Origin of the sequence: Paenibacillus nuruki, assembly GCF_001721045.1 — a bacterium.
GTDB lineage: Bacteria > Bacillota > Bacilli > Paenibacillales > Paenibacillaceae > Saccharibacillus > Saccharibacillus nuruki.
This window is the reverse complement of record NZ_MDER01000053.1, coordinates 1-56,373: the sequence shown is the minus strand read 5'-3', so window position 1 is coordinate 56,373 and position 56,373 is coordinate 1. Positions and strand designations below refer to the sequence as shown.

General features: G+C 39.5%; 38 protein-coding genes. 33 read left to right on the top strand and 5 right to left on the bottom strand.

Translation table 11 applies throughout. The annotated features are described in order from the left end of the window. Positions 1–113: 113 nt before the first annotated feature. From PTI45_RS15620 to PTI45_RS15595, 6 genes are all read left to right on the top strand, one after another. A complete protein-coding gene (locus tag PTI45_RS15620; protein ID WP_069328534.1) occupies positions 114–2,105 on the top strand; it encodes a methyltransferase domain-containing protein in 1,992 nt (663 codons plus the stop codon). 126 nt (positions 2,106–2,231) lie between these two features. Further along, positions 2,232–2,429, top strand: a complete 198-nt coding sequence (locus PTI45_RS15615; protein WP_069328533.1) for a cold-shock protein — start codon at positions 2,232–2,234, stop codon at positions 2,427–2,429. A 445-nt stretch (positions 2,430–2,874) separates the two neighbouring features. Next, complete coding sequence (hpf, locus tag PTI45_RS15610; protein ID WP_069328532.1) at positions 2,875–3,444, top strand: ribosome hibernation-promoting factor, HPF/YfiA family; 570 nt, start codon at positions 2,875–2,877, stop codon at positions 3,442–3,444. A gap of 391 nt (positions 3,445–3,835) precedes the next feature. Then, positions 3,836–6,289, top strand: coding sequence for a preprotein translocase subunit SecA (secA, locus tag PTI45_RS15605; RefSeq protein WP_069328531.1), 2,454 nt, complete (start codon positions 3,836–3,838; stop codon positions 6,287–6,289). A 192-nt stretch (positions 6,290–6,481) separates the two neighbouring features. Then, positions 6,482–7,595, top strand: a protein-coding gene (prfB, locus tag PTI45_RS15600; RefSeq protein WP_137225364.1) for a peptide chain release factor 2 whose coding sequence is annotated in 2 segments (ribosomal slippage) — positions 6,482–6,553 and positions 6,555–7,595 — 1,113 coding nt in all. Because the reading frame shifts where the segments join, the coding sequence is not laid out codon by codon here. Between the two features lie 255 nt (positions 7,596–7,850). After that, positions 7,851–8,747, top strand: coding sequence for a YitT family protein (locus PTI45_RS15595; RefSeq protein ID WP_069328530.1), 897 nt, complete (start codon positions 7,851–7,853; stop codon positions 8,745–8,747). A gap of 189 nt (positions 8,748–8,936) precedes the next feature. Here the strand turns inward: PTI45_RS15595 and PTI45_RS24185 are convergent, their stop codons facing one another. Then, positions 8,937–9,107: a hypothetical protein gene (locus tag PTI45_RS24185; RefSeq protein WP_175425197.1), complete on the bottom strand. Its 171-nt coding sequence runs from the start codon at positions 9,105–9,107 to the stop codon at positions 8,937–8,939. 430 nt (positions 9,108–9,537) lie between these two features. Here PTI45_RS24185 and argC point away from each other — a divergent pair, with 430 nt between their 5' ends. The 7 genes from argC to argH all read left to right on the top strand — a co-directional run bounded on the left by argC (position 9,538) and on the right by argH (position 18,330). After that, positions 9,538–10,590, top strand: a complete 1,053-nt coding sequence (gene argC, locus PTI45_RS15590) for an N-acetyl-gamma-glutamyl-phosphate reductase (RefSeq protein ID WP_069328529.1) — start codon at positions 9,538–9,540, stop codon at positions 10,588–10,590. Positions 10,591–10,740: 150 nt separating this feature from the next. Next, positions 10,741–11,967 carry a bifunctional glutamate N-acetyltransferase/amino-acid acetyltransferase ArgJ gene (gene argJ, locus PTI45_RS15585; protein ID WP_069328528.1) on the top strand — a complete coding sequence of 409 codons (1,227 nt, stop codon included), beginning with the start codon at positions 10,741–10,743 and terminating at the stop codon, positions 11,965–11,967. 57 nt (positions 11,968–12,024) lie between these two features. After that, entirely contained in the window at positions 12,025–12,828 is an 804-nt protein-coding gene (gene argB / locus PTI45_RS15580) for an acetylglutamate kinase (RefSeq protein WP_069328527.1), read from the top strand. 525 nt (positions 12,829–13,353) lie between these two features. Continuing rightward, complete coding sequence (locus PTI45_RS15575) at positions 13,354–14,607, top strand: acetylornithine transaminase (protein WP_069328526.1); 1,254 nt, start codon at positions 13,354–13,356, stop codon at positions 14,605–14,607. 24 nt (positions 14,608–14,631) lie between these two features. Further along, positions 14,632–15,600, top strand: a complete 969-nt coding sequence (argF, locus tag PTI45_RS15570; protein ID WP_069328525.1) for an ornithine carbamoyltransferase — start codon at positions 14,632–14,634, stop codon at positions 15,598–15,600. A 63-nt stretch (positions 15,601–15,663) separates the two neighbouring features. After that, on the top strand, positions 15,664–16,914 hold the full coding sequence (locus tag PTI45_RS15565; protein ID WP_069328524.1) for an argininosuccinate synthase: 1,251 nt from the start codon (positions 15,664–15,666) through the stop codon (positions 16,912–16,914). Positions 16,915–16,923: 9 nt separating this feature from the next. Further along, the gene (argH, locus tag PTI45_RS15560; protein WP_069328523.1) at positions 16,924–18,330 is read left to right on the top strand and encodes an argininosuccinate lyase; all 1,407 of its coding nucleotides are present in this window, start codon (positions 16,924–16,926) and stop codon (positions 18,328–18,330) included. Positions 18,331–18,395: 65 nt separating this feature from the next. Here the strand turns inward: argH and PTI45_RS15555 are convergent, their stop codons facing one another. Continuing rightward, positions 18,396–19,037 carry a pentapeptide repeat-containing protein gene (locus PTI45_RS15555; protein WP_069328522.1) on the bottom strand — a complete coding sequence of 214 codons (642 nt, stop codon included), beginning with the start codon at positions 19,035–19,037 and terminating at the stop codon, positions 18,396–18,398. Between the two features lie 257 nt (positions 19,038–19,294). Here PTI45_RS15555 and uxaC point away from each other — a divergent pair, with 257 nt between their 5' ends. The 11 genes from uxaC (at position 19,295) to PTI45_RS15500 (ending at position 34,898) form a co-directional block, all read left to right on the top strand. Beyond that, positions 19,295–20,719: a glucuronate isomerase gene (gene uxaC, locus PTI45_RS15550; protein ID WP_069328521.1), complete on the top strand. Its 1,425-nt coding sequence runs from the start codon at positions 19,295–19,297 to the stop codon at positions 20,717–20,719. Positions 20,720–20,955: 236 nt separating this feature from the next. Beyond that, positions 20,956–22,353, top strand: a complete 1,398-nt coding sequence (locus tag PTI45_RS15545) for an MFS transporter (protein WP_069328520.1) — start codon at positions 20,956–20,958, stop codon at positions 22,351–22,353. Between the two features lie 145 nt (positions 22,354–22,498). Beyond that, positions 22,499–23,503, top strand: coding sequence for a LacI family DNA-binding transcriptional regulator (locus PTI45_RS15540; RefSeq protein ID WP_069328519.1), 1,005 nt, complete (start codon positions 22,499–22,501; stop codon positions 23,501–23,503). A gap of 231 nt (positions 23,504–23,734) precedes the next feature. Continuing rightward, on the top strand, positions 23,735–25,207 hold the full coding sequence (locus tag PTI45_RS15535) for a tagaturonate reductase (RefSeq protein WP_069328518.1): 1,473 nt from the start codon (positions 23,735–23,737) through the stop codon (positions 25,205–25,207). A gap of 57 nt (positions 25,208–25,264) precedes the next feature. Beyond that, a complete protein-coding gene (locus tag PTI45_RS15530; protein ID WP_069328517.1) occupies positions 25,265–26,770 on the top strand; it encodes a UxaA family hydrolase in 1,506 nt (501 codons plus the stop codon). A gap of 123 nt (positions 26,771–26,893) precedes the next feature. Next, positions 26,894–28,444 (top strand): MDR family MFS transporter, encoded by a 1,551-nt coding sequence (locus tag PTI45_RS15525; protein ID WP_069328516.1) that lies wholly within the window; start codon positions 26,894–26,896, stop codon positions 28,442–28,444. A 367-nt stretch (positions 28,445–28,811) separates the two neighbouring features. Next, positions 28,812–29,498, top strand: a complete 687-nt coding sequence (gene ftsE, locus PTI45_RS15520) for a cell division ATP-binding protein FtsE (protein WP_069328515.1) — start codon at positions 28,812–28,814, stop codon at positions 29,496–29,498. Continuing rightward, entirely contained in the window at positions 29,488–30,408 is a 921-nt protein-coding gene (gene ftsX / locus PTI45_RS15515; RefSeq protein WP_069328514.1) for a permease-like cell division protein FtsX, read from the top strand. Before ftsE ends, ftsX begins: the two co-directional genes overlap by 11 nt. Positions 30,409–30,549: 141 nt before the next feature. Continuing rightward, positions 30,550–31,845 (top strand): murein hydrolase activator EnvC family protein, encoded by a 1,296-nt coding sequence (locus PTI45_RS15510; protein WP_069328513.1) that lies wholly within the window; start codon positions 30,550–30,552, stop codon positions 31,843–31,845. 29 nt (positions 31,846–31,874) lie between these two features. Then, positions 31,875–33,341: a S41 family peptidase gene (locus tag PTI45_RS15505; protein WP_069328512.1), complete on the top strand. Its 1,467-nt coding sequence runs from the start codon at positions 31,875–31,877 to the stop codon at positions 33,339–33,341. Between the two features lie 156 nt (positions 33,342–33,497). Continuing rightward, the gene (locus PTI45_RS15500) at positions 33,498–34,898 is read left to right on the top strand and encodes a hypothetical protein (protein ID WP_069328511.1); all 1,401 of its coding nucleotides are present in this window, start codon (positions 33,498–33,500) and stop codon (positions 34,896–34,898) included. Positions 34,899–35,075: 177 nt separating this feature from the next. Here PTI45_RS15500 and PTI45_RS15495 read toward each other — a convergent pair whose 3' ends face one another. Both PTI45_RS15495 and PTI45_RS15490 read right to left on the bottom strand, forming a co-directional pair. Beyond that, positions 35,076–35,894, bottom strand: a complete 819-nt coding sequence (locus PTI45_RS15495; RefSeq protein WP_069328510.1) for a flagellar motor protein MotB — start codon at positions 35,892–35,894, stop codon at positions 35,076–35,078. Between the two features lie 2 nt (positions 35,895–35,896). Beyond that, a complete protein-coding gene (locus tag PTI45_RS15490; protein WP_069328509.1) occupies positions 35,897–36,682 on the bottom strand; it encodes a flagellar motor protein in 786 nt (261 codons plus the stop codon). A gap of 346 nt (positions 36,683–37,028) precedes the next feature. Here PTI45_RS15490 and uvrB point away from each other — a divergent pair, with 346 nt between their 5' ends. From uvrB to galU (PTI45_RS15450), 8 genes are all read left to right on the top strand, one after another. Beyond that, positions 37,029–39,023, top strand: a complete 1,995-nt coding sequence (uvrB, locus tag PTI45_RS15485; protein WP_069328508.1) for an excinuclease ABC subunit UvrB — start codon at positions 37,029–37,031, stop codon at positions 39,021–39,023. Positions 39,024–39,235: 212 nt separating this feature from the next. Continuing rightward, on the top strand, positions 39,236–42,097 hold the full coding sequence (gene uvrA, locus PTI45_RS15480; RefSeq protein WP_069328507.1) for an excinuclease ABC subunit UvrA: 2,862 nt from the start codon (positions 39,236–39,238) through the stop codon (positions 42,095–42,097). 232 nt (positions 42,098–42,329) lie between these two features. Then, positions 42,330–43,415, top strand: a complete 1,086-nt coding sequence (locus PTI45_RS15475) for a S1C family serine protease (protein WP_241669434.1) — start codon at positions 42,330–42,332, stop codon at positions 43,413–43,415. A 96-nt stretch (positions 43,416–43,511) separates the two neighbouring features. After that, positions 43,512–45,434: a stalk domain-containing protein gene (locus PTI45_RS15470; RefSeq protein WP_069328505.1), complete on the top strand. Its 1,923-nt coding sequence runs from the start codon at positions 43,512–43,514 to the stop codon at positions 45,432–45,434. Between the two features lie 237 nt (positions 45,435–45,671). Then, entirely contained in the window at positions 45,672–48,185 is a 2,514-nt protein-coding gene (locus tag PTI45_RS15465; protein WP_069328504.1) for a U32 family peptidase, read from the top strand. Positions 48,186–48,523: 338 nt separating this feature from the next. Then, a complete protein-coding gene (locus tag PTI45_RS15460; RefSeq protein ID WP_069328503.1) occupies positions 48,524–50,731 on the top strand; it encodes a bifunctional alpha,alpha-trehalose-phosphate synthase (UDP-forming)/trehalose-phosphatase in 2,208 nt (735 codons plus the stop codon). A gap of 47 nt (positions 50,732–50,778) precedes the next feature. Beyond that, positions 50,779–51,663 carry a UTP--glucose-1-phosphate uridylyltransferase GalU gene (gene galU / locus PTI45_RS15455; protein WP_069328502.1) on the top strand — a complete coding sequence of 295 codons (885 nt, stop codon included), beginning with the start codon at positions 50,779–50,781 and terminating at the stop codon, positions 51,661–51,663. A gap of 110 nt (positions 51,664–51,773) precedes the next feature. After that, positions 51,774–52,667 (top strand): UTP--glucose-1-phosphate uridylyltransferase GalU, encoded by an 894-nt coding sequence (gene galU / locus PTI45_RS15450; RefSeq protein WP_069328501.1) that lies wholly within the window; start codon positions 51,774–51,776, stop codon positions 52,665–52,667. A gap of 34 nt (positions 52,668–52,701) precedes the next feature. On the opposite strand, the gene PTI45_RS15445 is transcribed toward galU (PTI45_RS15450), so the two are convergent. Then, on the bottom strand, positions 52,702–55,173 hold the full coding sequence (locus PTI45_RS15445; RefSeq protein ID WP_069328500.1) for an O-antigen ligase family protein: 2,472 nt from the start codon (positions 55,171–55,173) through the stop codon (positions 52,702–52,704). A 142-nt stretch (positions 55,174–55,315) separates the two neighbouring features. Here PTI45_RS15445 and PTI45_RS15440 point away from each other — a divergent pair. Next, on the top strand, positions 55,316–56,373 hold a 1,058-nt coding region (locus PTI45_RS15440; protein ID WP_245703494.1), incomplete at its 3' end, for a DUF3329 domain-containing protein.

Here is a 56,373-nt window from a genome sequence, read left to right as displayed (position 1 = left end):
TAGTTTTCTTTCTGCTGATTTTAAAAAAGAAATTATGTACGATATTTAAATTTTTCGAGTTGTGATCTGAATATTAATTATTAATTATATAAGTATTAATAAGGAGATTTTAAATGAAAGTAGTTATTTTACAAGTAAAAGGAATTATTGCCCCATATATCATGGAAGATTACAAAGACGCATTTGAAAAACTAAATCACGAAATTTTACTATTGGATTTAAATAAGTTTAATTCAGATTCTTACGAAGAGTTAATAAACTTTAAGCCTGACTTTGCAATAAGTTACGGAATGAATAGTATTATAAAAGATGTAGAAGGAACCTTTTTATTAAGAGAAGCTAATATTCCTACAGTTGGTCTTTATTATGATAATCCATTGTATTCCATCAACGATGAGTATGAACAAGAAATCAAAAAAAATCCTTCCTATTATCATCATTTTGTATGGGATCAATATTATGTTGAACTTTTGCAATCACGTGGGTATGAGAATGTAAATCATATTATGCTAGCCACTAATCCTAATAATTTTCACCCGGATAACAATATCATGACTCAAGAAGGCACTTTATCTTTTGTAGGAAGTGTTGATAATTTAACCAAGAGAACTGCTACTAATGTGGAAGAAATTTTTGTTGAATATATAATTAATGAAAAAATAAAGAATTTTGATATTCCTGTATATGATTTATGTAAAGAGGCATTTGAGCTCGATAGATTTGAAGCTATCAAATATTTGCAAGAGAAATATCCTGAATTATTTTGGAAAAAAGTCCATTTCGCTATACATTCTTTAGGAAGTAAACGCTTAAGAGGACACATTCTAAATAGTTTGGAAGGTGTGGATATACATACCTATGGACTTGGAAAGGGATTGATAAATAATGAAAATATTATTATTCATCCTTCTATTTCATACAAAAATTTATCACAAGTATATCAAAAATATGCAGTGAATTTGAATATTTCATCTTTGCAGCTGGAGACCTCTGTTAATAACAGAATTTTTGACGTATTCGCTTCTAAGTCATTTGTTATTAGTGATTATAAAGAAGACATGAAAAAGGTTGCACCTGATATGTGGAGTGAAATTAGCTTTAATAACCTTGAAGATTTACTTGTAAAAGCTGATTATTATTTAACACATCCGAATCATCGAAAAGAGCTAATAGAAAGTTTGTATGAGAATATAATTGAGAATCATACATACACGAATCGAGTAGCTCAAATTGTGGAGAAAATTATTAGCAGTCAGGAAATTTTTCATCAAAAAAGGATGTTAGATTATCCTGATAATAAATACAAAGAAAAACTTGAAAATTGTCCTATTTGTCAAGAAGATAACTCTTCTCTTCTGCACTCTATTAATGGGCACGAAAATTTTGAAACTCATTTATATCGTTGTCAAAATTGTTCAACCGTATTTATGAATCCTCAACCTACAGAGAACTACTTAGACTGGTTCTACAATAATGTATATTACTCTAAACAACATAGAGAAAAAATGGGATGGGATCCAAATCTATCTAATGTAAATATTAGTGTTTTTCGCATAAATGAAATTCGTATGGATCTTGTAGAAGAATATTGTAACCAAACGCGTTACCCTAGAGGACATTTACTAGATGTCGGCTGTTCTTCAGGTAATTTTATATGGGAAGCTCAATTACGTTATTGGTCTGTTCAAGGTTTAGAAATTTCAGAAGATGCTGCGGAGCAAGGAAGACAGAGCCGTAATCTTAACATTATAACGGGTGAACTGGACGAAAATATATTTCCAGAAGAGTCTTTTGATGTAGTGACTGCCTGGGATGTTTTAGAACATATTCCTGAACCAAATGAGTTCATGGAAAATATAAATAAAGTGCTAAAAGAAGATGGCTTATTTGTCGGAAATACTCCTAACGTCAGCTCTTCAATTAGCTATTATTCAGGTAGTGAATGGAGACATCTTGATCCGCCTCTTCATGTTGTACTTTATGACCATATATCGTTAAGAATACTATTGAAAAAACATAATTTTGAAATTTTAAAAATATCTTCAGGAGAAGAATATTTAGGACAATTACAATTTGTTGCAAAAAAACAAAAAAATCATTCGTAAAAATGTAATAAAATACCATGAAAGTATTTACTTTACCAATTGACATTTACCCACCAAATTTGGTATATTTATAAATGTAGGCAATGTCTTACTCTACTTATTTGATAACGAAGGGAATGTTATTGCATGAATGGTAAAGTAAAATGGTTTAACGCAGAAAAAGGTTATGGTTTTATTGAGACTGATGAAGGCGGAGACGTATTTGTACACTTTTCTGCGATTCAAACTGAAGGTTTCAAAACGTTAGAAGAAGGTCAATCCGTAGAATTCGACATCGTTGAAGGCGCACGTGGACCACAAGCAGCTAACGTTATCAAATTATAATCATCCTTTTGGCATTTGCCGACCTACATAGGTATTATTGATGGTTACACATTTGACTATTACGCTAAGGCTCCGGAGACTCCGGAGTCTTTTTCTATGATGTGACAAGCTTATGAATAACTTAGGTACTTACTGATCAATAACTTTCAGTGATCTGTCACATAACAAGCGATTTAACAGGCAATAGATTGGTTAATGGAGAACAAGGGCGGCATAATAGATGAGCTATTTTCGATGCTATACTTGTTATAGACGAAAGTAGTTTTGAGGATTTTGCAAGCGTTTGACAGAAGTATCCTTATATATTCAGCTTTATCATATAAGGTCAGACGCGGGTACTCTGACGGCTATATTTGACAATGTAATGTCACTGCTAATTTGCACCAGTATCCTTTTTACATGCCGTTAACATCTATGTTATAATTCCCTAAAGGAGGAGTGCCTTATGAACTTTGCTATACGTGGTCAACAAATCGATGTTACTGAAGCTATGAAAGATTATGTGGACAAAAAGTTAGGCAGACTTGAAAGATATTTTGATTCACCTCCCGTTTCTGACGGAACGGTTACACTTAGTGTTAATCGTGGACAGCACACGGTAGAGGTTACTATCCCTCTCCCAGGACTTATTTTACGTGCAGAAGATCGCAGTGAAGATATGTATTCTTCAATCGACTCTGTAGTGGATAAGCTGGAACGTCAGATTCGCAAACATAAAACTAAATTAAATCGTAAATTCCGCCAAGAGGGAAGCTTGAAATCCTTCTTCGTAGAAGATCCTACTGCTGCTGCACTTGCTGTTGCTGAGGATGCGGATATTGAACATGAATTAGATGAATTGGAAGTTGTCCGTAACAAACGCTTCTTATTGAAGCCTATGGACGTTGAAGAAGCGATCTTGCAAATGAATATGATTGGACATACATTCTTTGTATTCTCCAATGTAGACACGCAAGAGGTAAACGTAGTTTATCGTCGTGATGATGGTAAATACGGACTTATTGAACAAGAATAACTTTTAATTGATATAAAATCAGAGCTTATCCTTCGGGATAGGCTCTTTTTGCGTGGAAAAATTGTACAATCCGCTCTACAGTACGGTATAATAAGACTTGAATGATTTAAGAAACATTTTGTGTTCTTTTGCGTAATAAGTAGAAGAAGTTCTCAAAAAACGATGACGAACATCATATGGATATAGTCAGGCACGGGATATATTGATCTTGTGCCCTATTGAAATTTTATCATATGTCAAAGAAGTATAGGAAATGCGCTGTTTTGTTGCGGCTTTTCCCTGAAACTGGTACAATTTATTGCAACTGAGGTTATTGAATAATCCCCCATAAGCGTTACGGTATTTGCATTATTCAATAATCTATCTCTGTTTTGCGCGAAAGGGGTAAACCATGCTAGGACTTGTAAAGAAAATTTTTGGCGATACCAATGAACGTGATGTTAAACGTCTATTGAAAACCGTCGAGATCATTAATAAAATGGAACCGGAATTTGAGGCACTGTCTCATGAAGAAGTGCAAGCCAAAACGGCTGAATTCCGCGAACGTCTGGAAAAAGGAGAAACACTGGATCAACTATTGCCAGAAGCATTCTGTACTGTACGTGAAGCTTCCAAACGTGTGCTAGGCATGCGTCATTTTGACGTACAATTGATCGGTGGTGTTGCTCTGCATGAAGGAAGAATTGCAGAGATGAAAACAGGTGAAGGTAAAACACTTGTAGGGACACTTCCTGTATATCTAAATGCACTTGCTAGTAAAGGTGTGCATGTGGTTACTGTTAATGATTATTTGGCTCAACGTGATAGTCTACAAATGGGTCGCATTTATAACTTCTTAGGCATGACTGTAGGGGTTAACCTGAACGGTATGCAACATGACGAGAAGCAAGCGGCTTATGCTTGTGATATCACTTATGGTACAAATAATGAATTTGGATTTGACTACTTGCGTGACAACATGGTGCTATACAAAGAGCAAATGGTACAACGTCCATTGTACTTCTGTATTATTGATGAAGTGGATTCGATCTTGATCGATGAAGCTCGTACACCACTGATTATTTCAGGACAAGCACAGAAATCGACTGAATTGTATTTTGCTGCGGATCGCTTTGTTAAAACATTGAAAATCGAAGATGATTTTAATGTAGATATTAAAGTGAAATCAGTAGCTTTGACTGAAAAAGGGGTAGAAAAGGCTGAGAACTTCTTCGGACTTGAAAACCTGTACGATAATAAAAATGTAACGATCAATCACCATGTGGTACAAGCGCTTAAAGCAAATACGATCATGCGTCGTGATGTGGATTATGTAGTCGCTGATGGTGAAGTATTGATCGTTGATGAATTTACAGGTCGCTTAATGGCTGGTCGTCGTTATAGTGATGGTCTACACCAAGCGATCGAATCGAAAGAATCGTTAAAAGTACAAAACGAAAGTATGACGCTGGCTACAATCACGTTCCAGAACTACTTCCGTATGTACAAAAAGCTTGCAGGTATGACAGGTACAGCGAAAACAGAAGAAGAAGAATTCAAAAAGATCTACGGTCTAGAAGTACTTCAAGTACCTACTAACCGTGTGAATCAACGTGAAGACTTTGCTGATGTTGTCTATAAGAGCGAAGAAAGTAAATTCCGCGCTGTTGTCGACGAAATCGTTGTACGTCATGAGAAAAACCAACCGATTCTTGTTGGTACGGTATCGATTGAGAACTCTGAGCGTCTTTCTGAAATGTTGAAACGCAAAGGCATCAAGCATCAGGTTCTTAATGCGAAATACCATGCAGAAGAAGCAGAAATTATTGCACGTTCTGGTCAACCGGGTACAGTAACGATCGCTACCAATATGGCTGGACGTGGTACAGATATTTTACTTGGTGAAGGTGTAAAAGACACAGGTGGACTTCATATTATCGGTACAGAGCGTCATGAGTCGCGTCGTATTGATAATCAGCTTCGTGGTCGTGCCGGTCGTCAAGGTGATCCAGGTTCCACACAGTTCTATCTTTCTCTTGGTGATGAGCTGATGAAACGCTTTGGTGCAGATAATGTAATGAATATGATGGAGAAACTAGGCTTTGAAGAAGATCAGCCTATCGAGAGTCGTATGATTACACGTGCTGTTGAATCCGCTCAAAAACGTGTTGAAGGTAGTAACTTTGATATGCGTAAAATCGTTTTGCAGTATGATGATGTGATGAACAAGCAACGTGAAATCATTTACAAACAACGTCGTGAAGTATTGGAATCCGATAATATTCGTGAAGTTGTATTGCAAATGATCAAGCCTTGTATTGAACGTATCGTCGAAGTACATTGTAATGACGATATCCCTGAGAATTGGGAACTTCAAGCGATTGCAGATTATGTCAATAATAACTTCTTACAAGAAGGTACTATTACAGAACAAGAACTACATGAGCAAGAAAAGGAAGAGATGGTTAACTATCTGTTCGAGCGTGTAGAACTTCGTTACTTGCAACGTGAAAAAGAAATTGGCGAAGAAATGGTTCGCGAATTTGAAAAAGTAGTCGTTCTTCGTGCAGTTGACCGTAAATGGATGGATCATATTGATGCGATGGAACAATTGCGTCAAGGTATTCATCTTCGTGCTTATGGTGGTACAGATCCTTTGCGTGAGTACCAGTTCGAAGGCTTCGAAATGTTTAACCAAATGATCGCTGAAATTCAAGAAGAAGTCGCTACTTATGTGATGAGAGCACAAATTGCAAGTAATCAGGAACGCGAAGCCGTTGTAGATGAAAGCAAAATGAGCACAAGCGGTGGCGAAACGGCTGAAAAACGCCCTTCTCGCGAAGAACGTCGTCGTAGACGTAAATAATTCATAATCAATTGAATACAAATATCTAGATTTGTTGTATCCCAAGAGACACTCACCATTATCGTGGGTGTCTCTTGTTGGATCAATGAATCGCTATCTATAATGCTTGGAAGTAAAAGCGTTAATGGTTTAAATAAAAGAAGATTTTTGCACAGCAAAATATCTATTCATTATGAAGAGGTGAATGTACCAATGATCGATCCGAGTATAAAACATGATTTACGTGAAATGGCTACCAAATTATCTAACCTTAGGGGGTCTCTTTGACTTAGACCTGAAGCGTGAGCTGATTGCTAACTTTGAAGAGAAAATGTCTGCACCCGGCTTCTGGGATGATAACGAATCGGCACAAGAAGTCATTTCTGAAATGAATGCTGTTAAAGGTGCTGTAGATGATTATCTAGAGCTTCAACAAGAGCATGATGATGCTAGCCTAATGGCAGAATTAGCGGATGAAGAAGATGATGAATCACTGGCTAAAGAAGTAACCGAAAGTGTGAAAAAGCTTGTTCGCAAAATCGAAGCTTTTGAATTGCAGTTACTATTAGATGAACCTTATGATAGCTTGAATGCTATCTTAGAACTTCACCCGGGAGCAGGCGGAACCGAGTCGCAGGACTGGGGCGAAATGTTACTCCGTATGTACAGACGTTGGGCAGAGAAAAGTGGCTTCAAAGTGGAAGTTATGGATTATCTTGCTGGCGATGAAGCTGGAATTAAAAGCGTAACGTTGCTAATCAAAGGACATAACGCTTACGGTTATCTCAAAGCTGAAAAAGGGGTACACCGTCTTGTACGGATATCTCCGTTCGATTCTTCAGGTCGTCGTCATACTTCATTTGTGTCTTGTGATGTGGTGCCAGAGATTACGAATGACTCTACGATTGAAATTCGTACAGAAGATTTGAAAATTGATACGTATCGTGCGAGTGGTGCCGGTGGACAGCATATCAATACTACCGATTCTGCTGTACGGATTACGCATTTACCTTCTGGGGTTGTTGTTACCTGTCAGAGTGAACGTTCACAGATCAAAAACCGTGAACATGCGATGACGATGTTACGTTCCAAATTAGTAGAACGTAAAATTGAAGAAGAGCGTAAGCAATTGGATGAGATTCGCGGCGAGCAATCTGAGATTGCTTGGGGTAGTCAAATTCGTTCTTATGTATTCCATCCATATAGCATGGTCAAAGATCACCGTACTTCTGTCGAAACAGGAAATATCGGTGCAGTAATGGATGGAGATTTGGATCCATTTATCGATGGATTTTTACGCAGTAAGCTCAAAATTGAAGTTGAATAATAATCGATCGTTTAAAGTCTGGTATGAGAGTTATCTTTCATATCAGGCTTTTTTTGTGCTTCAATTACGAAAACAGATCTACTTTTAGTCTATAGCGATATAAAGATTTCTATATTTGTTTAAAAAGATGGTGGCGAAGCAAAACATCTCTGCTACACTACGGTACTGTATGTTCTTTTCAAATAAATAGGGTTGCGTTAGAATAAGAAAGCTATGTAACTTTATGCAAAATAATGAGTACAGGAGAATATAGAAATGATCATGCAACCTCGTACAGGACAACGCAGACGTAAACCACCAATGATTCCATTAACAGGACCTCTTCGCAACAGTTGGGATATTTTGTTGATTATCGTAGGGGCTTTTATTATGGCACTGACGTTTAACCTGTTTTTATTACCCAATCATATCGCTTCAGGAGGGGTCTCCGGGATATCGATTATTGTTAACCAACTGCTTGGGATCGAACCCGCTTATATTCAGTGGCTACTTAATATTCCTTTATTTATCGCAGGTGTTATTTTACTAGGTAGACAATATGGAATGCGTTCGTTAATCGGAACGATTGTGCTACCTCTATTTGTCTATCTGACGAGTAGTTTTCCTGTGCCTACCACTAACCCTTTATTAGCAGCATTGTATGGAGGGATCGGTGTGGGATTAGGACTTGGGATCGTATTTCGTGGACGTGGTTCGACAGGCGGATTATCTATATTAGCGCAAATTATTCAAAAGTATACGGGATTCAGCATGTCCTTTTGTGTGATTTTGACAGACGGTAGTGTTATTGTGTTTGCAGGATTATTACTCAAACCAGAACAAGCATTATATGCATTAATTAGTCTGTATATCACCAGTAAAGTGATCGATGCGGTAGAGCTAGGATTCAGTAACTCCAAAGTAGCGTATATTATCACCAACGATATTGAACACATGCAAACAGCGATTTTGAATGATCTGGATCGTGGTTTAACAAAGCTTAATGGTGAAGGCGGGTATACTGGTGACGAACGAACCGTATTAATGGTCGTCATTGGACAAAATGAAGCCAGTCGCTTGAAAACCATTGTGCGCTCGGTTGATCCTGATGCTTTTGTGATTATTAGCAATGCTCAAGAAGTATTAGGTAAAGGATTCAAAATGACTGGGTAAGAAAATAAAGTATAGAAAAATCCTCTGAGCAATATCAGTAAAGAACTCGTTGTAAATGAGTTGGGTACTGAACAGCAAAGAGGATTTTTATTGGTGTATAGTATTATAAAAACACATCATAAATCTACGTTTAATCCATACGTATCTAAGTTTAAAGGATATACGTTAAAAAGAATTTTGTGTTATGTACTATTTTGCTCTTTTTTTCAAAACATAGATGAGGGCATACACAACTGCTAAAATAGCTACACTTGCTAGACAAGCAAGTACAATCGAGATCGTGATAGTTCCACTTAATAAGTAACCCACAAGCAATCCTGTGAGAAAAGCAGAAATTAAATTAATCGCTATATTCCTCATCTACAGAATCCTTTCTCTTTATCAAATGGTATATCAAGTATTAAAATAAAATGGTAAATAATGTTTTATAGATATCATAGCATGATACATGTACAAATGAATAGCATAGATGAATAAGATCATTTTAACGATATAATTAGTAATATCAGTCAAAAGTATAGATTAAAAGTAAAAAAGACCTTTTCTGAAATTTAATCAGATAAAGGTCTTTTATTCGTATATAATACAACTAAAATAGATAAGATATCGTATAGATGCATAAAAGTAAGAAATTTATTCATAAAGTTGTATTTATATTAACATCGATGTATAATAATACACATCTTATTTATTCGGACTGAAATGGAAATCGTTGTTATGGAAATGGAAACTTGCTTATACATGGATACAGTAGATCGATGATCTTATTTGAGTACAGGAGGAGTTCAACTTGAATCCAACTAAACAAAGAGTAGCTATTGTAGGTTCCACCGGCTATGGCGGGGTGGAACTGATTCGTTTTTTACAGCATCATCCGCATGTCGAGATCACTTCGGTTATTTCTGCATCTAGCAGTGGATCACCCATGTCGGATCAATTTCCTCATTTAGGTGGAGTTATTGATATGGACTTAGACGGAGTCGATGCAATAGCTACGGCTGCCAAAGCAGATATTGTATTTACCGCAACACCTTCAGGAGTGAGTAGCACTTTAGTTCCACAATACTTAGAAGCAGGGTTGAAAGTCATTGACTTATCCGGTGATTTTCGCCTTAAAGATAGCAGTACTTACGAGCAATGGTACAAGCACGATGCACCCGCAGATCACTATTTAGCAGAAGCGGTGTACGGATTATGCGAGCAAAAGGGTAATGATGTACAAGATCAGCGTCTAATCTCGAATCCAGGTTGTTATCCTACTGCTGCATTACTTGGATTAATGCCTGGTGTGGAAGCAGGATGGATCGATCATAGCTCTATTATTATCGATGCGAAGTCAGGTGTATCCGGTGCAGGACGTGGGACGAGCTTAACAAGCCATTATGCAGAAATGAATGAAAATTTTAAAGCGTATAAATTAAATAAACATCAACATATTCCAGAAATAGAGCAAGTATTGTCTGGCGTTACTGGAGAACCTGTGGTTGTCACGTTTAGTACTCAATTGGTACCGATGACACGTGGAATTATGACAACGATGTATGCAACGATCAAAGGCCAACATAATGAACAAGATTGGATCGATCTGTATCGTGAGTATTATCGTGATCGTCCATTTATACGTATCCGCAAGCAAGGCAACTGGCCTTCAACAAAAGAAGTAGCTGGTTCTAATTATTGTGATATCGGATTCGCCGTAGATGAGCGCACAGGGCGTATTACAATTGTGTCTGTGATCGACAATCTAGTCAAAGGCGCCGCAGGACAAGCAATCCAAAACTTAAATCGTATGATGGGCTGGGAAGAAACACTAGGTCTAAAAATGGTCCCTGTTTATCCATAGTGCTTGGCAATATAAGCACGACCCAAGTCTAATAAGAAAAAGATTTTTGCAAAGCAAAATATCTAGTCCGCAGTGCTTGGCAATATAAGCATTAGCCAGTGTATAGCATTTAAAGTAGTTATTGTCGATCAGGAAGTGAGAGGAGATATCATGGCAGATCAGGGATTCAAAGTAGTTGAGGGAGGTTCTATCGTCACTCCCCGAGGATTTCAGGTAGGTGGATTGCATTGTGGTCTGAAAAAAACAGAGCGTAACGACTTGGGTGTTATTGTATGTGATGAACTGGCAAATGCAGCAGCTGTGTATACAACGAATCTTTTTCAAGCGGCACCGCTTCAAGTGACCCGCGAAAGTCTAGCACATGGAACATTACGTGCGGTAGTAGCGAATAGCGGAAATGCGAATGCTTGTACAGGCAAACAAGGGGAACAAGATGCATATACGATGCGTGCTCAGACAGCACAGTATTTAGGTCTTCACGAACATGAAGTAGCAGTAGCCTCTACAGGCGTTATTGGTGAATTGCTGAAAATGGATCGTTTATCTGCTGGAATCACTCGACTTCCTGCTCATATCGGCAAAACAGAAGAACATGCCGAAGCTTTTTGCCAATCGATCTTAACAACAGATTTAGTTAAAAAAGAAATCTGTGTGTCTGTGATGGTCGATGGGCAAGAAGTGCATATTGCAGGAGCGGCTAAAGGATCAGGAATGATTCATCCAAATATGGCAACCATGCTTGCATTTATGACGACAGATGCTGTGATTTCTTCAAGTGCGTTACACCAATTATTAAGTCAGACCACAGATCAGACATTCAATATGATTACGGTGGATGGAGATACAAGTACCAATGATATGCTAGTTGCGATGGCAAGTGGCTTTGTTACACATAATGAATTAACACCAGAGCATCCAGATTGGGCTCATTTTGCTGCGGGATTCCGTAAAGTCTGTGAATATCTAGCTCAAGCGATCGCTCGTGATGGCGAAGGAGCGACCAAGCTAGTCGAAGTGATCGTGACAGGAGCGATTAGTGAACTATCTGCAAGAGCAATCGCCAAAACAGTTATCGGATCAAGTTTGGTTAAATCTGCAATGTTTGGAGCAGATGCTAACTGGGGACGTGTAATAGCCGCTGTAGGGCGCGCAGGCGAACCTTTGAATGTAGAGACCGTAGATATCCGCTTAGGCAATATCGTGGTACTGACAGGCTCTAGACCGGTTCCTTTTGACGAAGAAGCAGCACTGGCGTACTTACAAGGCGATAAAGTTGAAATCGTCGTGGATCTACACTATGGAGATGGACAAGCTGTAGCATGGGGCTGTGACCTGACGTATGACTATGTACGTATCAATGCAGCTTACCGGACATAATGATTATCAATTACACATCCTATTCTAAGTTCAAATAAAGGTTAGGTGATATCAACAATGAGCGGAGCCAATACACGTACTTTTGTTATGAAGTGCGGAGGGAGTACACTTGCAGCATTACCGGATTCTTTTTTTACCGATTTAAATGAGATTCAGTTATCAGGCGTTCAACCTGTTATCGTGCATGGTGGTGGACCTGCAATCTCTGAGAATTTGAGCAAGTTAGGCATCGAAACTGAATTTGTCGGTGGATTACGTAAAACAACAGAAGAAGTGTTAGATGTGGTTGAAATGGTACTCTCAGGCAGTATCAACAAACAGATTGTACGACGTATCCAAAGTACAGGTGGCAAAGCGATCGGTATATCGGGTGTGGACGGTTCATTAATCCAAGCGAAGCCTGTAGCCAACTCAAGTGAAGTCGGGCTAGTCGGTGATGTGACGTATGTTGAAGCTTCGATTATTCAAGGTATCGTCGATCTAGGTTATATGCCTATTATCGCTCCTGTTGGCAGTGATGCGACCGGACAACGGTATAACATTAACGCAGATACTGCTGCAGGTGCAGTTGCTTCTTTTCTAGGTGTACCACAAATGATCGTTGTCACAGACGTACCTGGAATCATGCGATCTGTCGACGGCAATAAACAAGTATTACCCCAAGTGTCTATTCAAGATATTGAGGACATGATCGCTACCGGAGAAATTTACGGCGGCATGATCCCCAAAGTCAAAGCAGCCATCGCTTGCATTCACGGCGAAGTACAAGAAGTCATCATCGTAGATGGCACCGAACCACAAGTACTCAGCCGTGTACTCAAAGGCGAAACCATAGGCACACGCATCGTACGTAAAAATTAAAAATACAATCAAGCTAAGCCAACAATTAAATCATAGTTCAGATAGGCGATAAGCAGTATCTATTGTTATACGCAACTTAAAATAAATCTTTCAAAGACTGATCATATCTTCCAGAAGCACTAATCCAATTTCAATGTACTTTAACTAACCAACTTTTAAAATATTAAATCTATTTCAACTAACCCAAAATCCAAGAATTAAATCTAAACACTAAATCCAAGAACTTGAACTACCTTGCCACCCCACCTGTAAAATTAAAAACGATCTTAAAATGAAGTTATATGCACAGAGTGGAAAAAATGGATTTGATTCTGAAAGAGCTACAAGCTTTCTTCAGAAAGCTACTTCGTAAGCATTAACTTAAGCTCGCCTTTGTAGTGGTATCCCTACCGCAAAGCGGAATCAAAGGGATACCACTACAACAGCGACGACAAGAACAAATCCATTTTTGGAACGGTGTTAGCATATCACCCCATTTTTATTCGTTTTTCAAATCACATATTAATTATGAGGAGCGTGACCAGCATGGCTAATCCGATCAGCAGTCAATCTGCACAACCAACGCACACTGAGCAATCTGAAAGTTCTTTATTTCCAACGTATGCGCGTTATCCTATCGCTTTTGCCAAAGGAAAAGGTAGTTATCTGTGGGATACTGACGGTAAAAAATACCTCGACTTTATGTGCGGTATTGCTGTGACGAATCTAGGTCATGCACCGGACACCGTTATTGATAAACTCAAAAATCAATTGGATCAATTGTGGCATACATCGAACCTGTTCCATATTCCCAATCAAGAACAAGCGGCACAACTCATAACCGCCAATAGCTGTGGAGATGCGGTATTTTTCTGTAATAGCGGAGCAGAAGCGAATGAAGGGGCAATTAAGTTAGCCCGTAAATATCAGCAAAAAGTTAAAGGTGAAGAACGTTACGAGATTATTACTTTCGGACAATCTTTTCATGGACGTACACTAGCTACACTGACAGCAACCGGACAAGATAAAGTGAAAGAAGGATTCCATCCATTGCCAGCAGGCTTTGTAACGGTACCTTTGCATGATCTCGATGCCCTCAAGTCAGCGGTGAATGAGCATACAGCAGCTATTATGATCGAAATGATTCAAGCTGAAGGTGGCGTCTATCCAGTAGAACCTGAATTTATGCAACATATTGTAGATCTGTGTAACGAGCACGGATTATTGTTGATCGTAGATGAAGTACAGACAGGTATGGGACGCACAGGCAAAATGTTCGCTTATGAGCATTATGGTATCGAACCGGATATTTTCACATTAGCCAAAGGGTTAGGAAGTGGCTTCCCAATCGGAGCATTGGTCGGTAAAGCATTCCTCAAAGAAGCATTTGTCGCAGGAAGTCATGGTTCTACATTTGGAGGTACACCTCTAGCAACAGCGGCTGTTATCGCTACGATTGAAACGATGCAAGAACAGAATGTAGTAGAACAAGCGGCTACGATGGGAACCTATCTACAAGAACAATTACAAGCGAAAATCGGCAACCATCCGTTTGTTAAAGATATTCGTGGTAAAGGATTATTGATCGGTATTGAATGTGATGGTCCTGTAGGCGAATTGGTTACAGTTGGGCAAGAAAAAGGATTGTTATTTATTACAGCAGGGCCTAATGTGATTCGATTGTTACCAAATCTTTTAGTGACTCAAGCAGAAGTGGATCAAGCAGTAGATATGATCAAAGATATTATCGAAGCGTATGCACCGATTGTAAATAATTCAACGATCATCAATGGAAAATAAATCGAAATAAGGAGGTTCATATCCATGACAGATGCAGTATCGAAAAACAGTACGTTAGAACTTAGTCATTTTAAAGGCAAAGATTTTGTAGAATTAAGCGACTATACCGCAGAAGAAATTCATTTTTTAATTGATCTAGCAATCGAACTGAAACGTAAGCAAAAAGCAGGAGAATCGTATCGTCCACTCGAAGGTAAAACAGTCGGATTAATTTTCGAGAAATCTTCGACACGTACACGGGTATCTTTTGAAGTCGGTACTTTTCAGCTAGGTGGACATGCTCTGTTCTTGAGTAAAAATGATATCCAAATGGGACGCGGTGAGATTATTGCAGATACAGCACGCGTGATGTCACGTTACCTCGATGGGATTATGATTCGTACCTTTGGACATGAAAATGTAACCGAACTGGCGAAATATGCAGATATTCCGGTTATTAATGGACTGAGTGATCTAGGGCATCCTTGTCAGGTACTGGCTGATTTCCAGACGATTGTGGAGAGCAAAGGAAAGCTTAAAGGATTAAAACTTGCGTATATCGGAGACGGTAACAATATGGCACACTCGCTAATGATTGGTGGCGCTCGTGTAGGACTGGACGTCTATGTAGCCACGCCAGAAGGATATGAGCCTGATCCAGAAGTAGTGAAACAATGTGAAGCCTTAGCCGCTGAAAGTGGAGCAACAATCAAAGTTGTTCGCGATCCGAAAGAGGCTGTTCAGGATGCAGACGTAATCTATACCGATGTCTGGGCAAGTATGGGCTTTGAAGAAGAACAGAAGATTCGTGAACAAGCATTTAAAGATTATCAGGTCAATGAAGAACTGGTAAGTCATGCGAAATCCGATTATATTTTCTTACACTGTCTACCGGCTCATCGTGGTGAAGAAGTCAGTGCAGGCGTTATTGATGGACCCAATAGTGTGATTTTTGATGAAGCAGAAAATCGTCTACATGCACAAAAAGCAATTATGGCGGCTTTGATCGGATAAAGTAAGATAGAATAAGAATAGTTCGATATATGGATATGAAGAAAGTGGAGGGAATACAACAACATGGCTAAAAATAAAATTGTACTTGCATACTCGGGTGGACTGGATACATCTATTATTTTGAAATGGTTAAAAGAAACATATGATGCAGAGATTATCGCATTTACCGCAGATATCGGACAAGCCGATGAACTGGATGGTTTGGAAGAAAAAGCATTAGCAACAGGAGCTTCTAAAGTCTATATTGATGATCTGCGTGCTGAATTTGCCGAAGATTTTATCTATCCAATGTTCCAAGCAGGAGCACTATATGAAGGACAATATCTACTAGGTACAAGTATTGCTCGTCCGCTTATTGCGAAGCGTATGGTTGAGATTGCGCGTGCTGAAGGTGCTATGGCTATCGCTCATGGTGCTACAGGTAAAGGAAACGATCAGGTTCGCTTTGAATTGAATGCAGCAGCTCTTGCTCCTGAGATCAAAGTCATCGCTCCTTGGCGCTTAGAAACATTCCGTGATCAGTTCCCGGGACGTGCTGAGATGATTGAATATGCTGAAAAGCATGGCATCACGGTAACAGCTTCAGCGGCAAAACCGTATTCAACTGACCGCAATTTGCTACATATCAGTTATGAAAGTGGTGTATTGGAAGATCCTAACTTTGATGCAAGCGCAGAAAGTAATAAAGATATGTTCTTGCTTAGCGTTTCTCCAGAAGATGCACCCGATCAACCAGAAATGTTAGATTTGGAATTTGAAAATGGAAATTGTGTAGCGCTAAATGGAGAGAAATTGACTCCACTCGCAGCGATGGAAAAATTAAATGAGCTTGGTGGTAAACACGGTATCGGTCGTGTTGATATGGTGGAAAACCGCTTTGTGGGTATGAAGAGCCGTGGCGTATATGAGACACCAGGTGGAACGATTCTATTTACAGCGCATCGCAAATTAGAATCTTTAACGATGGATCGTGAAGTCATGAGTCTGCGTGATTCACTGATTACTCGTTATAGCAATCTAGTGTACAATGGCTTCTGGTTTGCACCGGAACGTCTAGCTTTACAAGCATTAGTGACTGAAAGCCAAAAAAATGTTACAGGTACAGTACGTGTGAAATTATACAAAGGTAATATTATTGCAGCAGGTCTAAGCAGTCCTTACAGTCTGTATAACCCTGAAATTGCAACGATGGAAGCTGATCCAACCAATGCTTATGATCAAGGGGATGCAGCAGGCTTTATCCAATTGAATGCTCTTCGTCTACGTGTAGGCGCAGGTGTGCGTCAAGCAGCGCAAGCGGATAAAGGAGAGTGAACCACAGCTATGAGTAAATTATGGGGCGGACGTTTTACCAAACAAACCAATCATCTGGTTGAAGAATATACAGCTTCAATCCACTTTGATAAAGCTTTGGCAGAAGAAGATATTCAAGGCAGTCTGGCACATGTAAGTATGCTAGGCAAATGCGGGATTGTACCTGCTGAAGATGTAGAAATCATCAAAAAGGGTCTAAACAAAGTACTCGATAAAATCCGTGCAGGCGAGATTCAATTTTCGGTGTCGGATGAAGATATTCATATGAATATTGAAAAGCATTTGATCGAAGAAATCGGTGCTGTAGGTGGTAAATTACACACTGGACGTAGCCGTAATGATCAGGTAGCGACAGATATGCACTTGTATTTACGTAAACGTGTTGTAGAACTTACAGGTCTACTTCATGGATTACAAGAATCATTGATTACACAAGCGAAAAGCAATATGGATACGATTATCCCGGGCTATACGCATCTACAACGTGCTCAACCGATTCTTTTTCCTCATCATCTGATGGCGTATGTCTCGATGTTTGAACGTGATATTGATCGTCTGAAAGACAGCTATAAACGGATTAATGTATTGCCACTGGGTGCAGGTGCGTTAGCTGGAACCACATTCCCGATTGATCGTCATTATGTAGCAGAACAATTAGGATTCGATGGTGTATATGAGAACAGTTTGGATGCGGTTAGTGATCGTGACTTTATCGTGGAATTTCTAGCAGGCGCTTCTCTGATCATGACCCATCTCTCTCGTCTTTGCGAAGAATTGGTGTTATGGAGCAGTACTGAATTTAGCTTTATTGAATTGGATGATGCATTCTGTACAGGCAGCAGTATTATGCCACAGAAAAAAAATCCGGATGTAGCAGAATTGGTACGTGGTAAAACAGGTCGTGTATACGGTAATCTGATCGGATTACTGACTGTACTCAAATCGTTGCCACTTGCGTATAACAAAGATATGCAAGAAGACAAAGAAGGTATGTTCGATACGGTTGCCACGTTGGAAGGTGCACTTCAGTTGTTCGCACCGATGATCGCTACGATGAAAGTAAATACAGGACGTATGCGTGAAGCAGTCAACAAAGACTTTTCCAATGCGACTGATATTGCAGACTTCTTGGTGGGTAAAGGTCTTCCTTTCCGTCAAGCTCATGAAGTGATTGGTAAAACGGTACTGTACTGTATCCAAGAAGGTAAATACTTACTGGATCTAACACTGGAAGAATTCCAAAACTTCTCCCCGTTGTTCGATGATAGTATCTATGCTGTATTGCAACCAGAAGCTGTAGTCAATGCACGTAATGTGTATGGCGGTACAGCAACTGTACAGGTCGCTGCGGCTATTGAGCGTGCTGAAGATAAATTAACACATACTGTGACATGGCTAGAAGGTCATGTGCAGTAGAATAAATAAGCTAAAGTGATGCAAAAAAGGACAACTGCGATAATAAGGTTGTCCTTTTTTGTGTATTAAGATTTGATGACAAGTCCCATTAACCCGACAAATGAAGAAGCTTGATACGGCGAAATGATACATCCTCGCAAATCTTCAATTTCAATCTGCAAGCTTGTAAAATCACAGGTACTGAGATCCACTTCCTGTAACGAAGTGCCTGACATCATAGCGGTGTCTAATTGACAATGATCGAACATAACAGATTTGAAGGTAGAAGAGCAATAATCCGCCCCGATCAATGAGCAATGTTCGAAAGAGACATTTTTGAAATTAGAAAAGCGAAATACAGAGTAATCAGCGACACAGTCGATAAAGCGAACATTTTGCAAGCGACTTTGAGCAAAATCGGTACCGATTAATTTGCACTGCCGAAATTCTGTACGATGAACAAACGAATGAGGAAATGGAATATTCGAAAGATCGCATTGATCAAATATCACATCAGTCAGTTCGATTTCAGCTAAATGCGACTCGATGATATCTACTTTTTCAAATATCGTTTTCTCAAAAGATACCCGTTGCGCTTCCTGACGATCGATCGTGAGTTGTTGTATTTGGACACGACTGAACTCGTCTTTGGCTTGCAAAGAGTATAAAGGTTCCTTTAACTGCTCTAACTGTTGCGGAATTTTGGGAGCTTCGATTGGGATAGACATATGTAGTAGTACCTCCATCTTTGGGATTATGATCATTATATCGCAAGGATCTGCTGTGATTGTATGACTCTATGCCTAGAATATGAATTTGCTATGATATCTGTTACAATAACAGCACTTCTTAGTTCATATAACTGTAACAATAAAAATAGCGAAATCCTATTGCGTATTCTGCAAAAAGAGATACAATAAGACTGTAAATGTTCACGTTAACAAAATGAATAAACATAGCTGAATCAAGGAAAGGAAGGAATACAATGACTGTTAAATTTTTGGATCAAAACTTTATGCTACATAGTGATACAGCAATCCAGCTGTACCATCAAGTAGCAAAAGATATGCCGATTATTGATTACCATTGTCATTTGAGTCCACAAGAAATTTTGGAGAACAAAACGTTTAAAAATATTACAGAAGCATGGTTATATGGAGATCATTACAAATGGCGTGTGATGCGTGCTAATGGAATCGAAGAAAAATATATTACAGGCGATGCCGATGATTATGATAAATTTCTGGCGTGGGCAAGAACCGTACCACAATTGATCGGTAATCCACTGTATCACTGGACACATCTCGAATTACAACGCTTTTTCGGAGTAGACGAATTATTAAGTGAAAAGACAGCTCCGCAAATCTGGCAAAAAGTAAATGAACAACTACAGGGTGAAGGATTCGGAGCGCGCGATCTGATTACCAAGTCGAAAGTAACTGTCGTGTGTACGACAGATGATCCTGTCGATGATCTTGGTTATCATGCACAGATTCGTGAGCTGAACGGTTTCTCGACAGCTGTCTTGCCAAGCTTTCGACCAGACAAAGCATTAGAGATTAATCGTGCTACATTCCGTCCATGGTTAGAACAATTAGTGGGTGTCTATGGATCAGAGATTCGTACCTATGACGACTTTTTGAAAGCGCTTGAGCAAAGAGTTCGCTTTTTCCATGCCGCAGGAGGACGAGTATCCGATCATGCGCTGGATACGGTTGTTTTTGCAGAGGCGACTCAAGCAGAAGTCAATCAGATTTTTGCCAAAGCGTTAGAGCAAGGACAAGTAAGTAGTGAAGAAGAAGCGAAGCACAAATCGTATACACTTGTATTTTTGAGTCAATTGTATGCAGAGCTAGATTGGGCGATGCAGTTCCATATTCATGCGTTACGTAACAATAGTACATCAATGTTCCGTCAATTAGGACCGGATACCGGTTATGATTCCGTAAATGATGGATTGATTGCGAAACCGTTAGTGTCGCTACTAGATGCTATGGAATCAGCAGGTGCCTTACCGAAAACGATTTTGTACTCACTCAATCCGAATGATTATCCTGTTCTAGCAAGTGCAGCAGGTAGCTTCCAGAGCGGTGGTATCGCTGGTAAAATTCAGTTCGGTACAGCGTGGTGGTACAACGATCATCGTGATGGTATGCATGAGCAGATGAAATTGTTAGCCAATATGGGTGTGTTAGCTCGTTTTGTAGGGATGTTGACCGACTCACGTAGCTTTTTATCATATACCCGTCATGAATATTTCCACCGTCTGTTGTGTGATCTGTTGGGTACATGGGTAGAACAAGGGGAAGCACCTGATGATATGGAATTGTTAAGCGGTATTGTAGAAGGCATTTGTTATACCAATGCAGAGCAATATTTTAATTTCCCAGCAGTCGTTTCTGTACAGTAATCAGGTAGAAGTATCGCTTTGGCTGATATAGAACATAGAGTATGGAGACAGTGATGTTCTAGCAGATATAGCCAAAGCGATATTTACTTCTAAGTATTATGTGATTAATTTCACAAATGAAATAAAATCTTATCCAATTTATTTAGGCAGCAAGAAACGTAGAAATGCTCAAAACAGTATCGCATGATTGTCGATATTGTAAGCGGTTGATTTTATCAAATCAAGGGGTGTGTCACATGGGAGTTGCTACATTAAAAGGGGTCAAAGCGGAAGAAAATGCGATTGACGGCAAGATCAGTTTGAAAGAAAAGATTTCGTACGGTATGGGGGACTTTGGGAACGGATTTATGTTTGATCTGGGGCAATTGTATCTATTAAAGTTTTTTACAGATGTAGCAGGGATTCCAGCGATTGCAGCAGCAGGTATATTTCTAGTCAGTAAATTATTTGCAGCGATCTGTGATCCGATTGTTGGTTCTTCGATTGATTATCGCAAAAATATCGGAAAAAACGGTAAATTTAGACCGTATCTGATCTACGGAAGTCTTATTCTTGCGATCCTGACAGTATTTACGTTTATCTCACCGAATCTATCAGTAACAGGTAAATTAATTTATGCGTATGCTTCTTATATGATCTGGGGGATTGGGTATTCATTTGTAAATATTCCTTACGGTTCACTGGGTGCATCGATTACTCAGAATACGATTGAACGGGCGTCGTTATCGTCATTCCGTCAAGCCGGTTCACTTGGAGCCTTATTTGTAACAAGTGTAATCGTAATGCCTTTAATTGTGAATTTCGCTAATCCATCTGTAGGTTTCCCTGTGGTGATGGGGATTATGTCTATCATCGGTGTGCTTGCTTTTATTGTGTGTTTTCGCGGAACGAAAGAACGCATTATCAGTCAAGCCGCTCCTTCTGAAAAATTATCGGTTGGCAGTGTGGTCAAAACGTTTGTCAGTAACAAACCGCTATTAGTACTGGTTTTAATGACTGTATTCACGATTTCAGCGTACAATATCAAATCAGCGATGTTGATTTATTTTGCTCAGTATAATTTAGGTAATGTAGAACTGATGGCGTATATGAACTTTATTATTATCGGATCTTCATTTATCGGTGTCTTGTTTTTACCTAAATTGGTGAAAAGATTCGGTAAACGCAAAACAGCGATGATCGGACTTGGAATTAGTGTTGTTGCAGATACGATCAACTTTATTGCACCATCGAATGTGTATCTTTTCACAATCTTAGCGAGTATTGCATTTATCGGTATTAGCATCCCTAATGGTGTTACATGGGCTTTTGTATCTGATATTATTGATTATGGCGAATGGACATCAGGTGAACGTAAAGAAGGAACGACCTATTCGTTGTTTAACTTTTCTCGTAAATTAGCACAATCGTTATCTGGTTTCTTATCAGGTGTAGGTCTTGCTGTTGTTGGTTATGTACCGAATGTGGTGCAGACGGTCGGCACTCAGATCGGGATCAAAGCGTTATTGTGTCTGTATCCAGCGATTGCTCTGGCTATTGCGATGTTAATTATCGGATTAATGTACAAATTAACAGATAAAAAGCATGAACAAATCGTTGAAGAACTACAATTGCGTCATCAACCATTAGAGTAGAAAGAATGAGAACAATCGCATAGCGCTCAGCAACCGTCCGTATTATGGTGAGTGGAACATAATATGTTATTCTTAGGAGAAGAGGAGTCATATGATTCCTCCGAGTCGATGAATCGAACAAGCTGGAATAAAGGAAGGTATGCATATGGCAGCCACTATCAAAGATATCGCCAAGCTAGCGAATGTTTCTCATACAACCGTTTCTCGTGCACTGAATAATAGTCCGCTTATTAAAGAAGTCACCAAACGTAAAATTATGCAGATTGCGCAAGAAGTGAATTATATTCCGAATTATAATGCTAAAAGTCTGGTATTACAGCGTTCGCATACGATAGGTTTGTTTTTTACCAGTATTTCCAATGGTACCAGTAGTAGCTTTTTTGCCGCTACGATTCGCGGGGTTAATCGTGTGATCGGGATCGAATACAATTTATTTGTACGTGGCATTGATGATTATTTAGATTACAGTTCGATTCATCGTAAACGGTTTGATGGCATTATTTTGATGAGTCAAAGTGAAGCGGATAATGATTTTATCCATCATGCATTAGAGCAAGAAATTCCGATTGTGGTGTTGAATCGTCTTCTTCCCGGTGCAAATCTAGTCAATATTGTCTCTAACGATAAAGAAGGATCTTATCATGCTGGACAATTTCTGATTGAGCAAGGGCATACACAGATTGCTATTATCGAAGGGATCAAAAGCTTTAAGTCTACAGAACAACGCCGATTAGGATTTGTTCAAGCGATGGAGGAAAAGGGATTATCGATCCCATCCCAATATATTGTAGGCGGAGAGTATGATACAGAAAGTGGTTATCAAGCGATGCAACAATTGCTAGCTTTATCAACACCACCAACCGCTGTATTTTGCTCCAATGATGATATGGCGATAGGTGCGATGAATGCCGCATTTGAACAAGGGCTCAAAGTGCCACAAGACCTGTCGATTGTCGGGTTTGATGATATTAATTTCTCCATGTATACCAATCCTGCATTAACGACAGTGAAGCGTCCGATCGAAGACATCAGTGCACGCGGGGCAGAGAAAATATTAGAACAGATTCGTGAAAAAGAAACACAACAAGAATTGATCTTTGTTGAAACTGAATTGATTCAGCGTAAATCAACAGCTGTTTATTCAGAGTAATTTATTGAAGCCACCAATCGTTCAAGTTGCTAAATAAGATCGTTATAGATTGAGGATTCCAGAGCTTACTACTATGCGCAGGAATTCTCTTTTTAATAAATGATGAGATTGTGATCTAATTCACTTTGTTAACGTGTGCATAAAATTATAATTATTGATAAGAACACAAATAGTATCCAGAACATAAGTTAGCTATTCCTATTTTAAAATAAAGATCAGGAGGATATGATCATGCCAGCACTTAACCGAACCACTTATCCAGCTTCAACCTATACTGAAAAAGTACTGCAATTTGGGGAAGGCAATTTTTTGCGAGCATTTACCGATTGGCAGATTCATCAGATGAACCAAAAAGCGAATTTTGATGCAGGAGTGGTCATCGTACAACCACTAGCTACAGGGATGGCTGAACGACTGAATGAACAAGATGGATTATATACAGTGTATCTCGAAGGGATTCAAGAAGGACAACCTTCTCGAACTCATGAAGTAATCGAGTGCGTCACACGCGGAATCAATCCTTATGAGCATTATGAACAGTATGAAGCTTTGGCGTATCAACCTGAATTGCGTTGGATTATTTCCAATACGACTGAAGCTGGCATTGCTTTTAACAGCACAGATCAATTAGCAGATCGTCCACAGCAAAGTTATCCTGGTAAATTAACATCATTATTGTATCGCCGTTTCCGTCATTTTCATGGAGAAGAGAGCAAAGGGTTTATTATTCTTCCTTGTGAGTTGATTGATCATAACGGAGATGAGTTGAAACGAATTGTTTTGCAATATGCAGAGTTGTGGAACTTGGAGCCTGAATTTGGTGCGTGGGTACATCAAGCGAATACATTTTGTAGCACTCTGGTGGATCGAATTGTACCGGGTTATCCTAAACAGCGTATGCCTGAGATTACAGCTGAGCTTGGATACGAAGATCAATTTGTTGTAGTAGGTGAACCATTTCACTTACTTGTGATTGAAGGCCCTGCATGGATCGAACAAGAATTACCTTTTGCTCAAGCCCAGTTGCATATCAAAGTGGTGTCAGATATGGCGCCTTATCGCACTCGTAAAGTACGTATCTTGAATGGCGCTCATACCGCAATGACTCCTATTGCGTATCTATATGGTCTCAATACAGTAGCAGAAGCAGTAGAACATCCGATCACAGGTGCTTTTGTCCAGTCTCTTATTCAGGATGAGATTATACCGACTTTGGATCTGCCTGCTGATGAACTAGAGCAATTCGCTGCTGCTGTGATGGAACGTTTCCGCAATCCATATGTAGAGCATTTTCTAATGAGTATTTCACTTAATAGTATTTCCAAATTCAAAACCCGTGATCTACCTACGCTCACTTCTTATATCGAACAACAACATCAATTACCAGCCAAATTAGTATTTTCGCTTGCGGCTTTGATTGCTTTCTATAAAGGCGATCGTAGCGGAGAACGTATCTTGTTAAATGATGATGAAGCTGTGTTACAACAATTAGCTGAACTATGGAAAAACTGTGATAACAGTCAATCAAGCCTGTATCAGTTGGTGACTGCTGTACTCGGTGAAGTTTCATTCTGGGGAATGAACTTAAATTCTTATGCAGGTTTAACTGAGCAAGTGACGACTAATTTGTACCATATTCAACACCAAGGAATGGTTGTTGCTTTGCAAGAGTTGATGGCTCCATCGGTAACACCTACTGTGTAATCGACTATAAGCATTATTTACGATAAAGAGACCTTTTATAAGGAGGCATACCGAATCATGTTGGAATATATACAGATTCATCCGCAAGATAATGTGGCTGTGGCGCTACGTGATTATCAGCAAGGTGAAGTGATTACACTAGATACCACAACAGCTACGGCACAATCAATTACGTTAACTGAAGATATTGCAAGAGGACATAAGATTGCACTACAACCGATAGAAATCCATCAACATATTATCAAATACGGCTATCCAATTGGACATGCGATTCAGCCGATTGCCGTCGGCAGTCATATTCATACTCATAATGCCAAAACCAATTTGACTGGTATTGAAGAATATCATTATGATCCCAAAACATTATTCAATCCATATACGCTCGAAAATCGTACATTTCAAGGGTATCGACGTAGCAATGGAGATGTGGGTATCCGTAATGAACTATGGATCGTACCGACAGTGGGCTGTGTCAACGGAATCGCTGAATTGATCTTAAGTGAGTTCGAGCGTGAAGTAGGCGATATCGCTCCTTTTGAAAATACATTGGTGCTTAAGCACAGTTACGGTTGTTCTCAGCTTGGAGATGATCATCAATATACACGTACGATTTTGGCTGATGCGGTGAAGCATCCAAATGTAGGCGGTGTGCTGGTACTTGGGCTTGGCTGTGAAAATAATGAAATGGATCAATTTAAGCTTGCGATCGGTGAACATGATGAACAACGGGTCAAATTCCTTGTCTCGCAAATGGTATCTGATGAAGTCGAAGCAGGTGTGCAATTGCTCAAAGAAATCTTTGAACATGTACAAGGTGACCATCGGGAAGAAATACCGTTAGCTGATCTCAAAATCGGACTTAAATGTGGTGGTTCTGACGGATTATCAGGGATTACAGCTAACCCCCTATTAGGTCAACTGTCTGATTATATGGCGGCACAGGGTGGAACCACAGTATTAACAGAAGTACCGGAAATGTTTGGTGCTGAACAGATCTTAATGGAGCGTGCAGCAGATGAACAGGTATTTGGCAAAATTGTTCATCTAATCAATGACTTCAAGCAGTATTTTATGGATTACAAACAGCCTGTATATGAGAATCCGTCTCCGGGTAATAAAGCAGGTGGGATTACTACATTAGAAGATAAATCACTGGGTTGTACGCAAAAATCAGGCATTTCTCCTGTACAAGATGTTCTATTATATGGAGAACGATTACAGACACGCGGATTAAATCTGCTGAGTGCACCGGGTAACGATCTAGTGGCTTCATCTGCATTAGCAGCAGCAGGTTGTCAGTTGGTCATTTTCACGACAGGACGGGGTACGCCTTTCGGTTCGTTTGTACCCACTATGAAAGTATCAACCAATTCACCTTTATTTGCTAATAAACCACATTGGATTGATTATAATGCGGGCACTTTAGTAGAAGGTGTAACGATGGAAGATGGATTGCGTGATTTTATCGAGTATATTATCGAAGTCGCCAGTGGACGCTGGGTCAATAATGAAAAAAATAAGTTCCGTGAATTGGCGATATTTAAAAGCGGAGTTACTTTGTAAATAGGAGTTTGTCGTCTTCAATTCAATAATATGCTATACTCATTCCATTGTGACCAATGGGTCAGTAACAAACAGATGCTTCTCAGAAGGATCATGTTATGATTACGAAAAAGGAGTGAGTATATGTCGGCATCTGTTGCTGAAAAAAGCAAAGGAGCTTCGAAAACAGGCTGGATCGTCGCAGGATTGTTGCTCGGTATTTTTATTGCAGCGATAGATAATACGATTGTGGCTACAGCGATTGCTACAATCGTAGGCGACCTTGGAGGATTTGATCAATTTGTCTGGGTAACTTCAGCCTATTTGGTTGCTTCTCTCGCAGGAACCCCTATTTTCGGCAAGCTTTCGGATATGTATGGTCGTAAGCGATTTTTTATTTTTGGTGTTGTTGTGTTTATGCTCGGTTCTATTTTATGTGGGACAGCCGATTCGATTGTACAACTTAGTATTTATCGAGCGATTCAAGGAATAGGTGGCGGTGCACTTGTACCGATCGCTTTTACAATTGTGTTCGATACGTTCCCACCGGAAAAGCGTGGTAAAATGACAGGCTTGCTGGGTGCTGTATTCGGAATGTCCAGTTTGTTTGGTCCATTATTAGGCGCTTATATTACTCAGTATATGAATTGGCGCTGGGTGTTTTATATCAATGTTCCGTTTGGTATTATTTCATTTCTATTGATTATGGTCTTTTATCATGAATCGATGGAACGTTCGAAGCAAAAAATCGATTGGTGGGGCGCAGGTCTGCTTATTGGTGCTGTCGTTTCATTAATGTTCGCTCTAGAATTAGGCGGAGATACGTATCCGTGGAATTCAGGCGTGATCTTAGGATTATTTGTGAGCTTTGTGATCTTACTGATCGCTTTTATTTTTGCGGAAAAGAAAGCAGCAGAACCTATTATTTCATTTCCAATGTTCAAAGATCGTCTGTTTACTAGTAGTACATTAGCGGCTTTCTTCTATGGAGCTGCTTTTATTACAGTCGCTCTATATATTCCGATCTATATTCAAGGGGTTAGCGGTGGAACAGCAGTCAATTCAGGGCTGACTTTGATGCCGATGACGATCGGATCAGTAATTGCTGCGATGCTTGGCGGCATACTGGTTAACAAATTAACCTTCCGTCGTATTATGATGATTTCTGGATTTTTATTTGTATTAGGCATGGCACTGTTAAGCCGGATTACACCGGAGACCCCTGCACTATTATTGTATCTATATCTAGCTACAGCAGGATTCGGTATTGGCTTCTCATTCTCTGTACTTAATATCAGTGGGATTCAGAACTTTGATTTCCGCCAACGTGGAGCTGCAACCTCTACGTTAACATTTGTTCGTTCACTAGGGATGGCACTGGGTGTTACGATATTTGGATTGATTCAGCGCAGTATCCTTAGCAATCAATTGCAAGCAGGTGTCGATCAAAGTGGTAGTGGAAGTTCATTACCTCCGGGACTTGATCTGACACAGTTAGATCCACGTGCATTATTATCGGATGATATCAAAGCCAATCTACCTGCCCAAGTTATTGAGATGATTCAAGTGGCTTTGACCAGTTCAATCGCCGGTACATTTATGTGGGCAGTTCTACCCGCCATCGGGGCATTAATCGCTGTTTCGTGTATGGGTAAAGAACGTGCTCTACAAACCAACAAGCCTAATCAAAAGTGATGTTACAGTATGTTTTTTAAATATAGACGCTTTTTAAGGTCGTTAGCAGAAGAAAGTCTGATTTCAGCATGATGCTGATTTCAGGCTTTTTTGATTACTGAGTGATTTTCGAGTTATTATAGTACTCAAATGGTAACGAATTTGTTACAATAGAGATTATTGAATCAGTCTTTCAAACATATGGTGTTTTGATACATTCTGTACAAAGTACCTCATCGTATATTGGTTTACTTGATAAGAACCAACCTACCTATACTTAGTGTTGTTGAAATGTGAAGAATAGCAGTACCGAATAAAAGAATTCAGACTTCATCTTGCCACACGAACAGTGTACAGATGAATGATCTTGTTATTAGGAAGTGATGATTTGATAGAAATGCAGGACGTATGGAAAACTTATCCCAATGGAGCACATGCTCTACAAGGTATCTCTGTGAAGATTGATCGCAATGAATTTGTATATGTGGTCGGTCCTTCGGGTGCGGGTAAGTCTACCTTTATGAAGCTAATGTATCGTGAAGAAACACCAACTAAAGGTCAAATTTCAGTAAATGGATTCAATTTGGGCAAATTAAAACAACGTAAGATTCCATTATTACGTCGTAATATCGGGGTTATTTTTCAAGATTTTCGTTTGCTTCCGAAGTTAACAGCGTACGATAATGTTGCTTTTGCAATGGAAGTTATTGAAACGCCGAGAAAATTAATGAAAAAAAGAGTAATGGAAGTATTGGATCTAGTAGGACTTCAAAGTAAAGCAGGGCGTTACCCTGAACAAATGTCCGGTGGTGAGCAACAGCGGATTGCTATTGCACGCGCAATCGTCAATAATCCAGCTGTTATTATTGCGGATGAACCGACAGGTAACCTTGATCCTGAGACGTCATATGGCATTATGCAATTGCTAGATGAGATTAATTTCCGTGGTACAACAATTATTATGGCAACTCATAATAGAGATATTGTGAATTCGATGCGTCGTCGTGTATTAGCGATTGAAGACGGCATGATCGTCAGAGATCAGATTAGAGGGGAGTACGGTTATGAATTTTAATACCTTCTTGCGACACTTGCGGGAAGGTTTTAGAAGCGTATTCCGCAATGGATGGATGTCGATCGCATCCATTACTTCCATTATTGTGTCTCTGTTTATTTTGGGTGTATTTATTTTGTTAGTATTAAATGTGAATCAACTAGCTGATCAGGCAGACAGTGAAGTTGAAATTAATGTCTTTCTAGAACTGAATGTAGATCAGTCGTTACGACAAGAACTACAACAAGAAATCAGTGCAATGACAGAAGTAAGTACCGTCACTTTTGTTCCCAAAGCACAAGGATTGAAAGAATTACGTGATCGTCTGGGTGAAGGTGGAGAGTCCTTTTTACAAGGATATGCGCAAGATAACAATCCATTACCTGATGCTTTACGTATCCAAGTGATAGAACCAACAACTGTTCCTTTTGTCGCTCAGAAGATTGAAGCACTGAATACAGAACACCCTGAGAAACCTATTCTCAAAGTTCGTTATGGTGGAGACACTGTACAGACGTTATTCAAAGTTACTGCATTGATTCGTAATATTGGTCTGATCTTAGTCGCTGCTCTTGGACTGATGGCGATGTTCTTGATTGCCAATACGATTCGAGTCACTATACTTGCACGTCGTCGTGAAATTAGTATTATGAAGCTTGTTGGAGCCACGAATCAATTTATCCGTTGGCCGTTCTTTATTGAAGGTGCACTATTAGGCGGTATTGGTTCACTGGTAACAATCGGTATTTTATTTATTGGATATCAGCAATTGGTAGCCGCTTCTGTTCGATCATTTGGAATAGCGTCTGTGATCACTTTGATTCCGTTACAGCAGATCTGGCCATTATTAGGCAGTCTATTGCTTGGACTTGGAGTATTGATCGGAATATGGGGTAGTACACTCTCGATTCGTCGCTTCCTTAAAGTATAAAATAAATTATTTTCGTAAATATGCAAAAAAAGCTAAGATATCTGCAAAATATTGCCGATAATCATACTTGATGCAAGTGCTGAACGCCGGAAAACGACTGTTTCAAAAACCTACAAACGGTAAAAGGATGGGGAGAAAAAGTTGAAAAAAGTCGCATCAGTTATGGCTGTTATTTTATTGGCAGTCTCTGTGATACAACCACAACACGTACACGCCGCCAAATCGGTTAGTGATATCCAAAGTCAATTAAATGCTGTGGAGAAAAAAGCACAGGAAGCAGCCCAACAGAAGAAAAAAGCTGCTGCTCAAAAGAAAAAATCGCAAGTACTGAAAGCTAGAACACAAAAAGATCTAGGTAAAGTATTGCAAGCGATCAATGAAGTGAGCAGTCAGTTGGCTCGCGTTTCTAGTGATATTTCACAAACCGAATCAGGTCTGCGTCAAGCGAAAAAAGATCTGGCTGAAACCAAAGAACGTATTCATGCTCGTGAAGGTATGATTGATACTCGTGTACGTATGATGTATACCGATGGATTAATCTCTTATATGGATGTGTTAATGGCATCAACCAATTTTTCTGATTTTGTAGAACGTGCCGATTCATTACGTATGATTGTAGATCAAGATCAGGACATTTTGGCTCAACATGAGAAAGACAAACAATTCGTAATCGTAACGCAAAAAAAATTGACTGCTTCGTATGCAAAAGCGAAAAGTCTATATGCTGAAAAAGCAGAGCGTAAAGGCGAATTAGATGCCAAAGAAAGCGAAAAACAAGTACTTATTTCTAAATACAATACACAGATTGAAAATGCAGATGATATCACATCCGAGCAAGAACAAGCGTTGTGGGATCTAGCTGATAAACGTGCTTCTCTGTATCAAGAGAAAACAGCACTAGAAGCACAGGAAAGAGCAGCAGCGGCGGCTCGTGCAGCAGCTGAAGCTCAAGCCAGAGCAGAAGCAGCAGCGAACAATCCACCATCATCCGGTGGAGGTGGAAGCTATACACCACCAAGTACAGGCGGATATCAAGGTAGCGGTAATGGTAGTATGGGTCTACCTGTAAATGGCGCACGTATTTCTTCTCCATTCGGATACCGTAATCACCCGATTCAAGGGGTATATAAAATGCACACAGGTGTCGATTTTGCAGCTCCTCAAGGAACTGATATTCATGCCGCTCAAGGCGGTACAGTCGTTGTCGCTCAATGGCAAAATGGATACGGTAATACTGTGATTATTGATCATGGAAATGGAATCAAAACCTTATATGGACATATTCGTGATGGCGGTATTGCTGTTTCTGTAGGGGCTACAGTGAGTCAGGGACAGAAGATTGCAGAAGTAGGTTCTACAGGAAACTCTACAGGCCCTCACTGTCACTTTGAAGTACGTGTGAATAATACACCTGTCGATCCGATGGGTTATCTGTAATAGCGTTAAGCTCAGAGAGGCGGTAACACATGATGAGAAAACGCACCGTAGCACTACTTGTGATTGCCATGATGGTGCTGAGTAGCGTGCTTACACTGGCTTTTACCAGTCTGCCAGGAATCGCTCGTAACGCTGTCAACGGACAAGGATTGCTCGCAGCACTTAGCGGTGGTGGTCTAAGCGACCAACAGCAAAGTAAATTAAGTGCAGCTGCCAAATTGATTGAAAGTAATTATTATCAAGATGTAGATAGCAACAAGCTAGTAGATGGTGCGATCAATGGAATGATGGAAGCATTAGGTGATCCTTATTCCAGTTATATGGCTCCTGAGACAGCGACTCAATTTTCCGAATCAATCGCAGGATCATTTACTGGAATTGGTGCAGAAGTGTCGCAAGAAGATGGTAATGTAGTGATTGTTTCTCCAATCAAAGGGTCGCCTGCGGAAAAAGCAGGATTACGTCCTAAAGACATTATTGTATCGATTAATGGCGAATCGTTAGCGGGCGTAGACTTGAATGACGCGGTTAACAAGATTCGTGGTAAAAAAGGCACAACAGCTACTCTTGAAATCAAACGTTCTGGTAGTTCAAATACGTTAGATTTCAAAATTGTACGTGATGATATTGATGTAGAGACGGTTACTTCGAGAATGACGGATGACAAAATCGGCGTAATCACTGTAACGCAGTTCTCGATGAATACAGCCGAACGTTTTGATGCTGAAGTGAAAAAGCTTGAAGGCGAAGGTATGAAAGGTCTTGTGATTGATGTTCGTAACAATCCAGGCGGCGTTCTATCTGTTGTAATTGATATGGCTGAACAATTTGTTCCGAATGGCAAATTGATCGTACAGGTCGAAGACAAAGCAGGTAAACGTGATGAGACTAAGTCCAAAGGTAAAGGTGTTAAATATCCGATTGCTGTAGTGACGAATGGTGGTAGCGCAAGTGCTTCTGAGATTCTAGCAGGTGCCTTGAAGCAATCTGCTGGTGCGACTTTATACGGTGAGACGACGTATGGTAAAGGTACCGTTCAGACGAGTATGGATAATATCTTTAACGATGGCAGTCTAATTAAAATTACGATTGCCAAATGGTTAACACCAAATGGAGATTGGATTCACAAAAAAGGAATCAAACCAGATGTTAAAATTGCTCCACCGGATTACTTTACAGTGACTCCAATCAACAAAGAGAAAACACTCAAATATGATATGAATAATAGTGATATTAAGAGTGCTCAAATTATGTTAGATGGTCTTGGTTACACGGTAGATCGTAAAGATGGTTATTTTGACCGTGATACCGAAACAGCAGTGAAATCATTTCAGACCAAGCAAAAGCTAAAAGTAACGGGTGCGATTGATGAGAAAACAGCAACAGCACTTGAAGTAGCATTAGTGGAGCATATCCAAGATCCACAATACGATGTTCAGATCAACAAAGCGATTGCAGGCGTTGAAAAGCAGATTTCTACCACGAAGACCCCGTAATTTGAAACTGTAATGCGCTTATTCATAAGTATTTCCAAAAAGAAGGCTGTTATAGCCTTCTTTTTTTATGTAGAATAGAGAGAGTTGAGTCTATATGCGAATGAATGATACGCTGATAGTGAAGCAAAGATAGATGGCAAAGGAGAGTGGCAACCGTTGAACGTATTGGGTGAGGCACTCCGTATGATAGGCGGGGCATTAGGGGCGCTATTAACGCAGCCTTTTTACTATATATTCCTAATCGGTGTATTGTTGCACTATAGAAGACAAGGGATTCTTGAACGTAAATTATTTAATATCCGTATTTATGTCTATGCAGGTCGTGTGTTGCGAACCGTCGTTACTGGGATCATTGCAGGGCTACTAATCTCGATCGTTATGGCTTTTATTGGTATACATATAGAGACAGAAATAATCTGGTGTATAGGCATTATTTTGATCCTATTATCCTTATTCCGTCTACGTTACGCTCATTTGACGATGGCTTTGGCTGTACTTACGATTATCTATATGGTGTTACTTTCATTTCCGTCATGGCAACCGACCGGTGTAATAGGGTCATTTATTTCGAGTATTCGTCATATTGACTTGCCTGGATTATTAGCGATATCGGTATTATTGCAATTGATCGAAGCGTTATTATTTCGTATGCAAGCGCTACGTTTTTCTTCACCTATAGTGATCGAAGGCAAACGTGGTAAGCCTGTAGGTGCATATGCAATGGAAGCTTTCTGGCCTGTTCCACTGTGGTTATTTATTCCTTCTGTAAGTGGTATCGTTTTACCGTGGACACCTCTTCATGGAGCACAATCATGGATAGACGGTGTATCGCTAACGGCATTGCCTGTAATGATCGGTTGTAGTGTATTAACACAGACCTATTTGCCACAAGCGAAAGCACAACGAATAGCGAAGCGGTTAGTACAAAGTGGTCTGATTATGGTAGTATTTGCAGCCCTAGCATTATGGTGGGCACCGATTGCAATACCGGCAGTCATTATTGCTGTGATATTACGTGAATGTGTGATGTACTTCAGTCGACGAGAAGAAACAGAGCAGAGCCCATTATTTATCCGTGGATTACGTGGACTCAAAATTTTAGATATTATTCCGTATAGCCCTGCGGCAGAACTAGGCATTACCGCAGGTGAAAGTATGTATAAAGTGAACGGACAGCTTATCCATGATCCTCAATCTCTTCATGCGGCATTGCGAATCAATCCTGCATTTTGTAAATTGGAAGTATTAAATGTAGAAGGCGAAAGTAAATTTCTGCAACGGGCGATCTATGCAGGAGATCATCATCAGTTAGGAATGATCTTCGCGCCAGATGATCAAGCGGTGGTTTCGCCAGATATTCAACGGCTATCGGCATGGCATTTGTTAACCAAACCGCGTGTACAGAAGTTGCCTAGTAGCTATCATGAACATTCTGCTTTGTTATTACCAGAAGGTGAGCAAGTGACCGAACCGGAAGTACCGGAAGAGCCAATTGAATTGACTCCCGAGTATATTGAAAAGCATGGATTACCCAAGCGTCCTCGGCGTAAGTCATAAAGCGCATAAAATAGTATGTTGCTAAATAATAGGTGTACCCAATACCTAATAAACAATCATTAAATGTTAGCAAAAAATGAATTTTAGAACATAAAAACACTCCAGTGTAGCTTCTCATCTATAGATAGAGAAGTACGCTGGAGTGTTTTTTGTATTTCAACTTTTATATGCAGCCCATTAATCTTGCAATTGACGTAACACGATAATTTCAACACGGCGGTTTTTTTGACGACCCGCAGCGGTTGAGTTATTTGCGGTGGGGCGAGTATCTCCATAACCTGCATATTGAAACTTCGATTTGTCTAACCCTTTGGTATCAATAAAATAGCGCAGAACAGACAATGCACGAGCACCTGACAACTCCCAGTTATCTTGATAACGTGAAGCATTTACAATCGGCAGATTATCGGTATGCCCTTCAATGCTGACCGTCGTATCAATCGATTGGAAAAGGCTAGACAATTGCGCCAGTGTGGCTAAAGAAGGTGATTTGAGATTGGCTTGTCCTTCATTGAATAAAAATTGATCGCTTAGTGTAATCGAGATCCCTTGAGGCTTATCAGCAACCACAACTTGATTGCCAAGATTATTGGTTTTGACATAGGTTTCGATTACACTCATGAGATTGGCTAGTTCACTTTCCTGCTTACGGAAAGCTTCTTCGCGATTAGTTAGTGTAGTAGATCCACTTTGTGTATCTTTACCGCCAGCATTACCTGCTTGATTACTGGTAGAAGTAGAACCACCGTTACTCGTATTTTTACCTGCTGTTCCGGTAATGCCTTTACCACCATCTAGAATTGAATTGTCGCTTTGAAAAGTAAGCTGTAACGAGTCCGTAAGAACCTGATACTTTTCTGTATCAACATGACTCACCGAATACATAACCACAAAAAAGATGAGTAATAGTGTAATTAGATCCGCATAAGTAATCAGCCAGCGATCTTGATGGTTATGCCCATTTCCTTTTTTACTACGCCGAGAATAACGTGCCATCGTTATTCCTCCCCTGTTCTAGCTTCGCGAATAAGATTCCCATTACTTTCCGGCAAAAAGGTTTCTAGCTTTTTACGAACCAATTGAGGGTTCTCACCATTTTGGATAGACAATACACCTTCTAATAACATTTCCATCGTCTGAATATCCAGTTCGCTACGTGAACGAATCTTGGAAGCAATCGGTAGGAAGATGAGATTGGCGCTGGCTACACCATACAACGTCGCTGTAAAAGCAACAGCAATTGATCCACCTAATCCTGTGGGCTCGCTTAGACTGCCTAATACTTGAATCAGGCCCATAACGGTACCAATAATCCCCATCGTAGGTGCATAACCACCCGCAGAATCAAATACTTTGGCGTATTGTTCATGTTCTAATTCGGTTTTGGTCATTTCAAGTTCTAGAATCTGTTGAATGACTTCACGATCTGTACCATCAACCACTTGCTGAATCCCTTCTCGCAGAAAAGGATTATCATGAGAAGAAGCTTGAGGTTCAAGTGCAAGTACACCTGCCCGGCGTGCATGCGTAGACATATTCACAATATCTTCAATCAATTGTTCATTATCGGTACCACCTGATGAAAAAGTAAAAGCTATCGCACGTGGAATTTTTTTCAATCGTGCTAATGGAAAACTGATGACGACAGCCGCAGCTGTTCCTCCAAATACGATCAATGCAGCAGCACCTTGAACCAGCCCGCTAGCATCTCCGCCTTCCCATAAAAAGCCCCCAATCAATGCAGCAAGTCCTGCAATAATCCCAATAATCGTTGTTAAATCCATTCGTTCATCTCCTGTTCTGGGTATGGGGAATAACCGTAAATGTAACGATTTACATAAAAAAAGTTAAAATTTCAGTCTTGTTTCAATTGCATAAACACAATAGGAAGAGTATAATATAAGAACAAACATTCCTATAGCGGTATATTTTTGCTGTGCTATAGAGGATATGATCTACAGACAACTTATTATAGAATAATTAACCAAAAATGAGATTCGTCAATTCATGGTGTGCCACCATCGTACATGTTGGGTAAAGAATAATGTATTCGGCACTTTGAGTAACGGTCTCTTTTGTTATTATCGGGCACGTGTAATTATATTTTAGACGATAGGGTGATGCAGGGCAATGAATGATATTGTTGTCAGCTCCAAGAAATTTGAAATACAGTCGGAATTCTCTCCTCAAGGCGATCAGCCTCAAGCGATAGATGAGTTGGTAAAAGGTATAGAACGAGGAGAAAAGTATCAGACTCTTCTCGGGGCAACCGGGACAGGTAAAACATTTACAATGGCACAAGTGATTGCCAAGGTGCAACGACCTACACTGGTTATTGCACACAACAAAACATTAGCGGCGCAATTAGCAGGGGAATTTAGAGACTTTTTCCCTAACAATTCTGTCGATTATTTTGTAAGTTATTATGACTATTATCAACCGGAAGCCTATATTCCGTCTTCAGATACGTATATTGAAAAAGATTCCAGTATCAATGAAGAGATCGATAAATTACGTCACTCAGCGACCAGTTCGTTATTTGAACGTCGTGATGTGATTATTGTAGCCAGTGTATCTTGTATCTATGGTCTGGGTTCACCTCAAGATTACGGCGGTTTGTTATTATCACTGCGTGTAGGTATGGAGAAGTCACGTAATGAGATCTTATCTCGTCTGGTTGATATTCAGTATCAACGGAATGATATTAACTTTGTACGCGGTACGTTCCGTGTACGTGGTGATGTGATTGAGATTTTCCCTGCTTCTCGCGGAGAACAAGCGGTACGTATTGAATTGTTTGGTGACGAGATTGAACGGATTACTGAAATTGATGTACTGACAGGCGAACTAGTCGGTGAACGCGAACATATTGCTATTTTCCCGGCATCTCACTTTGTTACCAAAGAAGAAACGCTTAAAGTAGCGCTTAAAAATATTGAACGTGAACTAGAAGAACGTCTTAAAGTGTTAAATGAACAAGGAAAGTTGCTAGAAGCACAACGTCTAGAGCAACGTACTAATTATGATCTTGAAATGATGAGAGAAGTAGGCTTCTGCTCCGGGATTGAGAACTATTCCGGTCCTCTTACTTTCCGTGAACGTGGAGATACTCCGTATACACTCATGGATTATTTTCCAGATGATATGTTGATTGTTGTCGATGAATCACATGTAACATTGCCGCAAATTAGAGCGATGTACAATGGTGACCAGGCGCGTAAAAGTGTATTGGTTGAGCATGGATTCCGTCTTCCATCAGCATTGGATAATCGCCCGCTTAAATTCGAAGAGTTCGAAGATAAAGTTAGTCAGATTGTGTTCGTTTCAGCGACACCAGGCCCTTATGAATTGGAACATTGTCAAGAAATGACGCAACAGATTATTCGTCCAACAGGGCTGCTTGATCCTATTATCGAAGTTCGTCCAACCAAAGGACAGATCGACGATATTATTGGAGAAATTCATTTACGTATTGAGCGAGATGAACGGGTACTGTTAACGACATTGACCAAGAAAATGTCGGAAGACCTTACCGATTACCTCAAAGAAATAGGAATCAAAGTCAGGTATCTGCATTCGGATATCAAGACGTTAGAACGGATGTCGATCTTGCGTGATCTTCGTCTGGGAACGTTCCATGTTCTTGTCGGGATTAACTTGCTACGAGAAGGACTTGATTTACCTGAAGTATCTCTGGTAGCAATTTTGGATGCGGACAAAGAAGGATTCCTGCGTTCTGAACGTTCATTGATCCAGACTATTGGTCGTGCGGCACGTAACTCGGATGGTCGAGTCATTATGTATGGTGATCGCATTACAGATTCAATGCAGAAAGCTCTTTCAGAAACCGAGCGTCGTCGTAGTATTCAGATCGCTTATAATGAAGAACACGGTATAACTCCGCAAACGATCCGTAAAAAAATACGTGATGTTATCGAAGCGACCAAAGTGGCTGAAGGCAAAGCCAGTTATATGGAAGAGATCGGTAAAACGAAACTTTCCAAACGTGATCGTCAAGCACTGATCAGTCGTCTTGAACTGGAAATGAAAGAAGCAGCGAAAAATCTACAGTTTGAACGTGCAGCGGAATTGCGAGATGCTGTGCTAGAACTCAAAGCTGAATAACATCCAGATTCTACAAAAACAGAGTACCTGTTACTCTTCATCTATGAATAGATAAATAATGAAGGTTGTTAAATATCCTGTGTTGTCTCCAGTGATGTTTGACAACCTTTATCATAGCTTACTGCTAAATGGATAACATGCTCAATTAGAGATGTGGATATACAGAAATGTAGCAATTACTCCGGAAGCACCGGACTTGGAGGTTGGATTATTTGGCAAACAAATTTATCGAGGTCAAAGGTGCACGCGCACATAACCTCAAAAATATTGATATTAGTATCCCGCGCGATAGCTTTGTGGTATTAACAGGGTTAAGTGGATCAGGGAAATCTTCACTGGCATTTGATACGATTTATGCAGAAGGTCAACGTCGTTATGTCGAATCATTATCTGCGTATGCTCGTCAGTTTTTGGGACAAATGGAGAAGCCGGATGTAGATTCAATCGAAGGATTGTCTCCTGCAATTTCGATCGATCAGAAAACAACAAGTCGTAACCCTCGTTCTACAGTAGGTACAGTAACGGAGATTTATGACTATTTACGTCTTTTGTTTGCACGAGTAGGTCATCCTCATTGTCCTGTGCATGGAGTTGAGATTACGTCGCAAACGGTAGAGCAGATGGTTGATCGTATTATGGAATATCCAGAACGTACCCGTCTGCAAATTTTGGCACCAGTCATTTCGGGACGTAAAGGTGAACACAAAAGTATTTTCTCTGAAATCTCTAAGCAAGGATTTGTGCGTGCTCGTGTGAATGGCGAGATTAGAGATGTATCTGAAGATATTCAATTGGAAAAAAATAAAAAACATACCATTGAAGTTGTGGTTGACCGTATTGTAGTCAAAGAAGATGTAGCTACTCGTCTGGCAGATTCGATTGAGATGGCTTTGAAAATGTCTGGCGGTCAATTGCTGGTAGATATTATCGACAAAGAAGAACTTCGCTTTAGTTCCAACTTTGCGTGTCCGATCTGTGGATTCAGTATGGAAGAGTTATCCCCACGTATGTTTTCGTTTAACAGCCCGTTTGGAGCTTGTACTGAATGTGATGGTCTGGGTGTACGTATGGTTGTTGATCCAGATTTACTGATTCCTGATAAAAGTAAAACGATCGATCAAGGTGCTTTTCAAGCATGGAGTGGTGGATTATCGAACTATTATCCTCAATTTCTAAAATCAGTATGTGAGCATTACAAGATTCCGATTGATGTACCTGTATCTGAATTAAAAGAAGAGCAGATTAATCTGATTTTAAAAGGATCAGGTGAACAAAAGATTCGCTTCCGTTATGAAAGTGACTTTGGACAGAAAAAAGAAGCTCAAGTGCTGTTCGAAGGCATTGTTCATAATTTGGAACGTCGTTATAAAGATACGTCTTCAGATAGTATGCGTGAATATATCGAAGGATTTATGAGTGCGAAGCCTTGTCCGGTATGTAAAGGAAATCGTCTCAAAAAAGAAATTCTTGCAGTTACCGTCAATCAAGTGAATATTTCAGAAGTGACAGCGATGCCTATTGGCGATGCAACTACTTTTTTTGAAAATCTAGTATTGAGTGAAAAAGAACAAAGTATTGCTCGCTTAATTTTGAAAGAAATCGGTAGTCGTCTAGGATTCCTTGTTAATGTAGGTCTAGAATATTTGACGATGGCACGTGCGGCAGGAACATTATCCGGTGGTGAAGCACAGCGTATTCGCTTAGCGACACAGATCGGTTCTAGTCTAACCGGTGTACTTTATATTCTGGATGAGCCTAGTATTGGGCTACATCAACGGGATAATGATCGTCTGATTCATACGTTAGAGCATATGCGTGATCTAGGAAATACATTGATCGTAGTTGAGCATGATGAAGACACGATGATGGCGGCTGATCATATTATTGATATCGGACCGGGTGCAGGAATCCATGGTGGGCATGTGATCGCAGAAGGAACACCTGCTGAGATTATGGCGCATCCTGATTCGTTGACTGGTCAATATCTAAGTGGACGCAAATTTATCCCTGTTCCTGCGAAGCGCCGTGAAGCAAGTGATCGTTGGTTAGAGATTCGTGGAGCCAAAGAAAACAATCTTAAAAATGTAAATGTTAAATTCCCTATTGGATTGTTTACAGCTGTAACGGGTGTATCGGGTTCTGGTAAATCAACACTCGTTAATGAAATCCTGTACAAAACACTAGCTCGTGATCTGAACAAAGCTAGAGTTCGTCCAGGTGAATATCGTGAAATCCGTGGACTAGAGCATGTGGATAAAGTAGTTGATATTGACCAATCACCTATCGGTCGTACACCACGCTCTAATCCAGCAACATATACAGGTGTATTCGATGATATTCGTGATTTATTCGCACAGACCAATGAAGCCAAAGTACGTGGTTACAAAAAAGGTCGCTTTAGCTTTAATGTTAAAGGTGGACGCTGTGAAGCTTGTCGCGGAGACGGTATTATCAAGATCGAAATGCACTTTTTACCAGACGTATATGTACCTTGCGAAATCTGCAAAGGAAAACGTTATAACCGTGAGACACTTGAAGTGAAATACAAAAACAAAAGTATCTCGGATGTGCTTGAAATGACAGTGGAGGATGGCGTAGATTTCTTCCAAAACATTCCTCGTATTCAGCGTAAAATGCAAACACTATTCGATGTAGGTCTGGGTTATGTGAAGCTTGGACAACCTGCTACTACATTATCCGGTGGTGAAGCGCAACGTGTGAAATTGGCTTCTGAATTACATCGTCGTAGCACAGGTAAAACGATCTACATTTTGGATGAGCCGACAACAGGACTACATGTAGATGATATTGATCGTCTATTAACAGTACTTCATCGTCTAGTCGATTCTGGTGATTCTGTACTGGTGATTGAGCATAATCTGGATGTAATCAAAACAGCCGATTATTTGATCGATCTTGGTCCAGAAGGTGGTAGCGGTGGAGGTACGATTCTGGCATCGGGTAGCCCTGAACAATTAGTCAAAGTGAAGAATTCATACACAGGGCACTATCTCAAACCTATTTTGGAACGAGATACACAGCGTAGTCGTGAACTTGAAAGCAGTCAGGTTTAAACAATGAAATAAAGTAATCATAGCCAGTACATGTTGAATAAGGATACACATTCAGATGTACTGGCTTATTTTTGCCCAAATATGCTTATATTTATCAATGATTACCGAAAGATAGTTCTTCATGGCAATTGTGTCATACCTGTGCATATGCTACATTGGAATCAGACTATTGTTCCTACAACATGATGATTTTACAGGAACGTATACGCAACTATAGAAAGGCTGGATGAATTTGAAATTATTCCGATCCAAATTACCTGCACTTGTATTATTAACTTCTGTGTTGATGTTACCGGCACAACCATCGGTATGGGCATCGGATACAAGCGACGCTTCAAGTTATACATATTCATCTCCTAAGTATGCAGCTTCTACCACAAGTAATATTTCCAAAATTATTGCACGTATCTCTCCTTCGGTTGTCGGTATTGTAGGCACAGCCAGTGCGGAAGCGATTGCTGCTGAAGGCGGTTCAGGAGACGAAGAACCCGGCGGAACAGGTATTGCTTTCGGTTCAGGCGTTATTATTTCATCAGATGGATGGATTGTAACCAATGCCCATGTGATCGATAGTATGGAACCTGGAGCTAAAGTTATTACATCGGAAGCCAAAGGGAATAGCAAAACGTATTTGGTTAAAGAAATTTATAGCGATACGGTAAGTGATCTAGCCATTATCAAAATCAATGCTACATCACTAAAAGTTGCTTCTTTTGTGTCTAGTAAAGAACAACCTGTTGTCGGCGAGCAAGTAGTAGCGATTGGAACACCGTTGTCTCTTTCACTACGCAATTCAGCAACATCCGGAATTATTAGCGGGGTTAATCGTGCAGTTGATGCTTCGTACAAATTGCTTCAAACGGATGCAGCAATCAATCCGGGAAATAGCGGCGGTCCTTTAGTGAATATGGATGGTAAAGTGATCGGGATCAACACTATGAAATATGAAGCATTGGGCGTAGACAATCTTGGATTTACGATCCCAGCAGATACCGTTCAATATATTATTGGACAGTTATTCAAATACGGAGAAGTTCATCGGGCTTCGCTGGGGCTAGATTTTGAAGAAAGTGAAGATGCTCTTAGCGGTATGCCTACAGACGATGCATTGACTGTAGGAAAAGTGAACTCGACGATTGCTAGCAAAGCAGGGATCAAAAAAGGCGATATTCTCTACAGTGTAAACGGTAAAAAAGTACACACTGTTGTCGATTTGAACGAAATTCTCAAATCTTATGTACCCGGACAAAAGGTCAAACTTGTGATGCAATCGAATGGTGATATCGTGAATCGTCAAGTGAAATTAAGTAAAGAATAAGATACTTTTAGATCTAATAGTACCATTTAAAAAGTAAAGATCAGACATCGCTGTTGGAATTTCCAGCAAGCTTGGATACAGAAATGAGGAGCTTGAATGAGTAAGTGGTTGCGGATTACCGCTTCAAGTCTACTGGCTATTGTGCTCGTGTTGACCACCGTGTATGCAACAACAGGAACAGCATCGGCAGCAGCACTATTGGAATTGAAGATCAAAAAAGGCAGTACATCTGCAACGATCAATGGTCAAAAGCAAACGATCGTCAAACCTTACGAAAGTAATGGAATCACGATGGTGCAATTAGGTCTATTCACACGTGCATTCAAAGCACAGGTGAAGTTGCAAGAAAATGATTCAATCAAGTTGATGTATGGCAAACGTACGCTTTCGATGACAATCGGTAGCAAAAAAGCTTATCTTAATGGTTCTACATTTACATTGGATGCAGCTCCTGTGATGAAGTCAGGTATCTTAATGGTTCCTGTTCGCTCTGTAGCCAAAAGTATCGGTGCTAAGTTCAAAGTAGTATCCGGTCAAATGATTATCACGGTAGCTCCAGCTACAACAGATAGTGGTACAGATAAATCTACACATGTCGGTAAAACGAAAATAGGCAGTAGTAAATATCAATGGTCGATAAACTATCCAAGTGATCTGACGAACCTTGGTTTACAGGATGGCAAAAATGCAGCATTTATGGACAATGAAGCTAAATACTATCTGCAAATTTTTGTAGATCCTGAGATCGCCATGGTAGGTCAAGGTAGTGAGAGTGATCTACAAGATTTATTAGATGAATTGGTTTCTTCTGCTCAAGATGCTGGAGAAATGATCGTCGATCAAAAAGTAGTCAATAGCAGTAAAGGCAACTATGCTTATATTACTTCTAAAGATTCAGATGGCATTTTGTCTCAAACTCGTGTGTATACAGGGAATGGGCATGTTTATTATGTGATGTATGCTGATTCAGAAGCAACCAGTTACAAAGACTTTACTAAAGCCAAAGTAACTTCATTATTAAATTCGTTCAAAACGTCATTCAATAGTGCTGACAAAGCAATGGAAGATCTTGCTAGTAAAGAAGAAGATACAGGCACAGGCAAAACGTTAGAAGCTAGTGAATATGGTGTTTATATGGAACTTCCGGCTGATTTTGAAGCTAGTGAGAGCAGTGTAGATGCTTCTGCAAAAGATGGATCTTACGTCGCTGTTAATGTTTATAGCGCACCAGCAGGGAGTACGCTAGCAGAATGGTTACAGAAGATTCAAGGCTGGTTTGCAGACAATTTCAATAGCGATGCTTACCGTAACTTGGGTAGCGAGCAAAAAGAAATTGCAGGACAGACTGCGACTGTGAATAAGTTAGAATATACATTTGGTGATACATGGATGACTGAATATGAAGTCTTGTTCCAAAAAGACGGATATCGTTATTATATGGAATACAGTACGCCATCCGATAAAGCATCGAAAGATGCTGATTTCCAGGTAATGATCGATTCGTTGGAAATTGATTTCCCTACACTGGAAGAGAACTTTGGTTCATTACCTGTTGACTACTATTCACAAGATCGTAGCAAAGTAGCGACACATACATCAGAAGCGAATCATTACAGTGTGCAAGTTCCTCGTCATTGGACAAGCACAGACAATGATTACGAATCTTCTTATGTGTATTTCTCTCATACTGGTGGATCTTTCAATATTTCGACCAAGACAACCAGTTCTTTGGAAAAAGCAGTCACTCAATGGAAAGCGACATTTGAGGGTTCAGGTGATAATAATGTATATGGTGTAGAACTATCTGAAGGCACGCCAACAACGTTTGCAGGTGTTCCTGCTTATACCTTTACAGCTAATTATCCAGATGCTACTCATCCATATACAGGCACGTATACGATATTTACCAAAGGGAAAATGACGTATATCCTAGGTGATGAAGTAAACAATACTAACAATACACCTGTGCATCAAGCAGATTTAGCTAAAGTCTTAGCTTCTTTTCAATTAACCTCTTAAAATATGTAAGCAAGAATAGAGCTACCTTAACGGGTAGCTTTTTCTTATGAATAAATATGAAAAAAGATCATGATTTTCATTGAAAATTCAAGCAATAAGGTAGATAGACGCTCTTAGGTCTGTTACACTGGAATTAGAATAAATTTAAATCATATGATCTGTTGATAACAATGATGATGATAACTATTAAAAAAGTATTGCCAGAACTAAGGCAATCTAGGAGGATATAAATTCTACATGAGTGATACAGGGTTACGAAGAGAAGACGTGGAGCTTTTAGCACCTGCGGGTGACTGGGACTGCATGCGGGCGGCGGTAGCCAATGGGGCAGACGCAGTCTTTTTTGGCGTGGAGAAGTTCAATGCGCGGGCTCGTGCGAACAATTTCCGTATGGATGAGTTGCCTGAGATTATGTCGTTTTTGCATAGTTATGGAGTCAAAGGGTTTTTAACCTTTAATATACTGGTATTTGAAAATGAATTAGCCGATGCGCGTGAATTGATTGATGCTTGCGTAGTTGCAGGTGTGGATGCAGTTATCGTACAAGATTTGGGATTGGTTAAAATGATCCGTGAAATTTCACCGGATTTCCCGATTCATGGTTCGACGCAGATGACGATTACATCACCAGAAGCGGTCGAATTTACGAAGCCATTTGATATCGAACGTGTCGTTCTAGGACGTGAAAATAACCTGAAACAAATCAAAAAAATCGGTGAGCAAGCACGTCTGCCGATGGAAGTATTTGTTCATGGAGCACTATGTGTATCTTACTCCGGTCAGTGTCTAACTTCTGAAATGTGGGGCGGACGTTCAGCAAACCGTGGCGAATGTGCACAAGCTTGTCGTTTGCCATATGATCTAATGGTTGATGGCACGCAGAAGATTATGGGAGACGTAACGTATTTGCTTTCTCCTAAAGATCTAGCAGCTATCGATATTATGCCTGAACTGATCGAAGCAGGAGTAACTTCTTTCAAAATTGAAGGTCGTCTCAAAACACCTGAATATGTAGCCAACGTTGTGAGTAAATACCGTAAAGCGATCGATCGCTATTTTGAAGGTGATCGGGATTCGATTACACGTGAAGATATTCGTGAATTGGAACAAAGCTTTTCCCGTGGATTCACTCATGGTTTCTTAGATGGAACGAACAATAAGAAGTTAGTAGACGGTACATTCCCGAAAAGCCGTGGTGTTTATATGGGACGTGTCGAGCAAGTCTTGCGTGATGGCGTAGTCTGTCGCTTAGAAGCTCCGCTTAAACGTGGAGACGGTATCGTATTTGATGCTGGAGATCCTACGCAAAAAGAGCAGGGTGGACGCGTCTATGATCTACGTCGTAAAGGCGTGAAAATCGAAGGCGAAGCTGATGAGACATGGATGGTCGATATTGTTCCAGGACGTAACGATGTTAATTTGCATCGTGTACATGTAGGCGATAAAGTCTGGAAAACCAACGATCCTGCACTGGATAAACGGATGAGACAAAGTTTTGATACTGAGAAGCCTTACCGTGTATTCCCTGTTCATGTCAAAGCTGTTGGTCATGTAGGTCAGCCTTTAGTAACATGGTGGACCGATGTACAAAAAGGAGTCACAGTACGTGTCGACTCTGAAATGGAACTGGAGATCGCTGCTAAGCGTCCGATGACTTCTGAATTATTGGAAGAACAATTCGGTCGTCTGGGAGGAACTGTTTTCCAATTGGATCAATTAGAAGTTCAATTGCATGGCGATATTATTATCCCGATGCGTGAGCTTAACAATATTCGTCGTCAGGCGGTAGAACAACTTGCAGGAGAGCGTCCGAAGCCTCCGGTATATATTCAACGTGATATCGAAGTCTACAGCGATGCTGTGGCGGCATCTGCACCTGTACAAGGAACGGCTGCTACATTAACAGCATTATGTCGTAGTGTAGAGCAAGTCGAAGCAGCACTACAAGCTGGAATCGAAATGATCTATGCAGACTTTGAATTTATCAAGCAATTTCCAGCAGCGGTGGCAGCTGTACGTGCAGCTGGCAAAAAAATTGCTTTAGCTACACCTCGTATTCATATGCCTGGTGAAAATGGATATCATGCGAATATTTTGCGTTTACAACCCGATGCGGTATTGGTGCGTAATACAGGAGCATTATATTACTATTTAAGCCGTCGTCAGACACACCCAGAAGAGAACCATCCTGAATTGATCGGCGATTTCTCATTGAATGTAGCCAATCACAAAACAGTGGATCTATTCTTAGAAGCAGGTGTAGACCGGATTACCCCTTCATACGATTTGAATATTCAACAAATGGTTGATTTATTAAGTCGCACGAAGACTTCTCAATTAGAAGTGGTTATTCATCAACATATGCCGATGTTCCATACAGAGCATTGTGTATACTGTACATTTTTGAGTGAAGGGACAGACTATACCAACTGTGGTCGTCCTTGTGAAGAGAAACGTGTTTCGTTACAAGACCGGATTGGGATGTCTCATCCTGTACGTGTAGATGAAGGATGTCGGAATACTGTTTATAATGCGATTGAGCAATCAGGTGCAGAATATCTAAGTGACTTCTTGAACTTGGGCGTACCTAGTTATCGCATTGAGTTCTTGGAAGAAACGCCAGAGCAAGTGATAGAAGTCATCGAATTATACACCAAAGCATTACGTGGTGAAATCAACGGAACTCAAGTATGGCGTACGCTAAAAGCAACCAACCAATTAGGCGTAACCCGCGGACAATTGGTCAAATAATTATAAAAAATACAGATTCAATCTTAAGAGAATGCCTCGTGCATTCTCTTTTTTTATATTCGATAAAGTGTCTATTTAGAGACAAATCTAGGACGTAGAGCATCCTTTTTTTAGGGATTATTTTTCCAGATAGAGAGCGGATGAAAAGGCTCTCATGGTGTTGGGTCGCTAAGAATGTTGAGTCGTACATATCAATTAAGGGTAATTTGCATAAGCAATGACTTTACTGCCGGTGAAGTCAAATGAAAGAAATTGTCTTGTTATTCAGGCGATTTACACATAGTAAAGAGTAAACCAATCACATAACTATTCAATTATTGTTTAGGAGAGGGGATTCAATGAGTAAAATTATTTTTGTATCCAACCGTTTACCTGTAACTGTAAAAAAAAGTGAAACAGAGATTGAATATAGTAAGAGTATAGGTGGACTAGCTACAGGTCTTAAAAGCTACCACGAACAATCGGATAGTCTATGGGCTGGATGGCCTGGTGTAGCTAAAGACGATCTTAACGAAGAAGAAACACAAACGATCAGTAATGAATTGCAAGAATCCTATAACTGTTTGCCTATCTTTTTGTCTGAACAAGAAATAGAGCAATATTATCATGGATTCTGTAACGAAACGATCTGGCCGTTATTCCACTATTTCAACGACAAAGCGGAATACACAACAGATACATGGGATGCTTATAAAAACGTCAATCAGAAGTTTTTTGATGCGTTAGAACCTGAGATTGGACCAAATGATACAATCTGGATACATGATTATCAATTGATGTTACTTCCACAGATGATCAGAGAAAAATATCCCGATACTCAAATTGGGTTTTTTCTGCATATTCCATTCCCTTCTTTCGAAATCTATCGCTTGCTCATTTGGCGTGAAGAGATTTTACAAGGATTACTTGGTGCAAATCTGATCGGATTCCATACTTATGATTATGTACGTCACTTTTTAAGTAGTGTACGTAGACTTTTAGGCAAAGAACATAATTTATATAAAATCAATGGAGAAACACATACCACTCAAGTCGATGCCTTCCCAATGGGAATTGACTATGATTATTTTGCAGCACCGACTCAATCCCAAAACTTGTCTTCGGAAGCGCAAGAATTTATCGAAAGTACGAAGAGTGTACAAAATATTATCTCGGTCGATCGCTTAGATTACACTAAAGGGATTCCAGATCGTATTAAAGCGTTCAAACAATTTTTGGCGCAATACCCGGAATATCATGAAAAAGTACGCTTAAACCTTATCGTAGCCCCTTCTCGCGTCGGTGTAGAAGCTTACGATTCACTTAAACGTGAAATCGAAGAGTTGGTTAGTGAGGTTAATGGTAAATACGGTACACTCAGCTGGATGCCTGTATGGTTCTTTTTCCGTACATTTACGCAAGATGATCTGATTGCTTTCTACCGTAATAGTGATGTGTTATTAGTGACTCCTCTACGGGATGGAATGAATCTAGTAGCGAAAGAGTATATTGCTTCTCGCACAGACTACAAAGGTATGATTGTTCTTAGTGAAACAGCAGGAGCGGCTAGTGAACTAGGTGAAGGTGTTATTGTAAATCCGAATGATTATGGTGAGATCGCTGCCGGTATCAAAACAGCATTAGATATGCCAGATCATGAGAAAATCGAACGCAACAAAATGTTACATGTTCGCCTTTCCCGCTATAATGTGAAATTCTGGGCAGATGAATTCCTAGAAGCCCTTAAAAATACAACAGAAGAACAGACACCGACTCGTCCACTTCTGAATCTTAAATCTGGATATTCAGATATGGAAAAAGTATATAGTGATTCTAAAAAACGCCTACTATTCTTAGATTACGATGGTACACTGGTAGGATTTAAGCCGACTCCAGAACAAGCGAAGCCAGACGAAGAATTGAAGCAGTTGCTTGCTGGTCTGTGTGCAGATCCTCGTAATACCGTAGTTATTATTACAGGACGAGATCGTTTTGTAATGGAAAAATGGTTAGGAGATTTGGATCTTCATATTATTGCTTCTCATGGATTATGGTTCCGTAAGCCAGGAGCAGACGAAGATTGGATGATGACCGTTAACGTAGACAACGATTGGAAAGATACGATTCGTCATATTTTAGAGAAATATACAGATCGTACGCCAGGTTCGTTGATTGAAGAAAAAGAATACTCGTTAGCATGGCATTACAGACAGTGCGAACCTGATATGATCGGACTCAAACGCGATGAGCTGAAAGAAGCATTATTGTCGATTACGAATTCGATGACTATCGGTGTACTCGAAGGTAATAAAGTGCTAGAAGTGAAAGATAACCGTATTAACAAAGGTCATGGAGCACATTTATTGCTACGTGATCAGGAATATGACTTTATTTTAGGTGTAGGCGATGATACAACCGATGAAGATTTGTTCTCAGCGCTTCCTAAAGATTCATATTCGGTTAAAATCGGAACAGGCAACACGCATGCCAATTATCGTTTGAAATCGGTCAAAGATATGCGCTTATTGCTTAAACGATTAGTGACACAAAATAAACAAGAAGTATAATATATAATCTATAGATGCAAAACAGCATAGAAAAAGGAGTTTGAATCATGAAAATTCGTAAAGCGATTATCCCAGCGGCAGGACTAGGAACACGTTTCTTACCTGCAACCAAAGCAATGCCTAAAGAAATGTTACCGATCGTAGATAAACCAACGATCCAATACATTATTGAAGAAGCGGTAGCTTCGGGTATCGAAGACATTATTATCGTTACTGGTAAAGGCAAACGTGCTATCGAAGATCATTTCGATTATTCGTTTGAATTGGAACAGAATTTAGAAGAAAAAGAAAAGTGGAAATTACTTGATGCCGTACGTGAGTCTTCAGAGATGGCAGATATTCACTATATTCGTCAAAAAGAACCGAAAGGTTTGGGACATGCCATCTGGTGTGCTCGTAAATTTATCGGGGATGAGCCGTTTGCAGTGCTTCTAGGCGATGATATTGTAGAATCCGATGTTCCTTGCCTGAAGCAGATGATGGATGTCTACGAGAAGCATGAGTCTTCTGTAGTCGGTGTAAAAGAAGTACCATGGGAACATGTATCTCGTTATGGACTTGTTGATGCTGAACCGACAACCGAATCAGATCGTTTGTACAAAACAAACGGTTTGGTAGAGAAACCACCACGTGAAGAAGCACCTTCTAACCTGGCAATTATGGGTCGTTACATTTTGACTCCAGAAATCTTTGATATTTTAGGTAATCAAGATGCAGGTGCAGGTGGAGAAATCCAGTTAACGGATGCGATTTCCAAATTGGGTGAACAGCAAGATATCTTTGCTTATCAATTCGAAGGATTACGCCATGATGTTGGTGAGAAAAGTGGATTTGTTCAAACAACGATCCATTATGCATTACAGCATCCTGAACTACGTGAATCTACATTAGAATATTTGCATGAAATTATGGCAAAAGAAGAAAATAAATAATAAACAAAAGACTTTCTCTACTAAAGAGAAAGTCTTTTGTTTTGTATATTGGTTTATATAAGGGGAATGAAGTATATTATATCTAATCATAGATATAGAGGAGAATTACATTGAAAATCCGTAAAGCGATTATTCCAGCAGCAGGACTCGGAACACGTTTCTTACCTGCAACCAAAGCGATGCCCAAAGAAATGTTACCGATTGTAGATAAACCAACCATTCAATATATTATCGAAGAAGCTGTAGCTTCGGGTATCGAAGATATTATTATCGTTACTGGTAAAGGCAAGCGTGCCATCGAAGATCATTTCGATTCTTCATTTGAATTAGAACATAATCTAGCAGAAAAAGAGAAGTGGGCATTACTTGAGGCTGTACGTAAGCCTTCTGAAATGGCAGATATTCATTATATTCGTCAAAAAGAACCCAAAGGCTTAGGGCATGCGATCTGGTGTGCTCGTAAATTTATCGGCAATGAACCTTTTGCTGTTTTACTTGGAGACGATATTGTGGAGTCTAATACACCTTGCTTGAAGCAGATGATGGATGTCTATGAAGAGTACGAATCATCTGTTGTAGGTGTAAAAGAAGTACCATGGGAACATGTATCTCGTTATGGCATTGTCGATTCTTCACCTTTGTCAGATCGCTTGTATCAAGCTAAAGGGTTGGTTGAAAAGCCAGCCAGAGAAGATGCTCCTTCTAATCTTGCGATCATGGGAAGATATATTTTAACGCCAGAGATTTTTAATATTTTAGGCGAACAACAAGTTGGCGTAGGTGGAGAAATTCAGCTGACAGATGCCATTTCTCAATTGGCATTAAAAGAAAGAATTCTAGCTTATCAATTTGAAGGATTACGTCATGATGTTGGTGAGAAAAGCGGTTTTGTACAAACAACGATTCATTATGCTTTGAAGCACCCTGAATTACGTGAGGAAACATTAAATTATTTACGTGAAGTATTACTGCAAGAAGAACAAAAAAAGACTTTCTCTAATTAAGAGAAAGTCTTTTTTGTTCAAATCAACACTACTATTATTTACCGCTATAATCCATATTTGCAATCGTATTAATTTGTTCTTTTTCTTTTGCATCTATTTTGATTAACTTATCATAGATGGCTTGATCATTTTGTTTATCCTTTTTCAAAGCAGCTAGATAATAACGAGCAACTTCACGATTGGTTTGATCATTCAGATCGTCAGCTAATCCTAATTTGAATGTGGATGCTGCATCAGCTGTTTTACCTTGCATTGATTGAATTTTACCAATATTCAAAGCAATTTTAGGTGTAACAGCAAAAGCACGACCTTGTAACTGTCCTGTAGGTAATGTTTTCAAGTATTCTACCCCAGCTTGTACTTCTTTATAAGCGTTTAGACCGGCATTGAAATATTTCTCTTGAGCAGCTGTATCTTTTTTCTCATAAGCTTGATTACCCAGCGCATAAGCTTGAGTAATTACACCTTCATACCACTCAATATCCCATTTGTATTTCGGAATACTGTTTACAAGTAGATCAAAGGCTACATCTGATTTTCCACCCAATTGGTAAGCGGTAACTAATTGTTTCACAATATTTTTATTAAATGGTTCTTTTTCCTGTGCTTTATTAAGAAGAGCAATATCTTCATTGTAATATTGTTCATCTTTAGTTTGTTGGAATACTTGCGTTAATAAGGAACCCATAAATACGACTCCCTCAGGGAATGTACTACGTATAGTAAGTGCTTTATCGAGTGGAGCACGGATATCTTCATAGCTTGGACTTGCTACTTGAGAAGCTTTCTGAGCATCCATAACATCTCCAGAAGCGACCGAGAAGCGAAGTGAAGTAAAAGCAACGATAATTGCAACGAGACCGATCAAAGATACATAGATCCCCCGGATCATACCAGCAGGAGCTTTCAATCGTTTGAGTGGCGTTAAATCCATTGCCGAAGCCATACCACCTAGACCTAGAAAGACTAAAATGCTCATATAAGCATAACTTAAGTTAAAATCAAGCAAACTATGCATTAAGATCGATACAACGATAATAAAGTAAATAAAGTGAGATTCTTTACCGGCACGATCTGTTTTGAAATAACCACGAATATATTTGTAGAAAATAAACCCAACAAACAAGATAAAGATGATAAAACCAATTACACCAACTTCAACTAAATACTGAATAAAGAAGTTATGTGCTTGACGGCTGACATACGGGTTATTCTGGTACGCTTCATAAGAAGCACCCCAAGCTCCGCCCCCTGCGCCGAACAATGGATAATCACGTAATAATTTCATAGCATCACGATAAAAAGTAAAACGTTCTAGTACACTACTTTGCTGGAAGTTAATATTCTCAAAACGCACACGAATATTAGCTGGCAATAGATTACGCAGATTCGTCGCAATTAGTAAAACAAGCATAAGGATACCGAGTAGAGCAGAACCAATAGGAATCCATAGACTCGCTCCACGACGTGCTGTCCATCCTTCTACACCGACTTCAAGCTTAGGTGCAATGTAGCGTCCAACAAGCATAATCAGTACGCCTGCGATTAAGGAAGCGATTAAGAGATAAGCCCAACCTTTAGCAGCAACAGCACCATCATACTTAGCGATCACTTGTAGTCCAATAGCTGTTACTGGATTCAAAATGACTGCCGTAGCGATACCTGCAATCACTAGATTAATAAACCATAGTATCTGTTGAGCAGGACGAAGTAATAGAAGTAAAATAAGTAATACAAATGGTAAAACAACTAAACCACCACGAGAAAGAGTAAGAATTAAAGCTAAAATAACAGGAACTAACATAAATCCGTGAATCAACTGGTCATACCATGTTCTAAGGCGACTGGCATTAAACAGCCCCGCAAACATAATAGCCATCAAGAAAGCTGCATATGTATTCGCATATTGGAATACAGAAGTTAAACGCCAACCGTTGGAATCTTGCATGATGGCATCAGTGTAGACGCCATTAGTTACTCCATTAGAGAACCAGGATACTAAGTGCCCACCTAGATAACCTTGACCGAACCAACTGATATATCCAAAGAAGACAATAAGATAAGCTGAACCCATCAATGTAATCTGAATAATCTTATTGGAGACACGATCACGTAACAGATAGATGCCAATTACAAAAATAAATGCGTACATCCATTGAATTAGCACCATATTTACGGCATAATGCCAAGAGGCAGCCGAAAACATAGAGATCATATACGAGAGAGGAAGCAAAATGATTAATAATGCGACCATATCACGTTGATCATTCAATTGGACCTTTTTGTTGAACTGAATAAGTCCTAGAATCATAAGGATACATACCAACATGATTGCCCAAAAGAGCGGCTTCTCAAAACTTATGCCTAGACCATTAAATAATGCAATTTGAAACGGGGCCCATAATAAAAACAAAATCATACAGATATTAAGGACCCAAAACATACTTCCACGTTTTTCGTCCTCGGTGGACGCTTTAAAATGTTTGCCGTATACTGGATTAGCCAATGTTTTAAACTCCTTTTCTAAGAGATACTAAGACATTCTATCATATTTTTAATTCAAAGAACTAACTTGATATCTCAAAATATAGGAATTAGATTTTGCTAAATTTAATATTATTTAAATATAAAGGTGGGAATTAAATCGTATGTCTAAAAAGTATATTTATATTTCTTTTACTTTATTAGCTTTATTGTTCATTTATTTCTATAGTATAAATCGTATGGAACCTCTGTTTGCTGATGACTTTGCATACAGTTTCATTTTCGGAACTAACATTAAAGTAACAAATTTATTTGACATATTCAATTCATTACATATCCATTATTTTACATGGGGTGGTAGATTAGTAGCACATTTTTTTGGGCAAACCTTTTTATTACTAGGTAAACCTATATTTAATATATTTAATGCTATTATGTTTACTTCATTAATTGTTCTTATTATTTACTTTGTAAGATTGAGAAAAATGGATAGATTTAATGATATTCAAGCTTTATTTGTAGTATTAATATTATGTTGGTTTGGTTTACCGAACTTTGGAGAAACTTCTATTTGGTTAATAGGTTCTGTTAATTACTTATGGACGACTGTATTTATTTTATTATTTTTACTTCCTTATCGTTATTTAATTATACAAAAATTATTATTGAAAGATACTTACTTAAATTGTATAGGGATTGCACTAATAGGATTTCTAGCAGGTATGACTAATGAGAATACTGGTTCGATTAATTGTATGCTCGTAGTCATTTTTTATTTATATTTGAGATGGTTTAAATTCGTAAAACTACCTAAATGGTTTTATACAGGAAGTATAGGTGTTTTTCTAGGTTTTATTGTTATGATTATTGCTCCAGGAAATCAGAAAAGATCGGAAGCTATCAATTATCATGCACCACTTTTCCAACGACTTCAAGATTATTATCACAATCTTGAAGCTGTATTAATAGATCAAAAATATTTATTATTCATCTTATTTATTTTATTTATTGGTAATATTTTATTATTTATTTTTAAAAGCAGTAATTTCAAAAAAGATAATTTTTATATGGGTATATTATTTACCTTCTCTGGATTTATGACCTTTTTTATATTGATAGCTTCTCCAATTTTTCCGGTAATAGCTTCCTACGGTGGGGCAGTATTTTTAGTTATATCTTGTCTATTTTTACTTGAAAATCTTAATTATACTTCTAAAATATT

Coding starts and splice junctions, on each gene's coding strand:
- secA (WP_069328531.1), top strand. CDS start 3,836: ATGCTAGGACTTGTAAAGAAAATTTTTGGCGATACCAATGAACGTGAT.
- argH (WP_069328523.1), top strand. CDS start 16,924: ATGAGTAAATTATGGGGCGGACGTTTTACCAAACAAACCAATCATCTG.
- PTI45_RS15535 (WP_069328518.1), top strand. CDS start 23,735: ATGCCAGCACTTAACCGAACCACTTATCCAGCTTCAACCTATACTGAA.
- PTI45_RS15540 (WP_069328519.1), top strand. CDS start 22,499: ATGGCAGCCACTATCAAAGATATCGCCAAGCTAGCGAATGTTTCTCAT.
- hpf (WP_069328532.1), top strand. CDS start 2,875: ATGAACTTTGCTATACGTGGTCAACAAATCGATGTTACTGAAGCTATG.
- PTI45_RS15505 (WP_069328512.1), top strand. CDS start 31,875: ATGATGAGAAAACGCACCGTAGCACTACTTGTGATTGCCATGATGGTG.
- PTI45_RS15615 (WP_069328533.1), top strand. CDS start 2,232: ATGAATGGTAAAGTAAAATGGTTTAACGCAGAAAAAGGTTATGGTTTT.
- argB (WP_069328527.1), top strand. CDS start 12,025: ATGAGCGGAGCCAATACACGTACTTTTGTTATGAAGTGCGGAGGGAGT.
- PTI45_RS15530 (WP_069328517.1), top strand. CDS start 25,265: ATGTTGGAATATATACAGATTCATCCGCAAGATAATGTGGCTGTGGCG.
- uxaC (WP_069328521.1), top strand. CDS start 19,295: ATGACTGTTAAATTTTTGGATCAAAACTTTATGCTACATAGTGATACA.
- PTI45_RS15595 (WP_069328530.1), top strand. CDS start 7,851: ATGATCATGCAACCTCGTACAGGACAACGCAGACGTAAACCACCAATG.
- PTI45_RS15490 (WP_069328509.1), bottom strand. CDS start 36,682: ATGGATTTAACAACGATTATTGGGATTATTGCAGGACTTGCTGCATTG.
- PTI45_RS15565 (WP_069328524.1), top strand. CDS start 15,664: ATGGCTAAAAATAAAATTGTACTTGCATACTCGGGTGGACTGGATACA.
- uvrB (WP_069328508.1), top strand. CDS start 37,029: ATGAATGATATTGTTGTCAGCTCCAAGAAATTTGAAATACAGTCGGAA.
- PTI45_RS15620 (WP_069328534.1), top strand. CDS start 114: ATGAAAGTAGTTATTTTACAAGTAAAAGGAATTATTGCCCCATATATC.
- galU (WP_069328502.1), top strand. CDS start 50,779: ATGAAAATTCGTAAAGCGATTATCCCAGCGGCAGGACTAGGAACACGT.
- PTI45_RS15545 (WP_069328520.1), top strand. CDS start 20,956: ATGGGAGTTGCTACATTAAAAGGGGTCAAAGCGGAAGAAAATGCGATT.
- ftsX (WP_069328514.1), top strand. CDS start 29,488: ATGAATTTTAATACCTTCTTGCGACACTTGCGGGAAGGTTTTAGAAGC.
- PTI45_RS15525 (WP_069328516.1), top strand. CDS start 26,894: ATGTCGGCATCTGTTGCTGAAAAAAGCAAAGGAGCTTCGAAAACAGGC.
- PTI45_RS24185 (WP_175425197.1), bottom strand. CDS start 9,107: ATGAGGAATATAGCGATTAATTTAATTTCTGCTTTTCTCACAGGATTG.
- PTI45_RS15555 (WP_069328522.1), bottom strand. CDS start 19,037: ATGTCTATCCCAATCGAAGCTCCCAAAATTCCGCAACAGTTAGAGCAG.
- PTI45_RS15575 (WP_069328526.1), top strand. CDS start 13,354: ATGGCTAATCCGATCAGCAGTCAATCTGCACAACCAACGCACACTGAG.
- PTI45_RS15470 (WP_069328505.1), top strand. CDS start 43,512: ATGAGTAAGTGGTTGCGGATTACCGCTTCAAGTCTACTGGCTATTGTG.
- PTI45_RS15465 (WP_069328504.1), top strand. CDS start 45,672: ATGAGTGATACAGGGTTACGAAGAGAAGACGTGGAGCTTTTAGCACCT.
- PTI45_RS15495 (WP_069328510.1), bottom strand. CDS start 35,894: ATGGCACGTTATTCTCGGCGTAGTAAAAAAGGAAATGGGCATAACCAT.
- argJ (WP_069328528.1), top strand. CDS start 10,741: ATGGCAGATCAGGGATTCAAAGTAGTTGAGGGAGGTTCTATCGTCACT.
- argF (WP_069328525.1), top strand. CDS start 14,632: ATGACAGATGCAGTATCGAAAAACAGTACGTTAGAACTTAGTCATTTT.
- PTI45_RS15460 (WP_069328503.1), top strand. CDS start 48,524: ATGAGTAAAATTATTTTTGTATCCAACCGTTTACCTGTAACTGTAAAA.